The sequence below is a fragment of the Fundidesulfovibrio soli genome, assembly GCF_022808695.1.
Taxonomy (GTDB): Bacteria; Desulfobacterota; Desulfovibrionia; order Desulfovibrionales; family Desulfovibrionaceae; genus Fundidesulfovibrio; species Fundidesulfovibrio soli.
In genome coordinates this window covers 1-54196 of sequence record NZ_JAKZKW010000002.1, presented here as the reverse complement: position 1 = coordinate 54196, position 54196 = coordinate 1, and the positions used below count along the sequence as shown (strand labels likewise).

Sequence of the window (54196 nt, the reverse complement as noted above, 5' to 3'; positions counted from 1 at the left end):
CACAGGGCGCCGCCCTTCGGCCAACGCACGCCCCTCCCGCCCCGCGCGCGGCACGCCGCCGGGACCGTCCGCGTTCGCCCTCCCCGCCCTTCCTCCCGGCCACTCCCGGAAACGCCATGACCCCGCTGCGACAACTCGCCTCCAGCCAGGGCGTCCAGGGCGCGGCGGCCCTCCTGCTCATCCTGCTGACGGCAGTCGCGCCGCCGCCGTGGTCCCTGCTGCCGGGAGCGGGGGCCTGCCTGCTCGCCTGGCGGCTGCTCAGGCGCTCGCAGGAGTGCGTGGAGCGCCTCGAATCGCAGAAGTGCGCCCTGGACGAGCAGCTCCTGCAATCCCAGAAGCTGGCGGCCATCGGCGAGATCGCCTCGGGCATAGCCCACGAGATCAACAACCCCCTGGCCGTCATCACCCAGGAGGCCGAATGGATGGGGCACTTGCTCGCCCAGCCGGAGCCCGACGCGGCCGAGTTGCGCCAGAGCCTGGCCGGGGTGCAGTCCCAGGTGCGCCGCTGCGCGGACATCACCCACAACCTGCTGGGGCTGGCCCGCAACTGGAAGCCCGTTCGCCAGCCCGCGGACCTCAGCCGCCTCGTGGAGGACATGCTGCGCCTCGTGGAACGCGAGGCCTCGCCCCGCAACATCACCTTGCGCCGCGAGTTCGAGCCGGGCATGCCCCCCGTCCCGGTGGACCCTCCCCTGCTGCGCCAGGCGGTGCTCAATCTGCTGGTCAACGCCTTGCAGGCCGTAAGCCCGGGCGGCAGCGTGACCGCCTCGACGGGCCTCCACCCCGATGGGCGGCCCTACATCCGCGTGGCCGACACCGGCCCCGGCATCCCGGCCGAGCACCTCTCCCGGGTGTTCGACCCCTTCTTCACCACCAAGGCGCCCGGCAAGGGCACCGGCCTTGGCCTGGCCATCACCCAGCGCATCGTGGACCGGCTCGGCGGCTTGATAACCGCCGCCAACCAGCCCGGGTCCGGCGCGGTCTTCACCATCACACTCGCCGGCGCGCCCGGCACGGAGCCCAGCAATGAAAAGCCCCATCCGCCTGCTCATAGTTGACGACGAGGAGCGCTTCGTCTCCACCCTGGCCCGGCTGCTCTCCATGCGCCAGATGGAGGTGACCACGGCCTTCAGCGGGGAACAGGCCCTGGAGTCCTTCGCCCCTGGAGCCTTCGACGTGGCCCTGGTGGATGTGAAGATGCCGGGGATGTCCGGCGTGGAGCTGCTGGCCGAGCTCAAGAAACGCGACCCGAACCTGGAGGTCATCGTGCTCACCGGGCACGCCTCCGTGGACATCGCGGCGGAGATCATGGGCAAGGGCGGCTCTGACTATCTGCTCAAACCCTGCCCCACGGACGACGTGGCCGCCAAGATCCTCTCCGCCGTGGAGCGGAGGGCCGCCAAGGGGCTGTAGCCCCGCGCTCGGGGGCAAAGCTATAAAGGATTCCAAAGGGACGAAGTTCCTTTGGCGGGAGAGTCCAGAGAGGGCAGCGCCCTCTCTGGCCGCCGGAGGCATCCTGCCTGTCCTGGCTCCAGCCTTACCCTCCCCGGGGTCGAACCGTCCGCTGAATTTGAAGAACATCGGCCCGTTCGGCCCTGGAGAGGCCAAGGCTGGACCCGCAGCAGTTCACAGCGCCAGCACCGCGAAAAGGCGCGGGCGTGGAAAAGACAAGCCTCCGGCGGCCTAAGGGAGTTCCTCCCTTAGGAATCCCTTCCGGCTTCGCGTTGGCCGACGTTCAAGCGTCGCTTGATGGCAACGGGCAGGATGCCCCGAACACCGTGTCCCCGCGCAAGAAGCTCTCCACCATGGCGGGCACAGCGCTGTCGCTCGTCATGAGCATGTCCGTCTGGCGGGTGAACTGCAGCAGCCGGCCGATCTGCACCAGCTTCTCCTCGATGACGTCGGGCGTATACTTCTGGAAACGCCCCTCCACCCGGTCTCCGGTCACGGCCACCTTGAAGCCCAGAGACTCCAGTATCAGGGCGATAGCCCTGGCGCGGCGCTCCCGGCGATCCTCCCCTGCGGCCCCGCCCTTGAAGGCGAAGGTGATGTAGTTCTTGGCCACGGTCTTGCCGCAGTAGCTGTCCAGCACGCCGTAGTGGTAGCCCACGCGAGAGCTGAAATTGAGGTACTTGTCCGAGATGATGGCGTAGCTTTTCTCGCCGAAACGCTCCGCGCCCTGATTCGCCCCGTCGATCATCTGCCGCCCCATCACGGACAGAAACCCGCGCAGCTGCACCGGCCTGGGGCCGCTTGCCACGAAATCCCTGTCGGCCAGGCCGTGCAGCAGGGCCTTGAAGGGCAATGAGATCACGTCGGCGCGCGTGATCGTGTCGGCGTCACCCACTTCATCTCGCAGGCCGCCGCCCAGATCGATGACGTGCAGGTCCAGCCCGATGCCCACGTCGAGGTGGACGGCCATGCCGCCCTCGCCCGAAGCCTGGTCACCCAGACGGAACATGGCCGCGTAGCAGCGTTCGTGCAGGAAGCGTGTGACGTCGTGCAGCGTGGTGCAATGCTGGGGCGTGAACTTTGGTGATTTGGGGTCCACCAGATGCAGCGGGGAGATGAGGGCGCTCACGCGTTTGAGCAGATCATGCACCGGGGTGCCCAGCATGGGGGCGGATACCCCCTGGTTCTGATCGAGCAGCGGCTCGACCCGCCCCATGTAGACACGGCGGTTCGTGGCGTCCACCGTGACCATCTCGCCAGGCTTCAGGGTGTCCATCGCGCCGCGCAGCCCAAGCACCGTCGGCACGCCGAACTCCCGCGCCAGCGAGGCCATATGCCCGGTCACGCTGCCATGCTCGGTTACTATGGCGCTGGCCTTGTTCATGGCCACCATGAATGAAGGTGAGGAGTGCCCGGCCACAAGCACCCCGTCCTGGGGAAACTCCGCCAGATCGTCCTCGCGCCGCACGATGTAGACCGGTCCGAATCCAGACCCGGGGCAGGCCGCATCCCCGCCTTCGGCCAGCACGGCATAGCCCTCCAGAGCCTTTCGTCGCGCCTGGGTTGCCCCGCCTTCGACTCCGGATGCGAGCGGCCTGGACTGAAGGATCAGCAGACGCCCGGCCTGGTCCTGGGCCCATTCCACATCCTGTGGTGAACCGAAATGCTCTTCGAGCTGCAGCCCCCATTCGGCCAGGGTCTTGACCTCAAGCTCAGACAGGCATGCTAGCGCCCTGCGGTCCTGCTCCACGACGGTTTCCACCAACCCGCCAGCAGGGCCGCACTCCAGCCTGACCTCCTGGCCTGGAATGTCCTGCGAGACGATCTCCAGGGTTTCCCGGCTTACGCTGAAACGGTTGGGGTTGACCACGCCGTCCACAGCGTACGGGCCCAAACCCCATACGGCGTTGATGAGGACATCCGTGTTGCCGGCATCGAAGGGATGGCGCGTGTAAAGCACCCCGCTGGCTCGGGAGCAAACCATCTCGAGACAGGCGACGGCCATGGATGCGGCTTCGTCCGGCACGCCCTTGAGCAGGCGATAGGCGATTGCCCGTGGGGTATACAAACTTGCGGCGACATAGCGGTAACTCTCCGCCACCTTGCCAGGCGCGACGCCGAGCACCGAGAGGTACTGCCCGGCGAAGCTCAAGGCCCCGTCCTCGCCCACGGCGCTGGAGCGAAGCGCGACCCTGAAATCTCCGTTGTCCCGCCCGGTCCGCCGGGCCAGGGCCGCGTGGCGTTCCAGGAGTTCTGTCTCGAAACCGTCAGGGTAAGGAGCCAGCAGGATCATGCGCTGGATATCCTCGCTGGCCAGTTGCAGTGAGGCAGGGTCGGCGGCGTCCAGCCCCATGGTGCGCTTGGCGATTTCGGCATCGAGGTCGGAGTGTTCGAGAAAAGCCCTGAAGGCAGAAGTGGTCACGCAAAAGCCGTCGGGCACCGGCATTTTTGCGCGATTGCGCGTTTCCGCGAGGTTTGCGCATTTACCGCCCACATACTCGCCACTCGCTGGCGCGATTTCGTCCAGATCGAGAAACCAGGGGCCTTGGGCGACGCCCCGGCCGGAGGCCAGAATATTCTTGAGCTCCTCACGGACGGCCTCGATCCTCTCCCGCAGGACGGGCAGCTTTTCGCCTGAGAGGTTTTCGTATCCACGGAGCATTCGCAGGCAATGAAATACCGCCTGGCTTGCAGAGGACTGAAGGAAGGACATGCCGAAGACCTCGCGCCCGGGCAGCATTTCCTCAAGGGAGGCGATGGTGCGCAGCACGTCGGAATTCGATTCGAGCAGTTCCTGGAAGTTGGCGTACTTGAACCTGAAGGCGTTCTGGTCTTTCCTGACCGGCTGGGGCTTGAGGCCGATAAGGGGGAGCAGCAACCTCTTGAGGTTAGCGAGAATCGGACTGTGCATCCGGTCCATGGTTCCTCCCTGTGGCAGCCGAATTCATGCGCAATGCGCCGAAACCGTCAGCTGGATTTGCCTTCCGCCGGCAGATGGTAGCGCGTCGCGGGGCCGCGTCCCTTGACGACCAGCAAGCCCCGTTCCACCAGATCGCGCAAATCGTATTGCGCGGTGCGCGGGGGCACGTTCTGCCCCACGATGCCCTGGTATTGGGCACGCGACATGCTGCCGTTCTCGCGAATGTAGGCCAGCCCGAGACGCTGGCGGGGGTTCAGGGCATCGACGGCCTGGGCAGGCTGATCCTGGGCCGACACGGGAGCGGCAGCCGGAACAGTCCGTGACGCACCCTCCCGGCCTGAAACTTCCCGCACGGAAGCGGGACCGTCCTCCGGCGGGATCGGCCTGGCTTTCTGAGCCTCGGCCTGGCCCTCGAAGCGCAGGTCCTCCATGAGGATGACGCTGGAATCCGCCATGGCCACCGCGCGCATGAGACAATGCTTGAGCTCACGGACGTTGCCCGGCCAGTCGTGCGCGGCGATGCGCTCCCAGGCGCCCTGGCTCAGGGTCACGGGGCCCTTGCGCATCACCTGGGACGACTCCCGGATGAAGGCGTCCACCAGCAGCGGGATATCCTCCTTGCGCTCGCGCAAGGGCAGGGTCTGGAGGGTGAGCACCTTCAACCTGTAATAGAGGTCTTCACGGAAGGTCCCCTGCTCCACGCACTCCATCAGGTTCTCGTTTGTGGCCGCGATGACCCGGGCGTCAAAGGCCACCTCCTGGTCGCTGCCCAGCGGGATGATCGTCCGCGCGGCCAGGGCGCGCAGCAGTGCCTGCTGCACCTTGGGGGAGGCGTTGCCGATCTCGTCGAGAAGGATGGACCCGCCGCTGGCCGCCAGGAACGCCCCCTTGCGGTCGGTCTTGGCCTCGGAAAATGCGCCTTTGACGTGCCCGAAGAGCGCGTCCATGAGCAGGTTTTCGTCCAGTGCGCCGCAGTTCATGGTGATGTAGGGGCCCCCTGCCCGACGGGACATGTGGTGGATGGCCTGGGCCGTCACTTCCTTGCCCGTGCCCGTCTCGCCGACGATGAGCACGTCCGCGTCAACTGACGCGGCCTTGCGCACCAGCTGCTTGAACTGCCGCATCCCGGAGCTCGCCCCGACGATGCCTTCCACCGGCTCGTCGTCGCGGGCTGCGGTGACTTTCTTCTCAAGATCAAGGGGCTGCCTGTTCAGATAGTCCCTGAGGCTCGCATCCTTGATCTTGAGTTCGTCCTTCTGCCCGATCAGGGAGACGACCAAGGTGTTGATGGCGTCCTTGAGCTCCGTGGTCTCCTTGTCGCGCATGGGCAATTCGAGCAGGGCCAGTTCCCCGTTCTGGGGCATGGAGCGCACCGCCCGGGCCAAGTCGAGCACTGGCCGGGTGATGTAGCGCCCCACCAGCACGAGCACGATGGCGCTGACAAAGAGCGCTGCCACGAAGATGAGCAGCAGCACGTCGAATATCCTGTACTCGGCGGCAATAACAAGCTTGGAGCGGTCCATGAAGGCCACGCCGCCCACAACCTCGAGGCCCTTCTCGGGCGAACTCATGAAAAACACGGGGGAATACCCCAAGGCGTAGCTGTCGTGCGAGGTCACGGTGGGATCCAGCTCCGCCCCTACGCTTTCTATGCCGGTCTGGCCGTTCTGCACGTCCACAACCATGCGCCAGTAGGTCTCGTTGGAGGCGGCAGGCCTGAACGCGCTGTGCAGGCCCGGCATCCCGTGATCCCCGGAGAGGCCGGAGCGGGCAACGTCGGTGGCCAAGGTGGATTCCTTGTCCTCGTGGTTGCCGGACTGGAACAATATCCAGCCGTTGCTGTCGAAAAAGAAACTGTAGCGCTTCACGGCCGTGCGCGCGAATGCCGCAAGGGGCGACTTGGGGGAGTTGTGCAGGGAGAGGATGTCCCGCGCGGCCCGGCCGTCCAGGGAGATCACCCAGAAGCCGAGCACCTTGCCTGATTTGTCGGTCACCGGCGTGACCATGCGGAATACGGCGAGGGTCAACCCGCTGCTCAGGCTGGGGATCAGTCCCGGCGGGTAGATGGATTCCGAGAGGCCCACCAGTGTCACCGAGCCGGCCTTGGGGCTCTGGAGCCGCGAAGGGGCCATGAGCGGAGAGTTGAAGACCCGCTCGCACTGCTCCTTCGTGAGACGGACCACCTCCTGGCCTGTGTCCACCAGCATGAGGGGAGCATCACCGTTGGCCGGGATGTAGGCCACCTCGCGGTAGTTGCCAGGGCGGACGTGCGCCTGGATGGAGAGTATCGCGCGGATCGGCTCCTCGTCGATGTCGCCTCGCGCAAGCAGAAGGATGTCTTCCCTGGCGTTCTCGAAATACTCGGTCAGGGCGTTGGCCTGCCCCATGGTCAGCACCTTGGTGGTGCGCTCCAGGGCCAGGTTGAGGTAGCGGACGGCAGTGAGCCTGGTGGCGTAGCCCGTGGCCAGCAGCACCAGCGAGACCAGCGGAATGATCGTCACCAGAAGCTTGTTGCGCACGCTCATGGCCGAGAACCTCCCCAGGTTCTCAGCCAGGCTCCCACGAACCGGCCGCTGTGGCGCGAAAAAGCCCATACCCCGCCTCCTGCTACGCGCGATGCTCTCAAGACGCGCAAATTCACACGAGATCAAGTTACAACAAGGCGTTCAAGCTTGCGCGATAATATATTTCCTCAAGCATTCCGTCAAGTTTTAGAACTTGGCACGCGGGTTGCTGTACAAATGCTGATTTTGCGCGTTTTTCGGGCCGGCGCAGGACCGGCCCGCCCACGGTGGCTATCAATCCGGGATGTCCGGGGTGGAGCCCCGGCCCGGTGGAGAACTGGCAGGAACACCAAGGAGGAGCACAGATGAAGAGGATCACACAACTGGCTATCACGTTGATGCTCGCGTTGGGAGCGCCCGGCCTGGCGCTGGCCGCAGGCGGAGGTGGAGCACCCATCGTCCTGGTTGCGGATACCCGCAAGCTGACCGGCATCATGGCCTGGTGGGCCAATCTCTACAATGAGAGCCACCTGTATTTCACCATCCTGACCGTCATCCTGATCCCGCTGATCGGTGTGATCTTCGGCGTGCTGGCGGACATCATCATGCACTGGATCGGTCTGGACCTGAAGTCCCGCGAACTGGCTGAACACTAAGCCCGGCAAGGAGAACCAACATGGAATGGCTCTATATCCTCATGCCCATCGCGGGCGTTAAGATCTTCTGGCCCGGCCTCATCATCCTCGGTGTGGGCGTGGGCATCATCGGCGGCTTCTTCGGCATGGGCGGCGCCTGGATGGTCACCCCCGGCCTGAACATTCTCGGTTTCCCCATGGCCTTCGCCATCGGCACGGACATCGCCCACATGGCGGGCAAGTCCCTCATCGCCACCATGCGCCACGGCAAGTTCGGCAACGTGGACTACAAACTGGGCATGATCATGATCGTCGGCACAGTCGGCGGCTTCGAGGTCGGCGCGCAGATGGTCATGTGGCTCGAGCGCATAGGCAGTGTCGAGAAGGTCGTGCGCTACATCTACCTGGGCCTGCTCTTCCTCATCGCCTGGATGGTCTTCCACGATGTCAACAAGCGCCGCCAGAAGGAACGCGCCGCCAAGGCCGCCGGCAAGGAAGTGGACGCTCTGGCTACCGGCATCGAGTGGCACAAGACCCTGCACAAGATCAAGATTCCTCCCATGGTGACCCTTGAGGCCGCCGGCATCACCTGCTCGGCCTGGCTGCCCATCGGCGTGAGCTTCCTCACCGGCTGGCTGGCTGGCATCCTGGGCATCGGCGGCGGTCTCATCCGCATGCCCGCCCTGATCTACCTGGTCGGCTGCCCCACCCACGTGGCCGTGGGCACGGACCTCTTCGAAGTCATGATCTCGGGCCTCTACGGCGCCGCCTCCTACACCTTCAAGGGCCGCACCGAGCTCGTGGCCGCCATCATCATGCTCTGCGGCGCATCCATCGGCGCCCAGGTGGGCACCGTGGCCACCAAGTACATCAAGGGCTACGGCATCCGCATCGCCTTCGGCCTGGCGGTCATTGGCTGCGCGGTTTCCATCGCAATGAAGATGATCGGGTCTACCTTCAAGCAGCTCAACTACGCCATGGACGTTGCCTCCACAGTGCTCATCCTGGGCTTGGTGGCGGGCATGAGCCTCTACATCTTCGTGAAGATGATCCAGGGCGCCAAGATGGAACTCGCCGCCAAGAAGGCCGCGTAAACGCAACAACAGAGCCAAGGAGCAATGAACATGAAGCGATTCCCACTTCTCTTGGCCGCTCTGGCGCTGGCCTCTCTCTTGGGCTGCAGCGACTTCGGCAAGGTGGATCAGGGCAGAGTCGTGGCCTTCGACAAGGACGCCAAGAAGGTCACTTTCATCAGGGACAAGAAGGCCGACCCGGCCGCCCCTGACTACAACGGCCTGCCTCCGGTGGTGTACCAGATGCCCGTAGACCCCGCCGAGACCGGCCCCGCGCCCAAGGCCGGCCTGCGCATGAAGCTGGACACCCAGAAGAGCCAGATCGTGATCTTCGATCCCCAGGCTCAGGCCTTCAAGACCATCAACTTCAAGATCCACGACATCCAGGAGAACGTGGACAAGGACCACCCCCTGGTGTTCGACAAGGAAGCCAGCAAGGCCAAGCAGTTCCCCATGGTCGACAAGGCCAAGAAGACCGTCACCATCTACTCCGGCCGCCAGAAGCTGCTCGTGACCTTCAGCGTGCCTGACGAGTACATGGCTTGGCCCGACGCCACCTGGGACGCCGGCGACGAAGTCCGGGTGTACTACAAGGACGAAGGCAAGGCGCTGCGGTTCATGAACATCAGCAAGACCGACATCTTCAAGAAGTAGTAGAGGCAGGTAAGGCCGCACCCCCCCACCGCGGCCGCCAGCCATACCTCCAGAGCGGAGGGCCGGACCTCGACCCCCCATCGCCGGCCCTCCGACTCTGGACCCAACAGCAGAAGCGCCCAGCGCGACCCAAGGAGAAAATGGAATGAACGCCAAGCAGAAGATCACCCTCATCGCCGTGGACGTGGCCATTCTCGTGGAGCTCTGCGTGGGCATGTACGCCGCCTCGCACGATCCCGAGAACTTCACCCCCGCCTTCTGCAAGGCCTTTTTCTCCCTCTTCGTGCCCACCCTGCTGGGCGGCATCACTTTGATCCGCCTGCTGCGCGACAAGGTCCGCAGCGAGCCGGACGCAGCCTGAGAGGCCCGCTCACCCGGGCGTTCAGCACAGATTGTTCGTGCGCGGCTTTCCTTCCCTTCCCGAACGTGACATCAGGTGCCCATGAACATTTCCGATTGCCAGAATGTGCGCAGGTTTTCCGGCTGGATCGCCTCCGCCCTGCTCTTCGCCGCCCTGGCCTGCCTGGCTGACGGGCTGGCCGCCGGTTTCAAGGGCGAACAGCGCGACCTCCAGGGCCTGCCCGGCTCCACCCAGCCCGTTACGGCCCCCCTGCCGCAGGGCGCGGCCACCATCCGCGACATCATCGTGCAGGGCGGCGACGGTCAGGTGAGCCTCACTCCACAGAGCGAGTTCAGCGGTTTCTGGTTGGGCGGCACCATGTGGCGGGGCGATGTGCTCATCGCCGAGGACGCCCCCCCCGGGAAGACCATTTTCACGCTCACCGGGCCCTCCACAGACCCCCTGGCCCCTGCCCCCAAGCCCCTGATCATAGCTGTTACCGTACACGCCAACGCGGACGCCATGCGGAGCGCTTCGCCCTCATTCGTCACGCGGGCCACCGGGGTTCACCCCTTCAGCGCGAGCGTCGCCATGCTGCTGCTCGCGCTGCCTTTCGGGGTTGCCGGATACCTTGCAAACCGCACGTTTGAGCGTATTCTGGCCCAAAATGGCCAGGCGGTGGTCTATCTGGCCAAGAAGGACGAAAACGGCATGGTGATAGCCTTTTCCATGGGCACCAGACACGGCCTGCGGACCGGCGTGCACGTTCCGGTCTTCGACGAGCGCGGCATACAGACGGGTGAAGCGCTGGTGGACGGCTGCCAATCAGACGACTGCACAGCCCGGATGGTGACGGGCGCATGTAAACCTGGCTACATGGTGGAATTGCCCTCCGGCATCAAGAAAGACGGAAATGAGTGACGTGCCGCCGGCATCGTGCCACGGCGAAACCAGATGAGAGGTATGCCATGAAAATGATTGCCTGCCTTGACTTCTCACCGACCGCTCCCGCTCTTCTCGAAAAGGCCGTGGATCTGGCCAAGTCGAAAAACGCCGAACTTGTGCTGTTCACCGTGGTGGAGGATTTCGTCGATTTCGGCGAAGGGATTCCTGAAAGCGTCAGCCAACAGCTGATGGACTTCGCCCGCAACTCCCTGGAAAAGGCCCGCGGGGAGGCCAAGAAGATGGGCATGGAGGTCAGCACGGCTCTCGAGTACGGCACCTCGCCCGCCGACACGATCCTGACCTATGCCGAGAAGGCCAAACCCGACCTGATCATCATGGGCAGCAGGGCCAAGACCAAACTGGACCGCTTCCTCATCGGCAGCGTCGCCAGCAAGGTGGTCAGCCAAGCCCCCTGCAGCGTACTGGTCGTCCGCTGAGCCGGACGCGGGGCCGTTGCGCGGCGTGACGCCCGCCGCGGCCCCGATTCAAGCCCCCTGCCGTCTATCCACCACGAAAAACGATGCGCTCGCCTTGCAGACCAGGCGCCCCTGATCGTCGGTCACGGTGGCCTCGGCGCTGATGATCTTCTTGCCCTTGTTGACCAGTGATGCCGCCGCGCGCAGGCCGCTGCGCAGCACGGGGCGGAAGTAGCGCACGCTCATCTCGATGGTGGCCGTCTGCAGCCCGGGCTCCAGGTTGGCCAGAACCACATGGGCCATCGCCTCGTCGGCCAGCGCCGCCATCACTCCTCCCGCCAGAACGCCCGCGCCCTGCAGCAGGTCAGGCTTGAAGGGCAGCTCCAGCTCGGCGCCATCCGCCCCCAGGCGGACAGGGCGCACACCCAGCAGGTTGAACAGGGCGTTGACGCGCTGGTCAGGCTTCAAGACCTCATCGAGATAACTGCTGGACATGAATCGAAACCTCTCTGGCGGACATGTCGGCGGTCCTTCGCCTCATAGTACGGAAGATTGACGGGCGCGGAGCTGGATCAGGCCCGCACCGGCATCATCGTCCACGCATTGCCGGACGCACTGTTTTTCGGGTTCCGCCCCCGGGAAGCCGGGAACTGCACGGCCACAGGCGGGCCTGAACCGCTGAATCCGGCCGCGCCCGCCGTCGCCGCCTCAATCGGAGGGCTCGCCCTCCTTAGGCTGGGATACGAAGGGCAGCACGATGTAGAAGTTGTTGCCCAGCGGGGTAGGCTCGTAGCCCACATCCCCGCCGTGGAGCTTCACCACCTCGCGGATGAAGTACAGCCCGTGCCCGGTGCCGTACTCCCCTTGGGAATTCTCGGCGCGGTAGCCCTCGGTGAACAGGCCGGCGCGCTGCTCCGCCTGGATGCGCGGGCCGGTGCTGAACACGTTGAGCTTCACGCCGTCGCGGCCGGCTCCGAAATAATCCCTGGCCACATACCAGCCGTAGGACATGAATTTGCGCCTGCGTCCGGAGTCGTCCAGCACGTCGCGGGTGTACTTCACCACGTTGGAGAACAGGTTCGAGAATACCTGGGAGATGAGCCCCAGGTCCGCCACCACCTCGATCTCCTGATCGGGCACGCCGCCCATGGAGGTGTCGATCTCGATGCCGCGCTCCGCCAGCCGGGCCCTGAAGCGCTCCACCTGCGGGTCGATCACCTGGCTCTTGAAGTTGCACTTGCGCTTTTCGAGAACATACCGGCCCTCCTCAAAGTGGCTGCTCCTCAGCAAGGTCTCCAGGAACAGGCTCGTGTTCTGATAGTGGCTGTAGATTTCTTTGAACTGTTCTTGAATCGTGTTATATATATATTCAATATCATTCTCAATCTTTGACCATTCGCGCATCGTGGCTTCGTCATCCACCGTACAGATGGATTTCAGTCGAAGGAATTTTTCCTGCAGCGGGCGCACGAGATTGATGCGCGCTTCGAGCCGCTTGTAGAACAGCTTGAAGTACATATTGGGCACTATCACGTTATGCCCGATGTCTTTCACCAGATTGCGGATGAACTGCACATGCTCCTTGTTCTTCATGCTGATGAATCTGTTGTGCAGCTGAAAACCGATGCGGTTGGCGTACCGACCCCAGAAGAGCTTGTCGTGTTCGTTGAGCGTATCCCCGGGGAAGAGTTGCAGCATGCCGATCACGTCCCCGCGCGGGGTGAACGGCAACTGCGATATGAGCTCACGGTTGCCCTTGATGGGCACCATCAGGTGGCCGCTGGTGACGGCCATCTCCTCGGTGAATTCGACGTTCTGTTCTATCCTGGGGCAGTAGCTGGAGCAGCAACTGATGATCTCGTTGTGGCCGTCGGCCACGTAGAGGGTGCATTCCAAGCCGAAGAGGGCCTTGGGAATCATGACACAGACGGCGTAGACGTCCTCGACGCAGGTGAACTCCTGCGCCAGGTCGAAAAAGATATTCAGCGCAACGCTTTGAAGCTGCGTGAAATTGTATGCCTTGTAATTGCCGAGCTTGGCCTGAATGCGGCTATTTACCACCTCCAGGCGCTTGAGATGCTGGTCTTGCAGCTCAGCGTCATCATCGGGAACCGGGGCGCTCTCGGCGACGTCCATGTTCTCTCCTGGCGAAGGCAAGTTGGAGTCCCATCTGAGGACTACACATTCAACCATCGGATGACAAGGACAAGCCCGATTCCGCGCGCCCTTACATCTCCATGGTGATGACGACCTTGCCTGGCGTGACGCCCTTGAGCTCCCCGAGCATTCCGGCCAGCCCGGCGCGCAGCATGCGGCCCACGAACGGGTTCAGGCCCAGGGGTGCGCCGTTCACGGTGATTTCCAGGCTGCCGCCCAGGGAAGTGCATCCCGCGACCCCGACAGCCCCTGACACGATGCTGGCGGCCAGCTCACGGCAGTCGGCCTGGCCGCAGCCCCCGCAGTCCAGCCCGGGCAGCAGGAAGGCGTGCTCGTTCACCAGTTTGGCCAGGGCGGCCACGTCCGTCACGGCGGGTACGCCGTCCACGCCCTCGGGCCCGTAGACCGCGATGGCCAGGCCGCCCGCGCCCGCGCCCAGGTCGCGGGCCTGGGCCGCGTTGGCCGCGATGACCACCCTGGGCATGACGGTCAGATCCTTGCCGCCTTCCACCACGACCATGTCGCGGCCCAGCAGGGGCAGCATCTGGTCCAGGTGGCGCTTGCCGCGCCAGAACATGGCCGACTCGCCCTCGCCGATGGCCCCCACCGCGGGGCTGACAGCGAGCAGCTTGGCCGTGTCCGTGTTCTGCTTGTCCAGCCCGGCCTGATGCGTGAACTTGAGCGATGCGGCCTCCACGCCCAGCGCGGACAACTCGGCGATGAGCCGCACGCAGAGGGTGGTCTTGCCCGTATCCTTGAATCCGACAACGTTCACAGCGCGCATGGGCGCCTCCTTTGGCTTTCAGGGGATCGCGGCCTGGGGTTCCGCGGCCCAAGGCTCGACAGTGTGTATCACGTCGCAGAGGCTTTCAAGCCACTGCGGGTCGTGGCTGACCACGACGCAGGTGAGCCCGCGCTTGTCCCTGGCGCTGAGCACCGCGCGGCGAACCAGCTCCGAACTCTGAGGGTCCAGGCTTGCGGTGGGCTCGTCCAGGAGCAGCACCAAGGGATTGAGCGCCAGGCGGGCCGCCAGGGCCACGCGCCTGCCTTCCCCGCCGGAAAGCTCCCACCACCAGCGGCGGCGATAGGTTTGGGGATCAAGCCCGACCAGCTCAAGGGCCTGCCGCAGGCTGCCCGGATCTTCCCTGCCCCTGACACGCAGGCCGTAGAGCACGTTGTCCTCCACCCGGCGGCGCAGCAGGGCCGGGTCCTGGGGCATGAGCACGGCCTGGCGGCGCAGGGCCGGGTCCCCGCAGAGCCCGGGACGCCCCATGAACAGCACCTCGCCTGTTGATGGAGCCAGCAGGAAGGCCATAATGGCCAGAAGCGTGCTCTTGCCCGCGCCGTTCGGGCCGCGCAGACCCACGATGCCGCCTTGCTCCACGGCCAGATGCTCGCAACGGGTGGCCACACGATCCCCGAAGCGGTGCTCGAGGCCCGAAATCTCGTATACGAGGGGGCCGCTCATGCGCCGCTCCTTCGCCGGAGCACTACCAGGGCCGCGTTGACCAGCAGGGAGATGCCCATGAGCACCGCGCCCAGAGCGACCCCCTGGGCGAACTCGCCCTTGCCCGTCTCCAGGGCGATGGCCGTGGTGATGGTACGGGTGTGCCATTTGATGTTGCCGCCCACCATCATGGCGATACCCACCTCGGAAACCACGCGCCCGAAAGTGGCCACGGCCCCGGCCACGACGCCGAAGCGGGCCTCCCAGAGGATGCCCAGCAGCAGCTGGCGGCGGTCCGCGCCCAGGGTCAGCAGGGTGAGGCGGAGCCTGGGGTCCAGCTGCTCCACGGCGGCGGCGGTCAGGCTGGCGATCATGGGCAGGGCCAGCAGGGTCAGGCCCAGGGCCATGCCCGGGATGGTGAAGAGCAGATCCAGGTCGCCCAGGGGACCCCGGCGAGACAGCAGGGCATAGACCAGCAGGCCGATGACCACCGTGGGGAAGGCCATGAGCGCGTCCGAGCACATGCGCAGCAGCCGCCTGCCCGGGAAGTTGAAATACCCCAGGCAGAACCCCACCGGCATCCCGACAGCCAGGGCCATGCCCATGGAAAGGGCCGTGGCCTCCAGCGTGGCGGCCACGGCCGAGAACGTCTCGGGGTCCCCCGTGGACAGAAGGTCCACGGCCCGCGAGAGACCCTCCAGCAGGTAGTCCATCTACTTCCCGGCGTTGGGGAAGAACAGCTGCTTGTCCATGACCTTGAAGTCCGCGATGACCTTCTGGCCCTCGGGGGAGGCGATCCACGCCGCGAACTGCCTGGCCAGGTCATGCTTCGCCTTGGGACAGGCGGCCGTGTTGAGGGTGATCACGCTGTACTGGTTGAGCAGGGCCTTGTCGCCCTCGACCACGATGGCCATGCCCTTGCCTTCGGGGCTGGCCTCGAACTTGATCCAGGTGCCGCGGTCGGTCAGGGCGTAGCCGCCCTTCTCGGAGGCCATGCGCAGGGCCTGGAGCATCCCCTGGCCGGGGGAGACATACCACTCCTGCTTGTCGGGGGTCTCCATGCCGGCGTTCTTCCAGAGCTTGAGCTCGGCCATGTGCGTGCCGGACTTGTCGCCGCGGCTGATGAACACGCCCTTGCCCTCGGCGATGGCCTTCAGCGCCTCGGCGGAGGTCTTGCCCTTGACCTTCATGGGGTCGGCCTTGGGGCCCACGAGCACGAAGTCGTTGTACATGATCTGGGTCCGGTCCTGGCCCGCGCCATCGTCCATGAACTTCTTCTCGGCTTCGGGGGCATGGACCATGAGCACGTCCACGTCGCAGGCCTTGCCGTGCTCCAGGGCCTTGCCGGTGCCCACGGCCACCCAGCGCAGCTCCACGCCGGTCTTCTTCTTGAACGCCTCGGCCAGCACGGGGAGGAGCCCGGTGTCCTCCGTGCTGGTGGTCGTCGCCATCATCAGCACCTTGTCCTGCGCCAGGGCGAAGGCGGAATTCAGGAGGATCATGCAGGCAATCAGCTGGAAAACAGCGACTTTTCTCATTTACGTCTCCTTGTTCTTTGCTGAACAATACTTGCAGCAGGGATGCATCTATGTCAAGAATGTCACATGAACAACACCTCCTTCGACCTTGCGCGCCTGCCGTGCCGGCAGTTCAAGGACGGCACCTGGCGCAACTTCCAGGACGAGGCCGCGACTGAAATCCGCCTGACCCTGAATTTCGAGGACGGGTTCCAGAAGAACCTCTGGGCCTTCCCCGACGGACGCCTGCGCGATCTGGCCCTGGGGCACGCCCTGCTCGACGTCTGCAAGGCTGGCACCATCCCGGAGATCGTCGAGGAGTCCGAAGAGGGCTTCCGCCTGCGCATCAAGCCCGGCTCCCCGCCGCAGGCCAGGCCCTGGCCCGGCCCCCTCACGCCCCAGGACATTCTGGAGGGGGCCGCCCGCTTCATGGAGATGGCAGGACGCTGGGACGCCACAGGCTGCTTCCACAGAGCGGCAGTGTTCGACCCCGCCAGCAGGACCTTCATCCACCACGTTGAGGATATCGGCCGCCACAACTGCCTGGATCGCATGGCGGGCTGGGCCCTGTCGCGCGGCGAGGCCCTGGCTGGCCGGGTGCTCTTCGTCTCCGCCCGGGCCACGGCCTCCCTGGTGGGCAAGGCGGTGCGCACGGGCTACGCCATGATGGTCAGCCGCTCCGCCGTGACCACGGCGGGCGTGGACATTGCGCGCAAGGGCTCCATGAGCCTGATCGGCTTCTCGCGGGAGAACAGGTTCAGCATCTTCACTGACGCCAATGAGCGCATCGCCGAGGCTGGCTAGCTCCATGAGCGCCACCCCAGGAGATGATATTCCCGAAGGCGTAGCGCGCCAGGCACGAGCCACAGTCATCCCTGGGGCTGATTGCGAAGGCTGCGGCATGACGCCGGGAGTCGCCGTGGTGCTCGCCGGGGGCAAGAGCCGCCGCCTGGGCAGGGACAAGGCTGCAGTGGTGTTGGATGGGCTTCCCATGCTGGCACGCATGGTCAGGCTGGCGGGGGATTTCTGCCCCGCCGTGGCCGTCTCGGGACGCGACCCAGCCCCCCTGGTGGAGGGAGTGCCCTGGTTCCTGGACGCTGAAGCCGGCCTTGGCCCCCTGGGGGGCATCATCACCGCCCTGGAGCACTACGGCACGTCCTGCCTTGTGCTCTCCTGCGATCTTCCGCTGCTGGACGCCGCCACGCTTAAGATCCTGTTCGCCGCTTGGCGCTCCCGACCGGAGCACGCCGTCATGACAACATTCCAACAAATAGAGACGGGCTTCATCGAGGCCCTGGTGGCAGTTTATGAGCCCCAGGCGGCACCTCTGCTCCGACGCGCCAATGAAGAAGGCTGCCGGAAGCTCTCGCGAGCCATTCCGGCAGCCTTACGCCACGTGGTGATGTATTCGACGGCCGACGCCCGGCCCTTCTTCAACGTGAACACCCCCGCCGACCTGGCGAGCGTGCTGACCTGATCCGATCCCTCAGCTGCCGTCCCTGAAAGAGCTGATAAGGCCCTCCAACTCCTTGGAGCGGGTAGCCAGTTCGGAAACGCCCTGACCGGAACCGCGCATGCCGTTGGCCGTTGAGGCCGAGATGCGGCTGACCTCATCCACGATGCGGTTGATCTCTTCGCTGGAGGCGGACTGCTCCTCGGCTGCGGCGGCGATGGACTGCACCTGGGCGGAGGTGTCGTCCACCAGACGGACGATTTCATGCAAGGTAGTGCCTGACTGCCCAGCCATGCCGGAGGCGTTCTTGGCGGCCTCGGCGGCGCTCTTTACACGCTGGACGTTGTTCGTTGTGCCTGTTTGGATGGCGCGGATGGAGTCTCCCACCTCCTTCGTCGCGGTCATGGTCTTCTCGGCCAGTTTGCGCACTTCGTCAGCGACCACTGCGAAGCCACGTCCGGCATCGCCCGCACGGGCAGCCTCGATGGCGGCATTCAGGGCCAAAAGGTTGGTCTGATCCGCGATGTCGGAAATGACTCCCATGATCCCGCTGATGGAGCGGGCCTGGTCGCCCAGGGTGACCATCTCCTTTTCCAGCTCCGTGGACATACGGTCCACATCGTTGATGGCTCCCACCACCCGATTGACCACTTCGCTGCCTTCCTGAGCCTTGGCTCGGGCCTGGGCGGCCTGCTGGGCCGCGTTGGAGGCGCTGCGGGCGACTTCGAGCACGGTGGCGTTCATCTGCTCCATGGCGGTGGCCGCTTCGGAGGTCCGTCTTTCCTGCACGCCCATGTCCTCCACGGTGAGGTCGATCTGGCGGGCTATCTGCGTGCTGACCACGCTGATGCCCTGCACCACTCCCTCCAACTGATCGGCTGCGGCGAGCATGCCTTCCTTGCGGGCCGACTCCGCATGCTTCAACGCCTGTTCGACCTTGACCCTGCCCTCCTCGGCCTGGGCAGCCAGGGAGCGGGCTTCCTGGCTCTTCTCCTCGGCTTCGGCGATCTTGCCTTTGATGGCCGAAACCATGTGCCGTAGCGAGTCCGCCAGTTCGCCGATCTCGTCCTTGGCCTGCACGGTCAACTGTTTGTCCAGTTGTCCGGCCGCCACGTCCTTGGCGAAAGCGATGGTTGTTGAAATGGGTTTGGTGAGCTTGCGGGTGACGAATAGAGCCACCACCAGTAGGAGCAGGCCGATCACCACGGCGGAGCCCAGCACGCTCCAGGTGATGCCGCGCTTGGTGGCGTCGATGCTCTTGCGGTCCTTTCCGATGAAGAGCATGCCGCCGGTTTTGCCGTCGGCGGTGATGAGCGGCCAATAGACGGTGTCGTAGAGGGAGCCGAGGATCGTGTTCTGCGACCGGAACGTCGAGGACTTCTTGAGCACTGTCTCGATGACGTTGGCGTTGTCCATGACGGTGCCCACGGCCCGTTTGCCCTCGCGCACGATGGAGGTGGTTTCGCGCATGTCACCCTTGAAGATGGTGCACTCCACGCCCATGTCGTTCTTGACCTGATCCACGAAGGCGTGCGTGCCGAGGTCCTCTCCGACGGAAACGGCGCCGACGATCTTGCCGTCCAGGCGCACAGGGGCTCCGCCGCGCACCGAGAGCTTGACCACGGTGCCCTCTTCGATACCGACGCTCTCTTCCCCCTTGAGACCCTTGGTGATGGCAAGCTGGCTTAAAGCCGAATCCCCGATCTTGTCGGAGTGGCCCCGGGCGACGACCTTGCCGCTTGCGTCGGTTATGGTCAGGAAATCGATCCCCGTCTTCTGGATAATCGTCTTTGCCTGTTTCTGCAGGAAAGCGGTATCGCCTTTGGCAATGCCCTGGGCGATAGCCAGATCGGATGCGATCAGGAAGGATTCCGCCAAAGTCGCCTCCTTGAGGGCCTCAAGGCGCGACTGGACTGATTTCTGGCGGGCGTCGAGCTCTTTGACGGCTTCCGCATCGAATCCCGAAGAGATGAAATAGAAGGTTGTGGCGAAGATCCCCAAACTGACGACAGCGATGCAAGCTACCAGGAGGGCGGCGATCTTGAGGGAGAATGAGATGCGCATCACAGCTCCTTTCGTACGACATATTTGAGCTTGATACTTTTATAACAAATTGCAACCGCTGTAAATCATAATCAATCCCCCCCTCCCAAGGTGCACTGATTGACAGCGCGGAGGCGCTGCATGCCCTGGGACTCCTTGCGCCGACAAATGTCAATATCTCAAAGGCCGCCATTGCGACGATTCCCCAATAAAAAAGCCCGGCGCCGTAGGAGACGCCGGGCAACGGAGCTTAAGAGGAACGGTTTCTATTCCGCGGGCTTGGCCTGCTGCATCAGCTCCATAGCCTGCAGCAGCTTGGCGGCCTGCTCGGGATTGTCCAGCTGGGTGGAGAGGTAGGAGGCCTTCTGGGCCATCTCCATGATCATGGTGCCCATGACCATCCGCTTGGACTTGGCAGGCAGATTTTCCAACTCGGCCATACGGACGTCCATAGCGCCGACCTTGGTAGCGATGCCTTTGATGTCGGTGCCCAGGACGTTGATGTTCTGGTTCGCCTTGAAAAAGAGCACGCCGGCCAGCAGCACAGCCAACAACGCCAGAAGCAGAGCCATACGGCTGATATCCTGCGACGTCTTGGCATTGAGATCATTGATCGAAGTCACCTCGGTCTCCTTGCTAGTGCGGTAACTTTCCATGGATACGATCTTCTCCTCAGGCTTCATCTATGTCCTCCTTGGGTATGGCGGAGTGGGTCCGGCAAGTGATGCGCGGTTTTCTCAAATCTCATGTTTTGAGGGCGATGTCCAGATGGCTGAGCACGCCCCCCCCGCGTTCACCGCAGCTTGAGACGGCCCGTACCGGTAGGCTCATCCAGCACGCGCCCGACCTGGGCGGCCAGATCCCCACCCTCGGCAAGGTCCGCGCACACATCCTCAAGCAGCCCTGGAGGCACAGCCAGCAACAATCCGCCTGAGGTCTGGGCGTCGAAGACGATATCCAGATGCCCTTGCTCCACGCCCTCCCCCTGCTCAACCATATTGGAGAAATGCTTCCTGTTGGCGTGGCTTCCGGCCGGGACGAACCCCTGGGCAGCCAACTCGGCGACCGACTCCAGCACCGGGATGTGCCGAACATCCAGTTCTATCGACAGCCCTGAAGCCTTGGACATTTCCAGAGCGTGCCCCCCTAGCCCGAACCCGGTGACGTCCGTAGCGGCTTTGAGCCCGAAACGCCGGATCACCTCGCCCGGAACGGCGTTGAGGCGCGAGGCCACTTCCCAGAGCCGCTGCTCGAACTCGGGTGAACCCGGGGCGTTGGCCTTAACCGCCGTGGCCAGAATGCCCGTTCCCACGGGCTTGGTCAGCACCAGCACATCGCCCGGGCGAAGCCCCCGATTGGAAGCGAAGGCATCGGGGTCCACGATGCCGCTCACCGAGAGACCGTACTTGACCTCCTGGTCGTCCACGCTGTGCCCGCCGGCCAGCACGGCGCCTGCCTCCTGGACCTTGGAGAGCCCTCCGCGAAGGATCTCCTTGAGGATGCCCAGGTCCATGCATCGCGCCGGGAAGCAGACGATGTTCATGACCGAATAGGGCTCGCCGCCCATGGCATACACGTCGGAGAGGGAATTTGCGGCCGCGATCTGACCGAACCGAAAGGGGTCGTTGACCACGGGCGTGAAGAAATCAACCGTCTGGATCAGGCATTTGCCCGGGGGAAAGCACAATACTGCGGCGTCCTCGTTGTCGCCGGCACCGGTGAGCATTCGAGGGTCGTGCGGGCCTGAAAGACCGGCCAGTACATCCTCCAGGACCCCTGGAGGTAATTTGGCGGCTCAACCGGCTGCGCGGACCCCGTCCACCAGGCGGACAGGCTGAGGCGCGAAGGGCATCATAGTGATTTGCTCCTATTTGTTGAGGAACTCGAGGAAGAAACGCATGGCCGGGAAGACGTAGCGCTTTGCATTCTGCACGATGTGGAAGCTGCGCTGCATGGACAGGCCCTCGACCGCAACAGGCAGGAGGTCGCCCTTGTCGATAAAATTCTGCACGGCAAACCGGGAGGTAACGCATAACCCCAAACCGTAGTATGCGCATTGGATCACGGATTCCTGCGTGCGAGCTTCAATGGCCGCGTCCAGTCCGCGGATGTCGATACCGAGATTGGCCAATGACTGGTCGAACGCCTTACGCGTACCGGAGCCAAGCTCGCGCAGCACCCAGGGCCAGTTCCGCAACTCGTCTGCATTGAGCCGCACCAAACCGTCCGAAAAATGCTCCATAATCCCGGGGAGGGTCGGAGATACGGCGATAAGCAGTGTGTCCTCGATGAGAGGGGTGAAGATCAGGTCGGGATCGTTGTTGGAAGAGCCCACAACTCCCAGGGAAAGCTCGCCAGATGAGACCTTGCCGATGATCTCCTGGGAGTCACCAACGGTCAGGCGCACGCGGACGTCAGGGTAGCGTCTCGTGAATTCGGCCAGATACTTCGGAAGGATGTATGTCGCCGGGATGGTGCTTCCACCTACGAGGATCTCGCCAGCAATTTTCTTCTGCAACAGGCTGATCTCTGCCTTGGCGTTTTCCAACGCGGCGAAGACCTCAAGCGAGTGTCGGTACAGAATCTCGCCAGCCTGGGTCGAGAGGATGGTTCTGCCGAGGCGGTCGAAAAGCTGGGTGGAAAGCTCCTGCTCCAGGGAGAGCACATGAGCGCTGATGGTGGGCTGCGAAAGGAAAAGCTCCTGCCCTGCCTTGGAGAAGCTGCCGAGTTCATACACCTTGCGAAACGCTTCAAGACGGCGGATATCCATGACAACAATCCTTATGATCGACTGTTTCTATGGAATAGCACAAAAAAAACGGAGCGGCAATTGCCGCTCCGTAAGGTAGACATTCAAAACCGTCGAGCCTAGGCGTTGGCAGCGCTCTCGGCAGGGGCGGTTTCGGCGGTCTCGAGCTTGGTCAACTCGATGATCGCCATGGGAGCGCAGTCGCCCACGCGGGGCAGGCCGAGCTTATACACCCTGGTGTATCCGCCACCGATGCCCTTGAAACGAGGGGCGATCTCGTCGAAGAGCTTCTTCACCAGCTGGTGGTTCTCCAGCACCTTGTAGGCCAGGCGGCGGGAGTGCACGTCGTCGCGCAGACCAAGGGTGATCAGCTTGTCGGCGTCCTTGCGCAGTTCCATGGCCTTGGTTTCGGTGGTCTTGATGCGGCCGTAGGTCAGAAGAGACCGGACCATATTGCGGAACATGGCCTTGCGGTGGGAACTGGTCCTACCGAGTTTGACTCCAGCTTTACTATGCCTCATTGGTCTGCTTCCTCTTCAGCCATTCCTGGTATTTCTGTTCGAAGTTCTCGATGCGCATGCCGAAATCGAGGCCCAGCTCTTCCAGAACGCGGCGGATTTCCTCGAGGGATTTCTTGCCGAAGTTCTTGGTCTTGAGCATCTCGTGTTCGGACTTCTGCATAAGTTCACCAACAAGGGTAATGTTGGCGCTCTTAAGGCAGTTGGTCGCACGGACGGACAGCTCCAGTTCGTCGATCGACTTGAACAGGTTCGGGTTCAGGTCCATGTCGTCGCCGCCGCGCGCACCCTCGGTCTCAGACTCCTTCTCATCGAAGTTGATGAAGACCGTGAGCTGATCCTTGAGGATCTTGGCGCTGTAGGCGATGGCGTCCTCAGGCGTCACGGAACCATCGGTCCAGACGTCGAGGATGAGTTTGTCGTAGTTCGTCATCTGGCCCACGCGAGCCTGGTCCACCGTGTAGGAGACCTTCTTCACCGGGGTGAAGCTGGAGTCCATGGTGATCAGCCCGATTTCCTGGCCCAGGTTCTCGTGCATGTCGGCCGGAACGTAGCCCTTGCCCATGCGCACCTCGAACTCCATGGTCAGCTGACGGGAGTCGGAGAGGGTGCAGATGTGCTGCGTGGGGTCGAGCACGGTCACGTTCTGGTTCGTGGTGATATCCCCGGCGGTGACAGCCCCCTGCTTGTTCACGGACAGGACGAGCCGCTGGGGATCGTCCGTGGTCATGGCAAGGCGGACAAGCTTGAGGTTGAGGATGACGTCGGTGACATCCTCGATGACGCCAGGAATGGTCGTGAACTCGTGCTGTACGCCCTCGATGCTCACGGACACGATGGCCGCGCCCTGTAGCGAGGAAAGCAGCACACGGCGCAGGGCGTTGCCCAGCGTGGTGCCGAATCCGCGCTCCAGGGGTTCACAGGTGAACCTGCCGAAAGTCGAGGTGGACTTGGGGTCCCGAACGAGTTTCTCGGGACGGACCAGCTCGGACCAGTTGCGCGTGTTGATGAGCCTGTCGCCTGTACGAATGAGCATTGTATCCTCTTACTTGGAGTACAGTTCGACGATGAGCTGCTCGTTCACTGCCAGCTGGATGTCTTCGCGGCTGGGCAGGGCGTTGACCTTGCCCTTGAAGGCCGCACCGTCCACTTCAACCCAGGTGGGAGTGCCCCGGCGGGCAATGACCTGCTGGGCTTCCTGGATGATGGGGGACTGGCGGTTCTTCTCGCGGACTTCGACCACGTCGCCCACCTTCACTTGGATGGAGGGGATGTTGACGCGGCGGCCGTTGAGCACGAACAGGCCATGGCGAACAAGCTGGCGAGCCTGGTCGCGGGAGTTGGCGAAGCCCATGCGATAAACGACGTTGTCCAGTCGACGCTCCAGGTTGATGAGCAGGTTGGCGCCGGTGACGCCCTTCTGGCGATCAGCCTGGGCGAAGTAGCTGCGGAACTGCTCTTCGAGAATGCCGTAGACGCGGCGGGCCTTCTGCTTTTCACGCAGCTGCACGGCGTAGTCGCTCATCTTCTTACGGATGCGGCCGTGCTGGCCGGGGGCGTAGGGACGGCGCTCGTAAGCGCACTTGTCCGTGAAGCAGCGATCACCCTTCAGAAAAAGCTTGGCGCCTTCGCGGCGGCAGAGACGGCACTTGGGACCGGTATAGCGAGCCACTGTGATGTTCCTCCTGAACTAGACCCGGCGCCGTTTCGGAGGACGGCAGCCGTTGTGGGGGATGGGGGTGACGTCACGGATGAAGCTCACCTTGAAGCCAGCGGCGTTGATGGCGCGCATGGCAGCCTCGCGGCCGGAGCCGGGGCCCTTCACGAAGATGCCGACGGTACGCATGCCGTTGTCCTGAGCCTTGCGGGCGGCAGTCTCGGCGGCGACCTGGGCGGCGAAGGGGGTGGACTTGCGCGAACCCTTGAAACCGGCGCCGCCGGAGGTGGCCCAGCTCACCACGTTGCCCCTGGGGTCCGTGAAGGTGATGATGGTGTTGTTGAAGGTCGCCTGAATGTGGGCAACACCAACCGGGATGTTTTTCTTTTCTTTCTTGCCGGTACGGCGCGGTCTAGCAGCCATGGTGAATCCTCTATGGGTAAATAACGCGCGAGGCGGTTATTTCTTCTTCTTGGCCATCACAGCGCGGCGCGGGCCCTTGCGGGTGCGGGCGTTGGTGTGAGTGCGCTGGCCGTGGACGGGCAGGCCCTTGCGGTGCCTCAGGCCCCTGTAGCAGCCGATATCCATCAGCCGCTTAATGTTGGCGGTCACTTCCCGGCGGAGGTCGCCTTCAACCTTGTGGTTGGCTTCGAGCTCCTTGCGGATGGTGTTGACTTCCTCGGGAGTGAGGTCATCGGACTTTTTGGTCCAGTCCACGCCGGTGGCGTCCAGAACTCGCAGAGCAGTGGTGCGCCCGACACCGTAAATGTAGGTCAGGGCGATATCCATGCGCTTGTTCCTGGGCAGATCGACTCCAGCAATACGTGCCACGTTTCGTTACCTCACTTATCCCTGACGCTGTTTGTGCCGGGGATTTTCACAGACCACCCTCAGGACGCCGTGGCGACGGATGATCTTGCATTTCGGACAAAGCTTCTTAACCGAGGGCCGAACTTTCATTGGGTTTCTCCCATAAATGGGTATGGCCTACGCCTCGGGGCGTCGGCTCAGAATCTTGGGTCCGTCGTTGGTGATCACTACCGTATGTTCGAAGTGGGCGGCAAGGGAACGGTCTTTCGTGACCGCAGTCCACTTGTCAGCGAGGATTTCCACCTCGGGGCCGCCCACCGTGACCATCGGCTCGATCGCCAGGGTCATCCCTGGCTTAAGAGCCACGACTCCAGCCCCGGAGGGTACGAAGTTCGGAACTTCAGGCTTCTCGTGAAGACTGCGTCCAATCCCGTGGCCAACGAACCGTCTTACAACAAAGTACCCCTGGCTTTCAACATATTTTTGAACAGCCAGTGATATATCGTACAGGTTGGCTTCCGCCTGGGCCATTTCGATACCAGCATAGAGCGATTTCTCCGTGACATCCAGCAGCCGCGCCACGTCAGGGGAAACCTCTCCAACAGGAATGGTCCTGGCGGAATCGCCATAGAAGCCGTTGTACACGACTCCCATATCGAAGGACACGATGTCCCCCTCGTTGAGCTCGCGCTCGGAGGGGAACCCGTGCACAACTTCTTCGTTCACAGAGCAGCAGAGTGCGAACGGGTAGCCAAGGTAGCCCTTGAAGGCCGGGCGGACCTTGAATTCTTCGCACATCTGCAGGGCCAGTTTCTCGAAGGTCATGGTCTTGACCCCCGGGCGAACGGCCTTTTCCAACTCGTCAAGGATAACGGCGACGATGCCGCCGGCCTTGCGCATGATCTCGATTTCGGCATCATTCTTGACGAAGATGCCGCGATATTTCTTCAACCTACGCCCTGCCCTTGATGCGGCCTTTGGCCAGCAGGCCTTCGTACTGCCTGCTGATCATGTAGGACTCGATCTGGCTCATGAAGTCCATTGCGACGCCAACGACGATCAGGATGCTCGTGCCGCCGAAATAGAAGGGGACGTTGAACTGCGCGATCAGGAACATGGGCAGCACGCACACCGCGGAGATGTACATCGAGCCCCACAGGGTAAGACGCGCCAGCACCCTGTCAAGGTACTCCTTGGTCTTCTGGCCAGGCCTGATGCCAGGCACAAACCCGCCCTGCTTACGGATGTTCTCGGAGATCTGCTTGGGATCGAAAATGATCGCCGTATAAAAATAGCAGAAGAAGATGATCATGCCGATGAACAGGACGTTGTAGACGATGGAGCTGGGGTTGAACCACTGCGCGACCATCTGGACCCAGTCAGCCTGGGAGAAGTTGGCGATGGTGGCCGGGAACAACAGGATCGAGGACGCGAAGATGGGCGGAATGACGCCGGCGGTGTTGATGCGCAACGGCAGATGGGTGGTCTGCCCGCCGTACATCTTCCTGCCGACCATGCGCTTCGCGTACTGGATGGGAATGCGGCGCTGGCCGCGCTCCATAAAGACGATCGCAACGAGGACTGCGGCCATGACAGCCACAAGCAACAGCAGCACCAGCAGGCTCATTTCGCCCTGACCGACAAGAGAGAAGGTATTGATAAGCGCGCGCGGAAGCCCGGCCACAATACCAGCGAAGATGATCAGGGAGATGCCGTTGCCGATGCCTTTTTCGGTGATCTGCTCGCCCAGCCACATCAGGAAAACGGTGCCGGCGGTCAGGGTCATGACGGTCATGAACTTGAAGCCGATGCCGGGGGTGAGAACGAGCGGAGCTCCGGTGGGGCTCGTCATGCTCTCAAGCCCGACCGCGATGCCGAAACCCTGGATCAGGGTGATCAGCACCGTGCCGTAGCGTGTGTACTGGGTGATCTTTTTGCGGCCTTGGGCCCCCTCCTCCTTCTGCAGCCTGCCCAGTTCGGGGCTGACCACAGTCAGCAGCTGCATCACGATGGAGGCGGATATGTAGGGCATGATGCCCAGGGTGAAGATGGAGAGCTTGTTCAGGCCGCCGCCGGAGAACATGTCGAACAGGCCAAGAAGGGTGTTCTTGGAGCTGTCGAAGAAATCCGCCAGCGCGAGGGCATCCACGCCCGGAACCGGGACATGGATACCCAAGCGGTAAACGGCGAGAAGCGCGAAGGTCCAGAAGATCTTCTTTTTAAGCTCCGGCAAACGCGCCAGATTCTCCACGCCTTGAAGAGCCACGTTAGCCTTCCGTCACGCTTTCCAGGGCCTTGGCGGTGCCGCCGGCCTTGGTGATCTTGTCCTGAGCGGAAGCGCTGAACTTGTGGGCCTCGATAGTCAGGGCCTTGTCCAGGTCTCCGTTGGCCAGCACCTTCACCAGGTTGCCACGGGCAACCAGGCCGCGCTCGTAGATGGCTTCCAGGGTGATCTCGGCGGTGTTGGGGAACGCCTCGACGAGACGGTCCAGGTTCACCGGAGAGTAGGTCACCTTGAAGGGGTTCTTGAAGCCGCGCTTGGGCAGACGACGCTGGATAGGCATCTGGCCGCCCTCGAAGCTGGGGCGGACACCGCCGCCGGCGCGAGCGTTCTGGCCCTTGTTGCCCTTGCCGGCGGTGCAGCCCTGACCGGTGCCGCGTCCGCGGCCCAGGCGCTTGCGCTGCTTGCGCTCCTCAGGGAAAGGATAGAGTTCGTGCAGTTGCATACTATTTCACCTCGACAAGGTGAGAAACTTTAAAAATCATCCCACGCACGGCAGGCGTGTCCGGCAGGGTTTTCTCCTGGCGGATGCGCTTGAGCCCCAAGGCCTCCAGAGTGGCCTTCTGCTTGGGATTGCAGCCGATCTTGCTCTTGACGAGCGTGATGGTCACTTGCCCGCTCATGGTCTTATTTCCTCGGGGTTTCCAGGGACCTGCCGCGAAGCTCGGAGACCTGCTCCGCGCTGCGCAGCGAAGCGAGACCGGCAACCGCCGCCCTGAGGACGTTGTGGGGATTGTTGGTGCCGATGGCCTTGGTGAGGATATCGTGCACGCCTGCGGCTTCCATGACGGCGCGAACAGGACCGCCAGCGATGATGCCGGTACCCTTGGAGGCGGGAATGAGCACCACGCGGCCGGCGCCGAAGCGCCCCATGACCTGGTAGGGCAGAGTCCCGTCCAACAGGGGCACCTTGACCATGGACTTCCTGGCCTGTTCGGTAGCCTTACGGATGGCCTCGGGGACCTCGTTGGCCTTGCCCAGACCGTAGCCCACAGAGCCCTTGCCATCGCCAACGACAACCAGAGCGCTGAAGCTGAACCGGCGGCCGCCCTTGACGACCTTGGCCACGCGGTTGAGCGAGACGATCTTCTCGATTTGAGTCAGTTCAGACTGTTCCATAGCGTGCCTCGTTAGAACTTAAGTCCACCCTCACGGGCGCCATCGGCCAAAGCCTTGATGATCCCGTGATAGAGGTAGCCGTTACGATCGAAGACCACGCTCTCGATGGCCTGGGCCTTGGCCTTGGCAGCCACTTCAAGACCGACTTTCGTCGCGCTGGCCTTGTTGCACTTCAGGGTCTCCCCGGCCTTTACAAGCGCCAGAGAGGAAGCGGAAACCAGGGTCTGGCCGGTTTCGTCGTTGATGATCTGCGCGTACGTGTGCAGGTTGGAACGGTAGACGACCAGCCTGGGACGTGCAGCGGTACCGGAGATTTTCTTGCGGATGCGCACCTTGCGGCGCATGCGCGCGGCTTGCTTGGTATGCTTCATGGCCAGGCCCCTTACTTCTTACCGCCAGACTTGCCGGCCTTGCGGCGAATCTGCTCGTTTTCGTACTTGATGCCCTTGCCCTTGAAGGGTTCGGGCGGACGCACGCGGCGCAGGGTGGCAGCCACTTCGCCGACCATCTGCTTGTCGATGCCGGAGAGGGTCAGCTTGTTGCCTTCCGCCTTGGCTTCAACACCGGCCGGGAGAGGATACTCCACGGGGTGGGAGAAACCGACGGTCAGCACCACGGACTTACCGGAGACCTGCACCTTGTAGCCGACACCGATGACCTCAAGGGTCTTGGTGAAGCCCTTGGTGACGCCCTCGATGCAGTTGGAGAGCAGGGTGCGGCGCAGACCGTGCTGGGCGCGGGCGATGCGGGTGTCGTCGAGGCGCTCGACACGCAACACTCCGCCTTCAATCACGAGATTGATTTTGGGGTGCGTGGGCGTGGACAGAGTGCCCTTGGGGCCTTTGACGTTCACCATATCGGCGGTGATCTGAAGATCGACGCCGCTGGGGATGGTGATTTCTTTTTTGCCTATGCGCGACATGGCTCTCCCCCTTACCAGACTTCGCAGAGCAGTTCGCCGCCCACGTTGGCGCTCTTGGCGGCGATGCCGTCCATGATGCCATGCGAGGTGGACAGAATGCAGATGCCAAGTCCATTCTGAACGCGAGGGATGTCGTGCGCCCCCACGTAGATGCGCCGGCCAGGCTTGCTGACACGCTTCAGGCCGGAGATAATGGGACGGCCTTTGGCGTACTTGAGCGAGATGACGAGATCGCGCTCTTCGACGGCAAATTCTTCAATGTAGCCCTGATCCTTCAGAATCCCGGCCATCGACTCCTTCATCTTGGAGTGCGGCATGGAGACTTTCTTATGCAGCGCGTGGTACGCGTTGCGGATGCGGGCCAGCATATCGGCGATTGGATCGGTCACGGACATGTCGGCCTCCTACCAGCTCGATTTCCTGACACCAGGCAGTTCACCAGCCAGGGCCATGTTACGGAAGCAGATACGGCAAATGCCATACCGGCGAAGGAACGCCCGGGAACGGCCGCAAATGGGGCAGCGGTTGTAGGCCCGGGAAGAGAACTTGGGCTTGCGCCGGGCTTTCACCTTGAGTGACGTGCGTGCCACGGTCGTATCCTCCTACTTTCTGAAGGGCATGCCGAGCAGATCGAGAAGAACCTTGCCTTCCTTATCGCTCCCGGCGGTGGTGACGATTGTGATGTTCATGCCCTTGACACGTTCGACCCGGTCAACGTTGATCTCGGGAAAAATGGTGTGCTCCTTGATGCCCAGGGTGAAGTTACCCCGGCCGTCAAAGCCCCTGTCGGGGACGCCGCGGAAGTCGCGAACGCGAGGAAGGGCGAAGTTGACCAGTTTGTCGTAAAAGTCCCACATGCGTTCATGGCGAAGCGTCACCCGGCAGCCGACAGGCTGGTTCTCGCGCAGTTTGAATGCGGCGATGGACTTCTTTGCGCGGGTGATGACGGCCTTCTGACCGGCAATGGTGGTAAGCTCGGCCACGGCCTCGTCGATGAGTTTGGAGTTCTGCGAGGCTTCGCCAAGTCCGATGTTCAGGGAAATGAACTTGAACTTGGGAATCTGCATGGGCGACTTGTACCCGAACTCCTTTTGCAAGGCCGGGACGACCTTCTCGGAGTAGATTTGTTCGAGGCGAGTCATTGAATGATTCCCTTTAGCTGATGACTTCGTTGCACTTCTTGCAGAAGCGGAGTTTCTTGCCGTCTTCGGTGTACTTGTAGCCAACGCGCGTGGGCTTGGCGCAGGCGTCGCACAGCAGGGCAACGTTGGAGAGAGCCAGGGGGGCCTCCTTCTCCTCGATGCCGCCGGCCTGGCCAGCGTAGGGGTTGCCCTTGCGGTGACGCTTCACAATGTTCACCTTTTCCACCAGGATCCGGTCAGTCTTGGGGAGTACGCGCAGGACCTTGCCGATCTTGCCCTTGTCCTTCCCGGCGATGACCATCACCTTGTCGTCCTTGCGGATACGATACGTTTTCATAGTGACCTCAAAGCCTCGCCCTACAGGACCTCAGGGGCCAGAGAGACGATCTTCATGAAGTTCTTCAGGCGAAGCTCGCGGGCCACGGGTCCGAAGATACGGGTGCCGACAGGCTCCATCTGCGCGGTAAGCAGCACGGCGGAGTTGTTGTCGAACTTGATGTAGGAGCCATCGGGGCGACCAACTTCTTTCTTGGTGCGCACGATGACGGCCTTCATCACCTGGCCTTTCTTGACCTTCGAGTGGGGCATGGCTTCCTTGACGGAAACGACGATGATATCGCCCACCGAGGCGTAACGGCGACGGGAGCCGCCGAGAACCTTGATGCAGGCCACCTTCTTGGCACCGGAGTTGTCGGCGACGTCGAGGACGGATTCTACCTGGATCATTTCGCCTTCTCCATGATCTTCACCAGATGCCAGCGCTTGCGGGCCGACAGCGGGCGGTGCTCGATGATCTGCACCTTGTCGCCGATGCCGCAGTCGTTCATCGGGTCATGGGCCATGAACTTCTTGCGGCGGCGGATGTACTTCTTCACCAGGGGGTGCTTGACCAGGGTCTCGACGCGCACGACAATGGTCTTGTCGCACTTGTCCGAGACCACGATGCCGGTCAGCACGCGGCGGTTGCTTTTATGCTCTTCCATGATTTCCTACCTGCCGCTGTTCTTTTGTGTCAGCACGGTCTGGATGCGAGCGATGTCTTTCTTCAGCTCGTTCAGACGGTGGGTCTTTTCCAATTGGGCCGTGGCGTGCTGGAAGCGCAGCTTGAAGAGCTCCTCCTGGGACTGGGAGAGCTTCTCGGCAAGCTGGGCGTCGTCCAGACCGCGCAGTTCTTTGGCTTGCAACATGGCTAGACAAGCTCCTTGGTGACGATCTTGGTCTTGATCGGCAGCTTGTGCTGGGCGCGCTTCAGGGCCTCGACCATGACTTCCATTTCGACGCCGCGGACTTCGTAGAGCACGCGACCGGGCTTGACCGGGGCGCACCAGCCCACCGGGGAGCCCTTACCGGAACCCATGCGGACTTCGGCGGGCTTCGAGGTGACCGGGAAGTCGGGGAACACGCGAATCCAGACCTTACCGCCACGCTTGATGTGGCGCATGATGGCCACACGGGCGGCTTCGATCTGCTGGCTGGTCAGCTTGCCGTGCTCCAGGGCCTTGATCCCCACCTCACCGAAGGAGATGGTGGTGCCGCCGGTGGCGGGACCGTCAAGACGGCCTTTCTGGCGCTTGCGGAATTTCGTTCTGTTAGGGGAGAGCATTATTGTTCAACCTCGCTATCGAGAATCTCGCCCTTGAATATCCAGACCTTCACGCCGATCACACCATAGGTGGTCTTGGCGGTGGCCAAACCGTAGTCGATGTCCGCGCGCAGGGTGTGCAGGGGCACACGGCCGTCGCGGTACCACTCGGAGCGGGCGATCTCGGCGCCAGCCAAGCGGCCGGCGCAGAAAACCTTGATGCCTTCGGCGCCGAACTTGCGGGCCAGGCCCACAGTGCGCTTCATGGCGCGGCGGAAGGCCACGCGGCGCTCCAGCTGCAGAGCGATGTTCTCGGCGACCAGCTGGGCGTCGATCTCGGGACGGCGGATCTCATTGACCTCAACCGCGAACTCGCGGCCGAAGCGCTTCTTGAGGTCGGCGCGAACCTTCTCGATCTCGGTGCCTTTGCGGCCGATGACGATGCCCGGACGCGCGGTGTGGATGATCAGCTTGATCTTGCCGCCAGCGCGCTCGATCTCGATCCGGGAAATTCCCGCGTGGAACAGAGAGGACTTCACAAACTTACGGATGTTGCTGTCCTCGTACACAAATGCAGGGTATTCCTTCTTGGCGAACCAGCGGGAATTCCATGTCTTGTTGTAGCCCAGGCGGAAGCCGTACGGGTGGACTTTCTGACCCATGCCCCCTACTCCTTCTCTTCCTCGACCACCACGGTGATGTGGCTGGTACGCTTGAGGATTTTGTTGGCTCGGCCCATGGACCGCGGCATGATGCGCTTCCAGGTGGGCCCTTCGTTCACGATGACGTCCTTAACCTTCAGGGTGTCCACATCGGCGGACATCTGCTCGGCGTTGGACAGGGCCGAATGCAACACCTTGCCGATGATCTCGGCGGCCTTCTTGGGCGTGAACTTGAGGATGTTCATGGCATCCTCGACGCCCCGGCCCTTGATGACGTTGGCCACCAAGCGTGCCTTCTGAGGAGACACCCGGATGTATTTGGCGATGGCTTTGGCTTCCATTGCTTAGGCTCCCCTACTTCTTACCCTTGGTCTTCTTATCCGCGGCATGGCCGTGGAACGTACGGGTAGGCGCGAACTCGCCCAACTTGTGTCCCACCATGTTTTCGGAAACGAAGACCGGGATGAACTTGCGGCCGTTGTGGACGGCAAAGGTGAGGCCAACCATTTCGGGAAGAATGGTGGACCGACGGGACCACGTCTTGATGACGCGGCGATCCTGGGTCTCGTTGGCCTTCTCCACCTTCGCGGCCAAGTGGCCGTCCAGGAAGGGACCTTTTTTGAGCGACCGAGGCATGTTCTACGCTCCTACTTCTCGTTGCGGCGTTTGACGATGAGCCGCGACGAGGCCTTCTTGCGATTTCTGGTCTTGTAACCCTTGGTCGGCATACCCCAGGGCGAAACGGGGTGACGGCCGCCGGAGCTCTTGCCTTCGCCGCCGCCATGCGGGTGGTCGACAGGGTTCATGGCGACGCCGCGGACTTCGGGGCGCTTGCCAAGCCAGCGGTTGCGGCCAGCCTTGCCGATGCTCACGTTCTCGTGGGTCACGTTGCCCACCTGACCGACGGTGGCGATGCAGGCGGCCAGAACGTTGCGCACTTCACCGGAGGGCAGGCGCAGCAGGGCGAGCTTGCCTTCCTTGGCGATGAGCTGAGCGTAGGTACCGGCGGCGCGGCACATCTGGCCGCCGCGGCCCGGGCTCATCTCGATGTTGTGCAGCAGGGTGCCGACGGGCATCTTGAACATGGGCAGAGCATTGCCGGGACGGATGTCGGCGTTATCGCCGGACACCACGGTGTCACCGACATTTACGCCAACCGGCGCGAGAATGTAACGCTTCTCGCCGTCCGCATAGTGCAGAAGGGCGATGCGGGCGGAGCGGTTGGGATCGTACTCGATGGTGGCGACCTTGGCCGGAATGTTCATCTTGTCGCGGCGGAAGTCGATCTCGCGGTAACGGCGCTTGTTGCCGGCTCCACGGCGACGGGAAGTGATGCGGCCCTGGTTGTTGCGGCCGGACTTCTGGCTCAGGCCCTTGGTGAGGGACCTCTCCGGCTTGGCGGCAGTGATTTCCGCAAAGTCGGAGACCGTCTGGAAACGACGGCCAGCGGAAGTGGGTTTCAGCTTACGGACGGCCATGGCTTTAGACTCCCTCGAAGAATTCGATCTTTTCGCCCTCGGCCAGGGTCACGTAGGCTTTCTTGTAGCCGGGGACATGGCTGGTGGGGCGGCCGTGGCGGGCGCGCTTCAGGGGGCGCCGACGAACCACGTTCACCTCGGTGACTTTCACCTTGAAAGCCTCCTCGACGGCAGCCTTGATCTCGATCTTGTTGGACTGCGGGGCGACGAGGAAGATGACCTGGTTGGACTCTTCCTTGGCCTTGGTAGCCTTCTCGGAGATCAGAGGCTTCAAAAGGATGTTCACGTAGCTCATGGCTATTTCAACCTCTCCTGAACGGCTTGAGCTGCGCCCTGCACCATCACCAGTTGGGGGTGCTTGAGCAGATCGTAAACGTTCAGCATGTCCTGCCGAACGACCTTGATGCCCGGGAGGTTCCGGGCGGAGAGCTCGACATTGTTATTCGAATCGTTCAGGACGATCAAGGCTTTTTTCAGCCCGAAGTTGCCGGCCAGGCCTGCGAACAGCTTGGTCTTGATCTCGGGCAGATCCAGCTTGTCCACCACGATCAGGGCCTGTTCGGCCACCTTGGTGGAAAGAGCCATGCGCAGAGCCAGGGCCTTGATCTTCTTGTTGACCTTGAACTCGTAGCTGCGCGGCTGCGGGCCGTGAGCGATAGCGCCGCCCTTCCAGATGATGGAGCGTTTGGCGCCGGACCGTGCGCGGCCGGTGCCCTTCTGGCGCCAGGGCTTGGAGCCGGAGCCGGACACGGTCGAGCGGGTCTTCACCATGTGGGTGCCGGCGCGCTTGGCGGCCAGCTGGGAGCGGACCACGAGGTGCAGGATCTCGGGGCGCACTGCCACCTCGAACACCTCGGAGGCCAGATCCATCTGCCCCACTTCCTTATTGGTCTGATCAAAAACTGTGACGGTGGCCATGTCCTACCCCTGCTTGCGGATCATCACCAGGCCGTTGCGATGGCCGGGGACCTGGCCCTTGACCAGGATAAGGTTGTTTTCGGGCCGGACTTCGAAGATCTCAAGGTTGATGCAGGTCACGGTGCGAGCACCCATGTGACCGGCCATCTTCTTGCCCTTCATGACCTTGCCGGGTTCCGTGTTATGACCGATGGAGCCGCCGGAACGGTGGGCCTTTTCGGTGCCGTGGGTGGCGCGGAGGCCGCCGAACCCGTGGCGCTTCATGGGGCCCTGGAAGCCCTTACCGATGGAGGTGCCGGTCACCTTGATCTTGTCGCCGGGGACGAAGATGTCCACGGTGACTTCCTGGCCGGCCTCGTAGCCTTCGGTGGAGTCCAGGCGGATTTCGCGAAGGACGTTGTAGAACCCCTTGCCGGTCTTGGCCTGATGGCCGCGCTCGGGCTTGTTGAGGTCCTTCTCCTCGCGGGCGTCGAACCCAAGCTGGAGGGCGGTGTAGCCGTCCTTCTCCTGGGTCCTGATCTGCATCACCGGACAGGGGCCGGCGGCGATGACCGTCACCGGGACCACCGAGCCGTCGTCGCTGAACACACGGGTCATGCCCAGTTTGCGGCCGATGATGCCAAGGGTTTTCTTGGCCATGATACTCTACCCCTTCCTTTAAAGCTTGATTTCAACATCAACGCCGGCGGGCAGGGAAAGCTTGCCCAGGGCGTCGACGGTCTGCTGCGTCGGTTCAAGAATGTCCAGCAGACGCTTGTGAACACGCATCTCGAACTGCTCGCGGGACTTCTTGTCCACGTGCACGGAGCGGTTCACCGTGGTCTTGTGGATGTTGGTGGGCAGAGGGATAGGCCCGGCAATGCCCGCGCCGGTGTTACGCGCGGTATCCACAATCTCGGCCACGGCCTTATCCAGAATGCGATAGTCGTATGCCTTGAGCTTGATCCGGATGCGATCGCTGTTCATTGCAATATTACTCCATGATCTCGGTCACGACGCCCGCGCCGACGGTGCGGCCGCCTTCGCGAATGGCGAAGCGCAGACCGGTCTCCATGGCGATGGGGGCGATGAGCTCGACGTTGAAAGTGGCGTTATCGCCGGGCATGACCATCTCCACGCCCTCGTTCAGGGTCACCACGCCGGTGACGTCGGTCGTGCGGAAGTAGAACTGCGGACGGTAGCCCGAGAAGAACGGGGTGTGGCGGCCGCCCTCTTCCTTGTTCAGGATGTAGACCTCGGCCTTGTACTTCTTGTGCGGGGTGATGGAACCGGGCTTGGCCAGAACCTGACCGCGCTCCACGTCCTCACGCTTGATGCCGCGCAGCAGCACACCGACGTTGTCGCCGGCCTGGCCCTGGTCTAGAAGCTTGCGGAACATTTCGACGCCCGTGCAGGTGGTCTTCACGGTTTCCTTGATGCCGACGATGGCGACTTCCTCGCCGACCTTCACGGTGCCGCGCTCGACACGACCGGTCACGACGGTGCCGCGGCCGGAGATGGAGAACACGTCCTCGATGGGCATCAGGAACGGCTTGTCGATGTCGCGCTGCGGCTCGGGGAAGTAGGAGTCGCAGGCGTCCAGCAGCTCGAAGATCGGGGCGGCGTCGGGGCTCTTGGCGTCGTCCGCCTCAAGGGCCTTCAGGGCGGAGCCCTTGATCACCGGGATGTCGTCGCCGGGGAAGCCGTACTTGGTCAGCAGCTCGCGGACTTCCAGCTCCACCAGCTCCAGCAGTTCGGCGTCGTCCACCAGGTCGCACTTGTTCATGAATACCACCAGGTGGGGCACGCCGACCTGACGGGCGAGCAGGATGTGCTCACGGGTCTGGGGCATGGGGCCGTCGGTGGCGGCGACCACCAGGATCGCGCCGTCCATCTGAGCGGCGCCGGTGATCATGTTCTTGATGTAGTCGGCGTGGCCGGGGCAGTCCACGTGGGCGTAGTGACGGGTCGCGGTCTGGTATTCCACGTGCGCCGTGGAAATCGTGATGCCGCGCTCCTTCTCTTCGGGAGCCTTGTCGATCTGGTCGAAGGCCACGTACTCGCCGAAGCCGCGCATGTGCGACAGCTTGGTGATGGCGGCAGTCAGCGTGGTCTTGCCGTGGTCGATATGACCGATGGTGCCGATGTTGACGTGCGGCTTATTGCGCTCGAATTTGGCCTTACCCATGGTGTCCCTCTATTTCTTCTTGATGATTTCTTCGGCCAGGCTGGCAGGAACCTGCTCGTAGTGGTCGAACTGCATGGTGAACGTGGCGCGGCCCTGGGTGCGCGAGCGCAGATCCGTGGCGTAGCCGAACATGTTGGAGAGCGGCACGTGGGCGCGGATGACCTGCGATCCCGCACGCGCTTCCAGGTTCGACACGCGGCCGCGGCGGCCGTTCAGGTCGCCCATGACGTCGCCGAGGTGCTCCTCGGGGGTCACGACCTCCACGCTCATGATGGGCTCGAGCAGGACGGGACCGGCGGCGCGGCAAGCTTCCTTGAAAGCCTGCGAACCGCAGATGTAGAACGCCTGTTCGGAGGAGTCCACCTCATGGTAGGAGCCGAAGGTCAGATTGATCTTGATGTCCACCACGGGGAACCCGGCCAGGACGCCGGCCTTCATGGCGTTCTGGATGCCCTTGTCCACCGCGGGAATGTATTCCTTGGGGATGACGCCGCCAACGATGGAGTTGACGAATTCGTATCCGCCGTCTTCCTTGGGGCCGACTTCAAGGACAACATGCGCGTACTGGCCGCGGCCGCCGGTCTGCTTGACGTAGCGGTTCTCATGCTTGATCGGCTTGGTGATGGTCTCGCGGTAGGCGACCTGGGGGGCGCCGACGTTGGCGTTCACGTTGAACTCGCGCATGAGGCGGTCGACGATGATTTCCAGGTGCAGCTCGCCCATACCGGCGATCAGGGTCTGGTTGGTCTCCTCGTCGGTCTTGACGCGGAAGGAAGGGTCTTCCTTGGCCAGCTTGACCAGGGCCTGGGACAGGGTGTCGCGGTCGGCCTTGGTCTTGGGCTCGATGGCCACCTCGATGACCGGCTCCGGGATGTTCAGCGACTCGAGCACAACGGGGTGCTTCTCCTCGCAGAGGGTCTCGCCGGTGGAGGTCAGCTTCAGGCCCACCGCGGCGACGATGTCGCCGGCGTATGCTTCCTTGATGTCCTCACGCTTGTTGGCGTGCATCTTGAGCAGGCGGCCGATGCGCTCCTTCTTGCCGGTGGCGGCGTTGAGCACGGTCATGCCGGACTCGATCTTGCCGGAATAGATGCGCAGGAAGGTCAGGTGACCGATGAAGGGGTCACTCATGAGCTTGAAGGCCAGAGCGGCCAGCGGCTTGGTGTAGTCGCAGGGGCACTCGATGCTCTCTTCCTCATTGTCGGGGTTCATGCCGACAATGGCGGGAATGTCCGTGGGGCAGGGCAGGAAGTCCACCACGGCGTCGAGCAGGGGCTGCACGCCCTTGTTCTTGAATGCCGAGCCGCAGAGCACAGGCACGATGGAGAGGCTGATGGTGGCCTTGCGGATGCCGACGCGGATTTCCTCGGGGGTGAGCTCCTCGCCGCCGAGGTACTTCTCCATGAGGGTATCGTCTTCCTCGGCGATGGCCTCGATCATCTCCAGGCGCAGGGCGTCGTACTCGTCCTTGAGTTCCGCGGGAACGTCAACGATGTTGTACTCCTTGCCCTTGGAGAGGTCGTCGAAAACCAGAGCCTTGCCCAGGATCAAGTCCACGACGCCCTTGAACTCGTCTTCGCTGCCGATGGGAATCTGCAGCGGAACGGCCTTGGCGCCCAGGCGCTCGCGCACCATCTGCACGCAACGGTCGAAGTTGGCACCCACGCGGTCCATCTTGTTCACGAAGCACATGCGGGGAACGCGGTAGCGTTCGGCCTGCCGCCAGACGGTCTCGGTCTGGGGCTCCACGCCGGCGACAGCATCGAAAACCGCCACGGCGCCGTCGAGCACGCGCAGGGAACGCTCGACTTCGATGGTGAAGTCCACGTGGCCGGGGGTGTCGATGATGTTGATGCGGTGATCGCGCCAGAAGCAGGTGGTGGCGGCGGAAGTAATGGTGATTCCGCGCTCCTGCTCCTGAACCATCCAGTCCATGGTGGCCTGGCCGTCATGAACTTCGCCGATCTTGTGCGAGACGCCGGTGTAGAAAAGGATGCGCTCGGTAGTGGTCGTCTTGCCCGCGTCAATATGGGCCATAATGCCGATATTGCGCTGGCGCTCGGTGGGGACAATCTTGGACACGTCGGCAATCCTCTATTTTACCAGCGGTAATGGGCGAACGCTTTGTTGGCGTCGGCCATACGATGGGTATCTTCGCGCTTCTTCACGGCGCCGCCGCGGTTGTTGAAGGCATCCATCAGCTCGCCGGAAAGACGGGCGACCATGCCCTTCTCGCCCCGGGAGCGGGCGTTGTTGATGAGCCAGCGGATGGCCAGAGTGGTCTGGCGCTCGGGGCGCACTTCCATGGGAACCTGGTAGGTGGCGCCACCGACGCGGCGGGGCTTGACTTCCATGTGCGGCTTCACGTTGGCCAAAGCGCGCTCGAAGGCCTTCAGGGGCTCTTCCTGCGTCTTCTCGGCGAGCATTTCGACAGCGGTGTAGAACACGGTCTCGGCCGTGGACTTCTTGCCGTCGAGCATCAGCCGGTTGATGAACTTCTTCATCAGGACGCTGCCGTAAATCGGATCCGGCAGGATGGAGCGCTTGGGAACGGGACCTTTGCGGGGCATTGTACGCTACCTCAACTTATTTGGGGCGCTTGGCGCCATACTTGGAGCGGCTCTGACGGCGGTCGGAAACACCGGCGGTGTCGAGGGTGCCGCGAACGATATGGTAACGAACGCCGGGAAGGTCCTTCACGCGGCCGCCGCGGATCATCACCACAGAGTGTTCCTGAAGGTTGTGGCCCTCACCAGGAATGTAGCTGGTGACCTCGATGCCGTTGGTGAGGCGCACGCGTGCGACCTTGCGCAAGGCCGAGTTGGGCTTTTTGGGGGTGGTGGTGTACACGCGGGTGCATACACCGCGGCGCTGGGGGCAGGCCTGCAGCGCCGGGGTCTTCTTGCGCTTGGTCTGCTTCATCCGCTCTTTGCGGATAAGCTGGTTGATCGTGGGCATGACTGGCTCCGTTCAACGGTTAAATTGCGAAGGGCGCACGAGTAGACAAAAAACCCCGGTACTGTCAAGCAGTAATGCCGGGACACACGCTTGCTCGGGACCGCGCGAAGAGACCTGCTCCCCCGTTCAGCCGCTGGCAGCGAAAACCGTGCGATTCGCTAAGAACGTGACTTGATAGCAAGTCAGGACGTGGTTGGCAAGCATTATAACCAAGATTCTCGGTTTGACCAGCCACAAATACTGGCATCGAGCACAGATCTCCGGCTACGGCCCGAATTCATTGGGCATCGACGCACCGGGATTGGTTGGTGTGCCGTCTCTCGTTCGGGTGAAAATAATCATGAAACTTTCCATGTCGGAGGTTCCTCTGCCCTGCTACCCGGAATTTTGGCTAAGACGCTCAAGGTAGCTTTTTCTAGGATAAGGGTCCCACCTTCGGCTGCCGGGGTTCCTGCCCCCCTCCCCGCCCCTGGGCGTGACGACATATAATAATGACGCACGTCGCTTCGTTCATGTCGCGTATGAGCATCGTGCCCTTTAGCCCCCCCTTCACCAAATTCCTCGTTCGATCAAATCCAACGGAAAGTTCCTTGCCTTCGCTTTGCTTGTGGCGTGCGGCATCCGACGCAATGCACCTGGCAATACCCTGCAGAAAAGCAAAAGGCCCCGTCCGGTTTCCCGGACGGGGCCTTGGTCAGCGTATCAGCGTGCCGAGGCTAGTCCACCAGAGTGTGGACCTCCTCGATCTCGTCCAGGAACTTGTCCGGGCGCTCGGGCTGGTCGGGCACTTCGATCTCGGTCTCCATGTAGCGGCGGTAGCCGGTACCGGCCGGGATGAGGCGGCCGACGATGACGTTCTCCTTGAGGCCGCGCAGGTGGTCTTCCTTGCCCATGAGGGAGGCTTCGGTGAGCACCTTGGTGGTCTCCTGGAAGGAGGCCGCGGAGATGAAGGAGTCCGTGGTGAGGCTGGCCTGGGTGATGCCCAGAACCAGCGGCTCGGCCATGGCGGGCCGCATGCCTTCGCGGATCACGCGGTTGTTCTCCTCCATGAACTTGGCCTTGTCCACCTGCTCCCCGATGAGGAAGTTGGTCTCGCCCGAGTCGGTGATGGACACCTTCTTGAGCATCTGGCGGACGATGATCTCGATGTGCTTGTCGTTGATGTTAACGCCCTGGAACCGATACACGTCCTGGATTTCTTCCACCAGGTAGCGGGCCAGGGTCTTCTCGCCCTTGATCTTGAGGATGTCGTGCAGTTCGGGGTTGCCCTCGGTCAGGGACTCGCCCGCCTCCACGAAGTCGCCTTCCTGGGCGGTGATGTGCTTGCCGCGCGGCACCAGGTATTCCTTGGCGTCGCCGGTCTCGGGGGTCACGATCACCTTGCGCTTGCCCTTGGTCTCGGACCCGAAGGACACGATGCCGTCGATCTCGGAGACCACGGCAAGATCCTTGGGTTTGCGCACCTCGAAGAGCTCGGCGACGCGGGGAAGGCCGCCCACGATGTCCTTGGTCTTGGAGGATTCGCGGGGCTTGCGCGCCAGCACGTCGCCCGCCTTCACCTGCTCGCCGTCGCGGATCATGATGATCGCGCCCACGGGCAGCTGGAACACGGCCGGGCTGGTGGTGTTGGGCCTGATCTTGGGCACCCCGTCGTCGCCCACCACGGTGATGGTGGGGCGGTAGGGGGTGGTGCGGTATTCGATGATGGTCTGGGTGGCCTTCTTGGTCGTGTCGTCCACCTTCTCCTGGTAGGTCTTGCCTTCCAGGATGTCGGTGAACTTGACGGTGCCTTCGACGTCGGTGACGAAGGGCTCGTTGAAGGGGTCCCACTCGGCCAGGATCTCATCCTTCTTGACCATCTGGCCGTCCACGACAGCCAGGCGCGCGCCCGAGGGCAGGGAGTACTTCTCGCGCTCGCGGCCCTGGTCGTCCACGATGGACACCTGGCCGGACTTGCCGAGCACGATGGAGGCCCCGTCCTGGTTCTTGACCGACTTCATGCGGTGCAGCACCACGCGGCCGTTGTTCTGGGCCGGGATGGAGGACTTTTCGATTTCACGCGCCGCCGTACCGCCGATGTGGAAGGTACGCATGGTCAGCTGGGTGCCGGGCTCGCCGATGGACTGCGCGGCGATGATGCCCACGGTCTCGCCCACGTTGACCAGGTGCCCGCGGGCCAGGTCGCGCCCGTAGCACATAGCGCACACGCCGTGGCCGGACTGGCAGGTCAGCGTGGAGCGGATGGTCAGGTTGGGCAGGCCCAGCTCCTCGATCTTCATGGCCACGGTCTCGTCAACGATGGTGTTGGCCGGGATGGCAACCTCGTCGTTGGCGTCGAACACGTCGAACATGGTGGTGCGGCCCAGGGCGCGCTCGGCCAGGCGCTGCTTGATCTCGCCCGACTTCTCGTAGTGCTTGATCTCCAGGCCGTCCACGGTGCCGCAGTCCAGCTCGGTGATGATCACGTCCTGCACCACGTCGACGAGGCGGCGGGTCAGGTAGCCCGAGTTCGCGGTCTTGAGCGCGGTGTCGGCCAGGCCCTTACGAGCGCCGTGGGTGGAGATGAAGTACTGCGCCACCGAGAGGCCCTCGCGGAAGTTCGAGGTGATGGGCGTCTCGATGATTTCGCCGGAAGGCTTGGCCATCAGGCCGCGCATGCCCGCGAGCTGGCGCATCTGGTCGGGGTTACCGCGCGAACCGGAGTGCGTCATCATGAAGATGGCGTTGAAGGAGGTGTTGCGCTCCTGCTTGCCGGTCTTGGGGTCGGTCATCAGGTCGGTGGAGATGTCGCGCATCATCTCGGAGGCGACGTCGTTGGTGGCCTTGGTCCAGACGTCCACGACCTTGTTGTACTTCTCTGTGCGGGTGATGATGCCCTCGGCGTACTGGAGCTCGATCTCCTCCACTTCGCGGGTGGACTTGTCCAGGATCTCGGCCTTGCGCGCCGGGATGGTCAGGTCCTTCACGCCGATGGAGCAGCCGGCGCGGGTGGCGTACTCGTAGCCCAGGGCCTTGAGCTGGTCGCAGAGGATGACCGTCGCCTTGGTGCCCGCGATGCGGTAGACCTCGCCCACCAGGCGGGCGATGGTCTTCTTGTTGAGCACGCAGTTCACCAGCTCGAAGGGCACGCCTTCGGGCAGCAGCTCGCCCACCATGATCCGGCCGGGGCTGGTGAGCACCATCTGGCCGTCCATGCGCACCTTGACGCGGGCGTGCAGGTGCACGACCCCGGCGTGGTGCGCGGTGATGCACTCCATGGGGTTGGCGAAGAGCTTGCCCTCGCCCTCCTGGAAGGAGCGCTCCACGGTGAGATAGTACAGGCCGAGCACGATGTCCTGCGAGGGCACGATGATCGGGTTGCCGTTGGCGGGCGAGAGGATGTTGTTGGTGCTCATCATCAGCACGCGGCACTCGATCTGCGCCTCCACGGAGAGAGGCACGTGCACGGCCATCTGGTCGCCGTCGAAGTCCGCGTTGTAGGCCGCGCAGACCAGCGGGTGCAGCTGGATGGCCTTGCCCTCGACCAGGGTCGGCTCGAAGGACTGGATGCCCAGGCGGTGCAGGGTCGGGGCGCGGTTGAGCATGATGGGGTACTCGCGCACCACATCCTCAAGGATGTCCCAGACCACCAGCTCTTCGCGCTCCACCATCTTCTTGGCGGTCTTGATGGTGGTGGCCAGGCCCCTCTCCTCCAGCTTGGCGTAGATGAAGGGCTTGAACAGCTCCAGGGCCATCTTCTTGGGCAGGCCGCACTGGTGCAGGCGCAGCTTGGGGCCCACCACGATGACGGAACGGCCGGAGTAGTCGACGCGCTTGCCCAGAAGGTTCTGGCGGAAGCGGCCCTGCTTGCCCTTGATCATGTCCGAGAGGGACTTTAGCGGGCGACCGTTGGTGCCGGTGATGGCCCGGCCGCGGCGGCCGTTGTCGAACAGGGCGTCCACCGCTTCCTGAAGCATGCGCTTCTCGTTGCGGATGATGATGTCCGGCGCGCCGAGCTCCAACAGCCTCTTCAGGCGGTTGTTGCGGTTGATGACGCGGCGGTAGAGGTCGTTCAGGTCCGAGGTGGCGAAGCGGCCGCCGTCCAGGGGGACCAGGGGGCGCAGCTCGGGCGGGATGACCGGAATGACTTCCATGACCATCCACTCGGGCCTGTTGCCGCTCTCCAGGAAGGCCTCGACGATCTTGAGGCGCTTGATGATCTTCTTCTTCTTGGTCTGGGAGCGCGTGGTCAGGGACTCCTCGCGCAGCTCGGTCCGCAGCTTGGGCAGGTCGAGCTCCTCCAGGAAGGAGCGCACGACCTCGGCGCCCATGCCCACGGTCACGGCGTCCTCGCCATAATGGTCGATGATCTGGAGGTACTGGTCCTCCGAGATCACCTGCAGGCGGGTGAGGTTGGTCTCCTTGGGGTCCATGACCACGTAGGAGTCGAAGTAAAGCACCTTCTCAAGATCCACCATGGTCATGTCGAGCAGGGTGCCGATCTTGGAAGGCAGGGTCTTCAGGAACCATATATGGGCAACGGGCGCGGCAAGCTCGATGTGGCCCATGCGCTCGCGGCGGACCTTGGAGGCGATGACCTCCACGCCGCACTTCTCGCAGACGATGCCGCGATGCTTCATGCGCTTGTACTTGCCGCAGTTGCACTCGTAATCCTTCACGGGGCCGAAGATCTTGGCGCAGAACAGGCCGTCGCGCTCCGGCTTGAAGGTGCGGTAGTTGATGGTCTCGGGCTTCTTGACCTCGCCGAAGCTCCACTCGCGGATCTTCTCGGGCGAAGCTATGGAGATCTTGATGGCCTTCAGCGTCCGGCTGGAGAGCTGAGTGGCCGCCGTTCCCCGCATGCTGAACAGGTCGTCCAAGGACATGGTTACCCTCGTTTTGAGTTGTGGGTCGTCCCGTCTGTATCGTTACCGGACTAGCGCCGGGTGGCTTTAACCTTTTTCTCGTCCTGGATCAGGTCCACGTCAAGGCCGAGGCTCATGAGCTCCTTGACCAGAACGTTGAAGCTCTCGGGCAGGCCCGCTTCCAGGAAGTTGTCGCCCTTGACGATCTTCTCGTACATCTTCACGCGGCCGCCCACGTCGTCGGACTTGACGGTGAGGAACTCCTGCAGAAGGTACGAGGCGCCGTAGGCCTCCAGGGCCCAGACTTCCATTTCGCCAAGACGCTGGCCGCCGAACTGGGCCTTGCCGCCCAGGGGCTGCTGCGTCACCAGCGAGTATGGGCCGGTGGAACGGGCGTGGATCTTCTCGTCGACCAGGTGGTGCAGCTTGAGCATGTACATGGCGCCCACGGTGACCGGACGGTGGAAGGCCTCGCCGGTGCGGCCGTCGTAGAGCACGGCCTTGCCGTCGTCGGGCAGACCGGCCTTGCGCAGCCAACCCCAGATCTCCTCTTCGGATGCTCCGTCGAAGACAGGGGTCTTGCAGACGATTCCGTTCTTCAGCTTCTTGACGGCGGCGACGAATTCCTCGTCGTCCAGCTCGTCAACCAGCCTGGCGGTAGCGGGCGTCTCGAACACGGCCTTGACCTGCTCGCGCAGATCCTTGGTGGCCATGCCCTGCTCGACCATGGTGGTGAGCTGGTGGCCAAGCTCCCTGGCGGCCCAACCGAGGTGGGTCTCCATGATCTGGCCGATGTTCATACGGGAAGGCACGCCCAGGGGGTTCAGCACGATGTCCACGGGGGAACCGTCGGCGAAGAAGGGCATGTCCTCGGCGGGCAGAATGCAGGAGACGACGCCCTTGTTGCCGTGGCGGCCGGCCATCTTGTCGCCCACCTGCAGCTTGCGCTTCACGGCCACATAGACCTTGACCATCTTGATCACGCCCGGCGGCAGGTCGTCGCCTTCGACGGCCTTCTCGCGCTTGGAGGCGTAGATGTCGCGCACGAACTGCACCTGGCGGTCATAGGCCTCCAGGATATCGGCGATGGACTCGTTGATCTCGCGGGAGACGAACAGCCCGGCCATCTTCTTGACCGGCACGGTCTCGAAGATCTCCCACTTGATGGGGTGGTTGGCCTCGACCAGGACTTCGCCCTTCTTCTTGCCCATAAGGGTCTGGGCGATGGACTTGCCCTGGGCCAGCTCCCAGATCTTCTTGCGGGTCTGCTCGCCGATGCCTGCGACGTGGAGCTGCTCCTTGATATCGATCTTGGCCAGCTCGGCGTCCTCGATCTGCTTGGTGCGGTCGTCCTTGTCGCCGGAGCGGCGGTTGAACAGGCGCACGTCGATGACCGTGCCCTCGATGCCGGGCGGCACCTTGAGGGAGGTGTTCTTCACATCGCGGGCCTTGTCGCCGAAGATGGCGCGCAGCAGCTTCTCTTCGGGGGTGAGCTGGGTCTCGCCCTTGGGGGTGATCTTGCCCACGAGGATGTCCTCGGGCTTCACCTTGGCGCCGATGCGGATGATGCCGCAGTCATCGAGGTTCTTGAGCATCTCCTCGCCGACGTTGGGGATGTCCCGGGTGATCTCTTCAGGTCCGAGCTTGGTGTCGCGGGCCACCACTTCGAACTCCTCGATGTGCATGGAGGTGAAGACGTCTTCCTTCACCACGCGCTCGGAGATGAGGATGGAGTCCTCGAAGTTGTAGCCGCACCAGGGCATGAACGCGACCAGCAGGTTCTTGCCCAGGGCAAGCTCGCCGTCGCGGATACCCGGGCCGTCGGCCAGCACGTCGCCCTTCTTCACCTTCTGGCCGACCAGCACGCGGGGCTGCTGGCCGAAGCAGGTGTTCTGGTTGGACTTGTGGAACTTGAGCAGCTCATAGGCGCGCACGCCCCCGGTCTGGGGCGAGAAGCCGTTGTCGTAGCGCACGATCACGCGCTCGCCGTCGGCGTAGTGGATCAGGCCATCCTCCTCGGCCAGCAGGCACGAGCCGGAGTCCTGGGCCACGGCGCCTTCCATGCCGGTGCCGACCAGGGGCTGGTCGCAGCGGATGAGCGGCACGGCCTGGCGCTGCATGTTGGAGCCCATGAGCGCGCGGTTGGCGTCGTCGTGCTCCAGGAAGGGGATCAGCGCCGCGGAGACCGACACGATCTGGCTGGGCGAGATGTCCATCAGGGTGACCTGCTCGATGGGCACCGAGGTCAGGTCGCCGCGCACGCGACCGGAGATGAACGGGGTCAGGAAGTCGTTTTTCTCGCTGAGCGGGGTGCTAGCGGCGGCAACGATCTCGTCGATCTCGCGCGTGGCGTCCATGTAGACCACTTCATCGGTGACGTGGCCTTCCTTGACCACCCGGTAGGGGGTCTCGATGAAGCCGAAGTCGTTCACCTTGGAGTAGGTGGTCAGCGAGACGATCAGACCGATGTTCGGGCCTTCAGGCGTCTCGATGGGGCAGATGCGGCCGTAGTGCGAGGTGTGCACGTCGCGCACTTCGAAGCCGGCGCGCTCGCGGGTCAGGCCGCCGGGGCCGAGGGCCGAGAGGCGGCGCTTGTGCGTCACTTCGGAGAGCGGGTTGGTCTGGTCCATGAACTGCGAGAGCTGGGAGGTTCCGAAGAACTCCTTGAGCACCGCGGCCACGGGCTTGGGGTTGATCAAGTCATGCGGCATGAGCGTGGCCACTTCCTGCAGGCTCATGCGCTCCTTGATGGCCCGTTCCATGCGCACCAGGCCGATGCGGTACTGGTTCTCAACCAGCTCGCCCACGGGGCGGACCCGGCGGTTGCCCAGGTGGTCGATGTCGTCGGCGGGGCCGTGGGTATCCTTCAGGAAGATAAGGTGCTTGATCGCCTTGAGGATGTCGTCGTTGGACAGGGTGCGGAAGTCCAGCGACTGGTCGATCTTCAGGCGCGAGTTGAGCTTGTAGCGGCCCACGGGCGACAGGTCGTAGTAGTCGGCGCTGCGGAACAGGTTCTCGAAGAAGTTCGCGGCGATCTCGGGGGTCGGCGGCGAGCTGGGGCGCAGGCGGCGGTAGATCTCAACCTGGGCGGCTTCGATGTCGGCTGTCTTGTCCTGCATGAGGGTGTCGCGCAGGGAGCTGGACACGTCGGCGCCGGCGGTAAACAGGGTGGGCACGGTGACCATGCCCTGCTCCGCGAAGCGCTCCAGAAGAGCGTCGGTGATCTCGTCGCCAGCCTCGGCGATGACCTCGCCAGTATCCTTGCCGATGAAGTCCTGGGCCAGGAACAGGCCTTCCAGGGCGTTGGGCTGCACCTCGATGCGGTCGATGCCGGCCTCGAGCATGAGCCTCCAGGCGCGTTTGGTGATGGGCTTGTCGGCGCCCACGATCACCTTGCCGTCCTGGTCCTTGACCTCTACGAAGGATTTCTCCTTCCTGTAGAGCTCCTGGCGCACCTCGCGGAACACGCGGCTGCCTTCGATGAAGTAGTTCTCAATGTCGTAGAAGTAGGAGAGAATATCGGGTTTGGACATCCCCATGGCCTTCATGAGGATGGTCGCGGGCATCTTCCTGCGGCGGTCGATGCGGACGTAGAGGATGTCCTTGTGGTCGAAGTCGAAGTCGAGCCAGGAGCCGCGCATCGGGATGATGCGGCAGGAGTAGAGCACCTTGCGCGACGTGTGGGTCTTGCCGGAGTCGTGTTCGAATATGATGCCGGGAGAGCGCTGCAACTGGTTGACGATGACGCGCTCGGTCCCGTTGATGATGAAGGTGCCCTTCTCGGTCATCAGGGGAACGGTGCCGAAATAGATCACCTGCTCCTTGATGTCGCGGATGGTGCGGTTCTCGGTCTCCTCGTCCACGTCGTAGACGACGAGGCGGACCTTGATGCGCAGCGGCGCTTCAAGGGTCAGGCCCTTGGAGATGCACTCGGGCACGTCGTATTTGGGCTCGCCGATCTCGTAGTTGACGTACTCGAGGCTGGCGGTCTTATTGAAATCCTCAATGGGGAAGACGGAACGGAAAACGCCCTCGAGCCCCGCGTCGGCGCGGGATGCGGGCGGAATATCGCGCTGCAGGAACAGCTCGTAGGAATCAACCTGCAGGTTGAGAAGGTGAGGAATGGTGACGGAGTCGTCGACCTTGCCGAAACTCTTGATCAGCTGGGCCATTGTTCCCTCGAAGAGAAGTGGTGTTGATCCGCCGGTGGCCGGCGGCCTTCACATTGGTTTCCCGGCGTGGATGCCGGGCTGGCCTGGGCCTCGCCGCCCTATATGTCAACCCGCTGAAATCATTAATGATTTAGGGGAATACAAATGAAAGCGCAAAAGAGCGCACTCCCCCCTTTCGGGGGGTGCGCTCTTTTGGCGTCGATGCGATACCTTGCAACAAGTTATTTGACTTCGCAAGTAGCTCCAGCTTCTTCAAGCTGCTTCTTGGCGTCTTCGGCGTCGGCCTTGGACACGGCTTCCTTGATGGTGGAGGGCAGAGCGTCAACCTTGTCCTTGGCTTCCTTCAGGCCCAGGCCGGTCAGAGCGCGGACAACCTTGATGACGTTGATCTTGTTGGCGCCGGAGCCGGTCAGGATCACGTCGAACTCGGTCTTCTCCTCGACCTCGGCGGCGGCCTCGCCACCAGCCATGGCCATCATGGGCATGGCGGCCATGGGGGCGGCAGCGGAGACGCCGAACTTCTCTTCGAGCTCCTTGATGAACTCGGAAAGCTCAAGGACGGTCATATTGGCGATGAAGTCAACAACCTGCTCTTTGGTGATATCGGACATTTCGTCTCTCCTTAAATTCGCTTTGGCTTAAGCGGCTTCTTTTTTGTCTTTGAGGGCCGTGAGCACGTTGAGCATGCCACGCGGGACGTTGGCCAGCAGCGACACGAAGTTCGTGGGCACCGCGTTCATGGTTCCAAGCACCTGGGCAAGCAGCTGCGGCTTGCTGGGGAGCGTGGACAGCGCCTTGATGCCTTCCTCATCGATCACCTTGCCTTGCAGGCAGGCGAAACGGAGGGAGAACTTCTTGTTGGTCTTGGCATAGTCGACCAGGGCCTTGGCTGCCGCGACCGGGTCTTCATACCCGAAAGCGACGGCGCACTGCTCCTTGAATCGATCCTTGATGACGTCATGCGGGCTGCCAGTCAGCGCGATCCGGGCCAGGGTGTTCTTGACGACCTGATATTCCACTCCCTGTTCGCGGAGCTTCATACGCAGGTTCGTCACCTCTTCCACCGTCAAGCCCTTGAAATCGGTGACCACGGCAATGCTCGCACGAGCGGCGCGATCCTTGAGCTTCTCAATGATCTCGGCTTTCTGCTCGCGGGTTTGCAAGGTCTGCCTCCTCCAGGGTTATAAGGTAGAAGTAAGCCAAAGCACATGTCTCGGCGGGATGATTAAGGGCACGGCCCCCCCGCTTTCTTTGACTCACTTCAGAAAAAACGTTTCGGACTAGCCTTCCAGGAACTTCTTCACCGTGGTGGTGTCGATCTTGAAGCCGGGGCCCATGGTGGTGGCCACTGTCATGGCCTTCAGGTAGGTGCCCTTGGCTCCGCTGGGCTTCAGACGGATCACCGTGTCGATGAGAGTCTTGAAGTTCTCGACGATCTTCTCGGTGCCGAAGCTCTTCTTGCCCAGGGGGGCGTGAAGCACGCCGCCCTTGTCCACCTTGAAGTCCACGCGGCCGGCCTTGAGCTCGCGCACGGCCTCGGCCACGTTCATGGTGACGGTGCCGGTCTTGGCGTTGGGCATCAGGCCGCGGGGTCCGAGCAGACGGCCGATCTTGCCGACCAGAGCCATCATGTCCGGGGTGGCGACGGCCTTGTCGAAGTCGAGCATGCCGCCCTGGATCTGTTCGACCAGGTCTTCCGCACCCACGATGTCGGCTCCGGCGGCCTTGGCCTCGGCGGCCTTGTCGCCCTTGCAGAACACGGCCACGCGGATGGTCTTGCCCAGCCCGTGGGGCAGGGAGACGGCGCCGCGCACCATCTGGTCGGAATACTTAGGATCGACACCCAGGCACATGGCCACGTCGACGGTTTCGTCGAACTTGGCCGGCCCGGCCTCGAGAGCCATCTTCACGGCGTCGGCGATCTCGAAGCGCTGAGTGCGATCGATGCCTTCCACAGCTTTGCGGTACTTTTTTCCGTAATGGGGCATGGCGATATTCCTCTTTAGCTCACCACGTCCAGACCCATGCTGCGGGCCGTGCCCATGATGGTATTCATGGCGGCGTCAAGGTCTTTGGCGGTCATGTCCTGCATTTTGAGCTTGGCGATCTCCTCGACCTGAGCCTTGCTCACCTTGCCGACCTTGTTCTTGTTGGGTTCACCGGAACCCTTCTCGATCTTGGCGGCTTTGAGCAGCAGGACCGAGGCCGGGGGGGTCTTGGTGATGAAGGTGAAGGAGCGGTCGGCATAGACGGTGATGACCACGGGGGTGATCATGCCCATCTGTTCCTGCGTCTTGGCGTTGAACGCCTTGCAGAACTCCATGATGTTCACGCCGTGCTGACCCAGGGCGGGGCCCACCGGGGGCGAGGGGTTGGCCTTGCCGGCAGGAATCTGCAACTTGATTTTGGCGACTTCCTTCTTAGCCATGGTAGTGTCGTCCTTTCATCAATCGGACCCCGAGAGGTCCGCCTAGTTTTTGGTAACCTGTACGAAATCGAGCTCGACAGGGGTCTGACGGCCGAAAATCGAAACAGAGACCTTCAGCTTGCCCTTGTCGTAGTTCACGTCCTCGACCTGTGCGTTGAACCCGCCGAAGGGTCCGTCGATGACGCGAACCTCGTCCCCGCGATCGAAGTTGAACTTCGGACGGGGCTGCTCCTGCCTGCTCTCCATCAGGGAGAGCACGCGCTCGGCTTCGGAATCGCGCATGGGGGTCGGACGGTTCTTGCCGCCGACGAACCCGGTCACCCTGGGAATTTCCTGCACGAGATGCCACGACTTGTCGTTCATGACCATCTTGACCATGACGTAGCCGGGGTAGAACTTCCGCGTGGAAGTCCTTTTTTCGCCCTTGACCAGTTCGATCACCTTCTCGGTCGGGACGACCACCTCTTCGATGAAGCCTTCGGCCTGGCCGGTGCGCATCATCTCCCGGATCGTCTGCTCCACACGGTGCTCGAAACCCGAGTAGGTGTGAACGATGAACCACCTGGCCTTGGCCTGGGCCTCCGGAAGAGGGGTGTCGATCGCGTCGGCCGTCATGACAGGACCATCTGCATCAGTTTGGAAAGTCCGAGGTCCACGACGCCCAGGAAAATGGACATCACGACCACAAGGATAAGCACGGCCACCGATGTGGTGACGGTCTCCCTGCGGGTGGGCCAAGTGACTTTCTTGATCTCCACCTTGGACAGTTCGAAGAACTCTTTGAACTCCTCGAACTTGCCCTGGACCGACGAGGCGGCGGACTGCTCGGAGTCCGCCGCTTCCCCGGATTTAACCTTCTTCGTGGCCATTTGTGCCTACCAGAAATATGGCAGGGCAGGAGGGATTCGAACCCACAACCCACGGATTTGGAGTCCGTTGCTCTGCCGTTGGAGCTACTGCCCTGCGTTTCGACTATTTCGCTTCGCGGTGAACGGTGTGCTTCTTGTCCCAGGGACAGTACTTCTTCACCTCAAGGCGACCAGTCGTGTTTTTCTTGTTCTTTTCAGTTGCGTAATTCTTGCGCTTGCACTCGGTGCACTGCAAGATGATGTTGAGCCGCATGGTGTTACTCCATGATCTCGGTCACGACGCCCGCGCCGACGGTGCGGCCGCCTTCGCGAATGGCGAAGCGCAGACCGGTCTCCATGGCGATGGGGGCGATGAGCTCGACGTTGAAAGTGGCGTTATCGCCGGGCATGACCATCTCCACGCCCTCGTTCAGGGTCACCACGCCGGTGACGTCGGTCGTGCGGAAGTAGAACTGCGGACGGTAGCCCGAGAAGAACGGGGTGTGGCGGCCGCCCTCTTCCTTGTTCAGGATGTAGACCTCGGCCTTGTACTTCTTGTGCGGGGTGATGGAACCGGGCTTGGCCAGAACCTGACCGCGCTCCACGTCCTCACGCTTGATGCCGCGCAGCAGCACACCGACGTTGTCGCCGGCCTGGCCCTGGTCTAGAAGCTTGCGGAACATTTCGACGCCCGTGCAGGTGGTCTTCACGGTTTCCTTGATGCCGACGATGGCGACTTCCTCGCCGACCTTCACGGTGCCGCGCTCGACACGACCGGTCACGACGGTGCCGCGGCCGGAGATGGAGAACACGTCCTCGATGGGCATCAGGAACGGCTTGTCGATGTCGCGCTGCGGCTCGGGGAAGTAGGAGTCGCAGGCGTCCAGCAGCTCGAAGATCGGGGCGGCGTCGGGGCTCTTGGCGTCGTCCGCCTCAAGGGCCTTCAGGGCGGAGCCCTTGATCACCGGGATGTCGTCGCCGGGGAAGCCGTACTTGGTCAGCAGCTCGCGGACTTCCAGCTCCACCAGCTCCAGCAGTTCGGCGTCGTCCACCAGGTCGCACTTGTTCATGAATACCACCAGGTGGGGCACGCCGACCTGACGGGCGAGCAGGATGTGCTCACGGGTCTGGGGCATGGGGCCGTCGGTGGCGGCGACCACCAGGATCGCGCCGTCCATCTGAGCGGCGCCGGTGATCATGTTCTTGATGTAGTCGGCGTGGCCGGGGCAGTCCACGTGGGCGTAGTGACGGGTCGCGGTCTGGTATTCCACGTGCGCCGTGGAAATCGTGATGCCGCGCTCCTTCTCTTCGGGAGCCTTGTCGATCTGGTCGAAGGCCACGTACTCGCCGAAGCCGCGCATGTGCGACAGCTTGGTGATGGCGGC

At 62.8% G+C, this 54196-nt stretch carries 65 protein-coding genes and 1 tRNA gene; 10 read left to right on the top strand and 56 right to left on the bottom strand.

The features are described from left to right. Positions 1-116 precede the first annotated feature (116 nt). Together MLE18_RS04060 and MLE18_RS04055 are read left to right on the top strand one after the other, a co-directional pair. Positions 117-1058: a sensor histidine kinase gene (locus tag MLE18_RS04060; protein WP_243367543.1), complete on the top strand. Its 942-nt coding sequence runs from the start codon at positions 117-119 to the stop codon at positions 1056-1058. Then, entirely contained in the window at positions 1027-1413 is a 387-nt protein-coding gene (locus MLE18_RS04055; protein ID WP_243367541.1) for a response regulator, read from the top strand. The genes MLE18_RS04060 and MLE18_RS04055 overlap by 32 nt, the downstream gene beginning before the upstream one ends. 322 nt (positions 1414-1735) lie before the next feature. On the opposite strand, the gene MLE18_RS04050 is transcribed toward MLE18_RS04055, so the two are convergent. Together MLE18_RS04050 and MLE18_RS04045 are read right to left on the bottom strand one after the other, a co-directional pair. Then, positions 1736-4372 carry a PEP/pyruvate-binding domain-containing protein gene (locus MLE18_RS04050; protein ID WP_243367540.1) on the bottom strand — a complete coding sequence of 879 codons (2637 nt, stop codon included), beginning with the start codon at positions 4370-4372 and terminating at the stop codon, positions 1736-1738. Between the two features lie 47 nt (positions 4373-4419). After that, the gene (locus tag MLE18_RS04045; RefSeq protein WP_243367538.1) at positions 4420-6897 is read right to left on the bottom strand and encodes a sigma 54-interacting transcriptional regulator; all 2478 of its coding nucleotides are present in this window, start codon (positions 6895-6897) and stop codon (positions 4420-4422) included. Positions 6898-7241: 344 nt separating this feature from the next. Between MLE18_RS04045 and MLE18_RS04040 the strand changes: the two genes are divergently transcribed. From MLE18_RS04040 to MLE18_RS04015, 6 genes are all read left to right on the top strand, one after another. Further along, positions 7242-7532, top strand: a complete 291-nt coding sequence (locus MLE18_RS04040) for a DVU0150 family protein (RefSeq protein ID WP_243367536.1) — start codon at positions 7242-7244, stop codon at positions 7530-7532. A 20-nt stretch (positions 7533-7552) separates the two neighbouring features. Continuing rightward, on the top strand, positions 7553-8605 hold the full coding sequence (locus MLE18_RS04035) for a sulfite exporter TauE/SafE family protein (protein WP_243367534.1): 1053 nt from the start codon (positions 7553-7555) through the stop codon (positions 8603-8605). A 30-nt stretch (positions 8606-8635) separates the two neighbouring features. After that, positions 8636-9238, top strand: coding sequence for a DUF4881 domain-containing protein (locus MLE18_RS04030; protein ID WP_243367533.1), 603 nt, complete (start codon positions 8636-8638; stop codon positions 9236-9238). Between the two features lie 145 nt (positions 9239-9383). After that, positions 9384-9599, top strand: coding sequence for a hypothetical protein (locus MLE18_RS04025; RefSeq protein WP_243367531.1), 216 nt, complete (start codon positions 9384-9386; stop codon positions 9597-9599). A gap of 81 nt (positions 9600-9680) precedes the next feature. Further along, on the top strand, positions 9681-10499 hold the full coding sequence (locus tag MLE18_RS04020; RefSeq protein ID WP_243367529.1) for a hypothetical protein: 819 nt from the start codon (positions 9681-9683) through the stop codon (positions 10497-10499). 47 nt (positions 10500-10546) lie between these two features. Then, entirely contained in the window at positions 10547-10960 is a 414-nt protein-coding gene (locus MLE18_RS04015) for a universal stress protein (RefSeq protein WP_243367527.1), read from the top strand. Positions 10961-11008: 48 nt separating this feature from the next. On the opposite strand, the gene MLE18_RS04010 is transcribed toward MLE18_RS04015, so the two are convergent. The 6 genes from MLE18_RS04010 to MLE18_RS03985 all read right to left on the bottom strand — a co-directional run bounded on the left by MLE18_RS04010 (position 11009) and on the right by MLE18_RS03985 (position 16081). Then, positions 11009-11434 (bottom strand): PaaI family thioesterase, encoded by a 426-nt coding sequence (locus tag MLE18_RS04010; protein WP_243367525.1) that lies wholly within the window; start codon positions 11432-11434, stop codon positions 11009-11011. Positions 11435-11647: 213 nt separating this feature from the next. Continuing rightward, a complete protein-coding gene (locus tag MLE18_RS04005) occupies positions 11648-13075 on the bottom strand; it encodes a sensor histidine kinase (protein WP_243367523.1) in 1428 nt (475 codons plus the stop codon). 91 nt (positions 13076-13166) lie between these two features. Beyond that, positions 13167-13880 carry a molybdopterin-guanine dinucleotide biosynthesis protein MobB gene (locus MLE18_RS04000; protein ID WP_243367522.1) on the bottom strand — a complete coding sequence of 238 codons (714 nt, stop codon included), beginning with the start codon at positions 13878-13880 and terminating at the stop codon, positions 13167-13169. 18 nt (positions 13881-13898) lie between these two features. Then, positions 13899-14564 (bottom strand): ATP-binding cassette domain-containing protein, encoded by a 666-nt coding sequence (locus tag MLE18_RS03995; RefSeq protein WP_243367521.1) that lies wholly within the window; start codon positions 14562-14564, stop codon positions 13899-13901. Further along, the gene (locus MLE18_RS03990) at positions 14561-15256 is read right to left on the bottom strand and encodes an ABC transporter permease (protein WP_243367519.1); all 696 of its coding nucleotides are present in this window, start codon (positions 15254-15256) and stop codon (positions 14561-14563) included. The genes MLE18_RS03995 and MLE18_RS03990 overlap by 4 nt, the downstream gene beginning before the upstream one ends. Continuing rightward, complete coding sequence (locus MLE18_RS03985; RefSeq protein WP_243367517.1) at positions 15257-16081, bottom strand: ABC transporter substrate-binding protein; 825 nt, start codon at positions 16079-16081, stop codon at positions 15257-15259. A 66-nt stretch (positions 16082-16147) separates the two neighbouring features. Between MLE18_RS03985 and MLE18_RS03980 the strand changes: the two genes are divergently transcribed. Both MLE18_RS03980 and mobA read left to right on the top strand, forming a co-directional pair. Beyond that, complete coding sequence (locus MLE18_RS03980; RefSeq protein WP_243367515.1) at positions 16148-16864, top strand: formate dehydrogenase accessory sulfurtransferase FdhD; 717 nt, start codon at positions 16148-16150, stop codon at positions 16862-16864. Positions 16865-16961: 97 nt separating this feature from the next. Beyond that, the gene (gene mobA / locus MLE18_RS03975; protein WP_243367513.1) at positions 16962-17537 is read left to right on the top strand and encodes a molybdenum cofactor guanylyltransferase; all 576 of its coding nucleotides are present in this window, start codon (positions 16962-16964) and stop codon (positions 17535-17537) included. Positions 17538-17546: 9 nt separating this feature from the next. Here mobA and MLE18_RS03970 read toward each other — a convergent pair whose 3' ends face one another. The 48 genes from MLE18_RS03970 to tuf (MLE18_RS03735) all read right to left on the bottom strand — a co-directional run. Next, the gene (locus tag MLE18_RS03970; protein WP_243367512.1) at positions 17547-19577 is read right to left on the bottom strand and encodes a methyl-accepting chemotaxis protein; all 2031 of its coding nucleotides are present in this window, start codon (positions 19575-19577) and stop codon (positions 17547-17549) included. A gap of 245 nt (positions 19578-19822) precedes the next feature. Further along, the gene (locus tag MLE18_RS03965; protein ID WP_243367511.1) at positions 19823-20128 is read right to left on the bottom strand and encodes a hypothetical protein; all 306 of its coding nucleotides are present in this window, start codon (positions 20126-20128) and stop codon (positions 19823-19825) included. 221 nt (positions 20129-20349) lie between these two features. Beyond that, positions 20350-21408 carry a selenide, water dikinase SelD gene (gene selD / locus MLE18_RS03960; protein WP_243367996.1) on the bottom strand — a complete coding sequence of 353 codons (1059 nt, stop codon included), beginning with the start codon at positions 21406-21408 and terminating at the stop codon, positions 20350-20352. A gap of 15 nt (positions 21409-21423) precedes the next feature. Continuing rightward, positions 21424-22326 (bottom strand): selenium metabolism-associated LysR family transcriptional regulator, encoded by a 903-nt coding sequence (locus MLE18_RS03955; protein ID WP_243367510.1) that lies wholly within the window; start codon positions 22324-22326, stop codon positions 21424-21426. A 98-nt stretch (positions 22327-22424) separates the two neighbouring features. Further along, positions 22425-22826, bottom strand: a complete 402-nt coding sequence (gene rplQ / locus MLE18_RS03950) for a 50S ribosomal protein L17 (protein ID WP_243367509.1) — start codon at positions 22824-22826, stop codon at positions 22425-22427. After that, positions 22816-23859 (bottom strand): DNA-directed RNA polymerase subunit alpha, encoded by a 1044-nt coding sequence (locus MLE18_RS03945; protein WP_243367508.1) that lies wholly within the window; start codon positions 23857-23859, stop codon positions 22816-22818. Before MLE18_RS03945 ends, rplQ begins: the two co-directional genes overlap by 11 nt. Positions 23860-23868: 9 nt before the next feature. Beyond that, positions 23869-24495 (bottom strand): 30S ribosomal protein S4, encoded by a 627-nt coding sequence (rpsD, locus tag MLE18_RS03940; RefSeq protein WP_243367507.1) that lies wholly within the window; start codon positions 24493-24495, stop codon positions 23869-23871. Positions 24496-24513: 18 nt separating this feature from the next. Continuing rightward, positions 24514-24903, bottom strand: coding sequence for a 30S ribosomal protein S11 (gene rpsK / locus MLE18_RS03935; protein ID WP_027190532.1), 390 nt, complete (start codon positions 24901-24903; stop codon positions 24514-24516). A 36-nt stretch (positions 24904-24939) separates the two neighbouring features. Continuing rightward, the gene (gene rpsM / locus MLE18_RS03930) at positions 24940-25311 is read right to left on the bottom strand and encodes a 30S ribosomal protein S13 (protein ID WP_243367506.1); all 372 of its coding nucleotides are present in this window, start codon (positions 25309-25311) and stop codon (positions 24940-24942) included. Between the two features lie 15 nt (positions 25312-25326). After that, the gene (gene rpmJ / locus MLE18_RS03925) at positions 25327-25440 is read right to left on the bottom strand and encodes a 50S ribosomal protein L36 (protein ID WP_084502162.1); all 114 of its coding nucleotides are present in this window, start codon (positions 25438-25440) and stop codon (positions 25327-25329) included. Positions 25441-25467: 27 nt separating this feature from the next. Next, entirely contained in the window at positions 25468-26241 is a 774-nt protein-coding gene (gene map / locus MLE18_RS03920; RefSeq protein ID WP_243367505.1) for a type I methionyl aminopeptidase, read from the bottom strand. Position 26242: 1 nt separating this feature from the next. Further along, entirely contained in the window at positions 26243-27556 is a 1314-nt protein-coding gene (gene secY, locus MLE18_RS03915; RefSeq protein WP_243367504.1) for a preprotein translocase subunit SecY, read from the bottom strand. 1 nt (position 27557) lies between these two features. Next, on the bottom strand, positions 27558-28016 hold the full coding sequence (rplO, locus tag MLE18_RS03910) for a 50S ribosomal protein L15 (RefSeq protein ID WP_243367503.1): 459 nt from the start codon (positions 28014-28016) through the stop codon (positions 27558-27560). A 1-nt stretch (position 28017) separates the two neighbouring features. Continuing rightward, positions 28018-28194 (bottom strand): 50S ribosomal protein L30, encoded by a 177-nt coding sequence (gene rpmD, locus MLE18_RS03905; protein WP_243367502.1) that lies wholly within the window; start codon positions 28192-28194, stop codon positions 28018-28020. 4 nt (positions 28195-28198) lie between these two features. Then, positions 28199-28690 carry a 30S ribosomal protein S5 gene (rpsE, locus tag MLE18_RS03900; protein ID WP_243367501.1) on the bottom strand — a complete coding sequence of 164 codons (492 nt, stop codon included), beginning with the start codon at positions 28688-28690 and terminating at the stop codon, positions 28199-28201. 11 nt (positions 28691-28701) lie between these two features. Beyond that, positions 28702-29061, bottom strand: a complete 360-nt coding sequence (gene rplR, locus MLE18_RS03895; RefSeq protein WP_243367500.1) for a 50S ribosomal protein L18 — start codon at positions 29059-29061, stop codon at positions 28702-28704. Positions 29062-29072: 11 nt separating this feature from the next. After that, positions 29073-29612 carry a 50S ribosomal protein L6 gene (gene rplF, locus MLE18_RS03890; protein WP_243367499.1) on the bottom strand — a complete coding sequence of 180 codons (540 nt, stop codon included), beginning with the start codon at positions 29610-29612 and terminating at the stop codon, positions 29073-29075. An 11-nt stretch (positions 29613-29623) separates the two neighbouring features. Then, on the bottom strand, positions 29624-30007 hold the full coding sequence (rpsH, locus tag MLE18_RS03885; RefSeq protein WP_243313506.1) for a 30S ribosomal protein S8: 384 nt from the start codon (positions 30005-30007) through the stop codon (positions 29624-29626). Between the two features lie 9 nt (positions 30008-30016). Further along, the gene (locus tag MLE18_RS03880; protein ID WP_243313504.1) at positions 30017-30202 is read right to left on the bottom strand and encodes a type Z 30S ribosomal protein S14; all 186 of its coding nucleotides are present in this window, start codon (positions 30200-30202) and stop codon (positions 30017-30019) included. A gap of 12 nt (positions 30203-30214) precedes the next feature. Further along, the gene (gene rplE, locus MLE18_RS03875; RefSeq protein WP_243367498.1) at positions 30215-30754 is read right to left on the bottom strand and encodes a 50S ribosomal protein L5; all 540 of its coding nucleotides are present in this window, start codon (positions 30752-30754) and stop codon (positions 30215-30217) included. Positions 30755-30767: 13 nt separating this feature from the next. Further along, on the bottom strand, positions 30768-31091 hold the full coding sequence (gene rplX / locus MLE18_RS03870) for a 50S ribosomal protein L24 (protein WP_243367497.1): 324 nt from the start codon (positions 31089-31091) through the stop codon (positions 30768-30770). 20 nt (positions 31092-31111) lie between these two features. Next, positions 31112-31480 (bottom strand): 50S ribosomal protein L14, encoded by a 369-nt coding sequence (gene rplN, locus MLE18_RS03865; protein ID WP_243313498.1) that lies wholly within the window; start codon positions 31478-31480, stop codon positions 31112-31114. Further along, positions 31477-31737, bottom strand: a complete 261-nt coding sequence (gene rpsQ, locus MLE18_RS03860; RefSeq protein ID WP_243313496.1) for a 30S ribosomal protein S17 — start codon at positions 31735-31737, stop codon at positions 31477-31479. Before rpsQ ends, rplN begins: the two co-directional genes overlap by 4 nt. A gap of 6 nt (positions 31738-31743) precedes the next feature. Then, positions 31744-31938, bottom strand: coding sequence for a 50S ribosomal protein L29 (gene rpmC / locus MLE18_RS03855; protein ID WP_243367994.1), 195 nt, complete (start codon positions 31936-31938; stop codon positions 31744-31746). A 5-nt stretch (positions 31939-31943) separates the two neighbouring features. Beyond that, positions 31944-32357, bottom strand: coding sequence for a 50S ribosomal protein L16 (rplP, locus tag MLE18_RS03850; RefSeq protein WP_243313493.1), 414 nt, complete (start codon positions 32355-32357; stop codon positions 31944-31946). Beyond that, positions 32357-32998 (bottom strand): 30S ribosomal protein S3, encoded by a 642-nt coding sequence (gene rpsC / locus MLE18_RS03845; RefSeq protein ID WP_243313492.1) that lies wholly within the window; start codon positions 32996-32998, stop codon positions 32357-32359. Before rpsC ends, rplP begins: the two co-directional genes overlap by 1 nt. A 5-nt stretch (positions 32999-33003) precedes the next feature. Next, positions 33004-33339 (bottom strand): 50S ribosomal protein L22, encoded by a 336-nt coding sequence (gene rplV / locus MLE18_RS03840; protein ID WP_243367496.1) that lies wholly within the window; start codon positions 33337-33339, stop codon positions 33004-33006. 13 nt (positions 33340-33352) lie between these two features. Then, the gene (gene rpsS, locus MLE18_RS03835; protein WP_243313488.1) at positions 33353-33634 is read right to left on the bottom strand and encodes a 30S ribosomal protein S19; all 282 of its coding nucleotides are present in this window, start codon (positions 33632-33634) and stop codon (positions 33353-33355) included. A gap of 11 nt (positions 33635-33645) precedes the next feature. Then, positions 33646-34476: a 50S ribosomal protein L2 gene (gene rplB, locus MLE18_RS03830; protein ID WP_243367495.1), complete on the bottom strand. Its 831-nt coding sequence runs from the start codon at positions 34474-34476 to the stop codon at positions 33646-33648. A gap of 4 nt (positions 34477-34480) precedes the next feature. After that, positions 34481-34771: a 50S ribosomal protein L23 gene (gene rplW, locus MLE18_RS03825; RefSeq protein ID WP_243313484.1), complete on the bottom strand. Its 291-nt coding sequence runs from the start codon at positions 34769-34771 to the stop codon at positions 34481-34483. 2 nt (positions 34772-34773) lie between these two features. Further along, positions 34774-35394 carry a 50S ribosomal protein L4 gene (gene rplD / locus MLE18_RS03820; protein ID WP_243367494.1) on the bottom strand — a complete coding sequence of 207 codons (621 nt, stop codon included), beginning with the start codon at positions 35392-35394 and terminating at the stop codon, positions 34774-34776. 3 nt (positions 35395-35397) lie between these two features. After that, on the bottom strand, positions 35398-36033 hold the full coding sequence (gene rplC / locus MLE18_RS03815; RefSeq protein ID WP_243367493.1) for a 50S ribosomal protein L3: 636 nt from the start codon (positions 36031-36033) through the stop codon (positions 35398-35400). 18 nt (positions 36034-36051) lie between these two features. Then, entirely contained in the window at positions 36052-36360 is a 309-nt protein-coding gene (gene rpsJ, locus MLE18_RS03810; protein WP_173086773.1) for a 30S ribosomal protein S10, read from the bottom strand. A 7-nt stretch (positions 36361-36367) separates the two neighbouring features. After that, a complete protein-coding gene (tuf, locus tag MLE18_RS03805) occupies positions 36368-37561 on the bottom strand; it encodes an elongation factor Tu (protein WP_243367492.1) in 1194 nt (397 codons plus the stop codon). 9 nt (positions 37562-37570) lie between these two features. After that, positions 37571-39643, bottom strand: a complete 2073-nt coding sequence (fusA, locus tag MLE18_RS03800) for an elongation factor G (RefSeq protein WP_243367491.1) — start codon at positions 39641-39643, stop codon at positions 37571-37573. A 17-nt stretch (positions 39644-39660) separates the two neighbouring features. After that, on the bottom strand, positions 39661-40131 hold the full coding sequence (rpsG, locus tag MLE18_RS03795) for a 30S ribosomal protein S7 (protein WP_243367490.1): 471 nt from the start codon (positions 40129-40131) through the stop codon (positions 39661-39663). A gap of 16 nt (positions 40132-40147) precedes the next feature. Beyond that, entirely contained in the window at positions 40148-40519 is a 372-nt protein-coding gene (rpsL, locus tag MLE18_RS03790) for a 30S ribosomal protein S12 (protein WP_243310582.1), read from the bottom strand. A 716-nt stretch (positions 40520-41235) separates the two neighbouring features. Continuing rightward, positions 41236-45384, bottom strand: a complete 4149-nt coding sequence (gene rpoC, locus MLE18_RS03785; RefSeq protein WP_243367489.1) for a DNA-directed RNA polymerase subunit beta' — start codon at positions 45382-45384, stop codon at positions 41236-41238. A 50-nt stretch (positions 45385-45434) separates the two neighbouring features. After that, positions 45435-49535 (bottom strand): DNA-directed RNA polymerase subunit beta, encoded by a 4101-nt coding sequence (gene rpoB, locus MLE18_RS03780; RefSeq protein ID WP_243367488.1) that lies wholly within the window; start codon positions 49533-49535, stop codon positions 45435-45437. Positions 49536-49756: 221 nt separating this feature from the next. After that, complete coding sequence (gene rplL, locus MLE18_RS03775) at positions 49757-50146, bottom strand: 50S ribosomal protein L7/L12 (RefSeq protein ID WP_243367487.1); 390 nt, start codon at positions 50144-50146, stop codon at positions 49757-49759. Between the two features lie 27 nt (positions 50147-50173). After that, positions 50174-50698, bottom strand: coding sequence for a 50S ribosomal protein L10 (gene rplJ / locus MLE18_RS03770; RefSeq protein ID WP_243367486.1), 525 nt, complete (start codon positions 50696-50698; stop codon positions 50174-50176). 117 nt (positions 50699-50815) lie between these two features. Beyond that, the gene (gene rplA / locus MLE18_RS03765) at positions 50816-51523 is read right to left on the bottom strand and encodes a 50S ribosomal protein L1 (protein ID WP_243367485.1); all 708 of its coding nucleotides are present in this window, start codon (positions 51521-51523) and stop codon (positions 50816-50818) included. Between the two features lie 14 nt (positions 51524-51537). Beyond that, positions 51538-51963 carry a 50S ribosomal protein L11 gene (rplK, locus tag MLE18_RS03760; RefSeq protein WP_243310576.1) on the bottom strand — a complete coding sequence of 142 codons (426 nt, stop codon included), beginning with the start codon at positions 51961-51963 and terminating at the stop codon, positions 51538-51540. 42 nt (positions 51964-52005) lie between these two features. Continuing rightward, positions 52006-52578, bottom strand: a complete 573-nt coding sequence (gene nusG, locus MLE18_RS03755; protein ID WP_243367484.1) for a transcription termination/antitermination protein NusG — start codon at positions 52576-52578, stop codon at positions 52006-52008. Then, a complete protein-coding gene (secE, locus tag MLE18_RS03750; protein WP_243367483.1) occupies positions 52575-52832 on the bottom strand; it encodes a preprotein translocase subunit SecE in 258 nt (85 codons plus the stop codon). The genes nusG and secE overlap by 4 nt, the downstream gene beginning before the upstream one ends. Before the next feature lie 18 nt (positions 52833-52850). Further along, positions 52851-52926, bottom strand: a tRNA-Trp gene (locus tag MLE18_RS03745). A 9-nt stretch (positions 52927-52935) separates the two neighbouring features. After that, positions 52936-53085 carry a 50S ribosomal protein L33 gene (rpmG, locus tag MLE18_RS03740; RefSeq protein WP_173087255.1) on the bottom strand — a complete coding sequence of 50 codons (150 nt, stop codon included), beginning with the start codon at positions 53083-53085 and terminating at the stop codon, positions 52936-52938. A gap of 4 nt (positions 53086-53089) precedes the next feature. After that, on the bottom strand, positions 53090-54196 hold a 1107-nt coding region (gene tuf / locus MLE18_RS03735), incomplete at its 5' end, for an elongation factor Tu (protein ID WP_243367482.1).

Bases quoted from the DNA above. Each gene is read 5' to 3' on its own strand.
- rpsH (WP_243313506.1), bottom strand. From the start codon at position 30,007: ATGTCCGTGACCGATCCAATCGCCGATATGCTGGCCCGCATCCGCAAC.
- MLE18_RS03990 (WP_243367519.1), bottom strand. From the start codon at position 15,256: ATGGACTACCTGCTGGAGGGTCTCTCGCGGGCCGTGGACCTTCTGTCC.
- MLE18_RS04000 (WP_243367522.1), bottom strand. From the start codon at position 13,880: ATGCGCGCTGTGAACGTTGTCGGATTCAAGGATACGGGCAAGACCACC.
- secE (WP_243367483.1), bottom strand. From the start codon at position 52,832: ATGGCCACGAAGAAGGTTAAATCCGGGGAAGCGGCGGACTCCGAGCAG.
- rplN (WP_243313498.1), bottom strand. From the start codon at position 31,480: ATGATCCAGGTAGAATCCGTCCTCGACGTCGCCGACAACTCCGGTGCC.
- rplQ (WP_243367509.1), bottom strand. From the start codon at position 22,826: ATGAGGCATAGTAAAGCTGGAGTCAAACTCGGTAGGACCAGTTCCCAC.
- rplE (WP_243367498.1), bottom strand. From the start codon at position 30,754: ATGACTCGCCTCGAACAAATCTACTCCGAGAAGGTCGTCCCGGCCTTG.
- rpsS (WP_243313488.1), bottom strand. From the start codon at position 33,634: ATGCCTCGGTCGCTCAAAAAAGGTCCCTTCCTGGACGGCCACTTGGCC.
- MLE18_RS04010 (WP_243367525.1), bottom strand. From the start codon at position 11,434: ATGTCCAGCAGTTATCTCGATGAGGTCTTGAAGCCTGACCAGCGCGTC.
- rplK (WP_243310576.1), bottom strand. From the start codon at position 51,963: ATGGCTAAGAAGGAAGTCGCCAAAATCAAGTTGCAGATTCCTGCCGGC.
- tuf (WP_243367492.1), bottom strand. From the start codon at position 37,561: ATGGGTAAGGCCAAATTCGAGCGCAATAAGCCGCACGTCAACATCGGC.
- rpsK (WP_027190532.1), bottom strand. From the start codon at position 24,903: ATGGCTGCTAGACCGCGCCGTACCGGCAAGAAAGAAAAGAAAAACATC.
- rpsJ (WP_173086773.1), bottom strand. From the start codon at position 36,360: ATGAACAGCGATCGCATCCGGATCAAGCTCAAGGCATACGACTATCGC.
- MLE18_RS03955 (WP_243367510.1), bottom strand. From the start codon at position 22,326: ATGGATATCCGCCGTCTTGAAGCGTTTCGCAAGGTGTATGAACTCGGC.
- MLE18_RS04030 (WP_243367533.1), top strand. From the start codon at position 8,636: ATGAAGCGATTCCCACTTCTCTTGGCCGCTCTGGCGCTGGCCTCTCTC.
- rplB (WP_243367495.1), bottom strand. From the start codon at position 34,476: ATGGCCGTCCGTAAGCTGAAACCCACTTCCGCTGGCCGTCGTTTCCAG.
- rplO (WP_243367503.1), bottom strand. From the start codon at position 28,016: ATGCAACTGCACGAACTCTATCCTTTCCCTGAGGAGCGCAAGCAGCGC.
- MLE18_RS04050 (WP_243367540.1), bottom strand. From the start codon at position 4,372: ATGGACCGGATGCACAGTCCGATTCTCGCTAACCTCAAGAGGTTGCTG.
- rplC (WP_243367493.1), bottom strand. From the start codon at position 36,033: ATGGCCAAGAAAACCCTTGGCATCATCGGCCGCAAACTGGGCATGACC.
- nusG (WP_243367484.1), bottom strand. From the start codon at position 52,578: ATGACGGCCGACGCGATCGACACCCCTCTTCCGGAGGCCCAGGCCAAG.
- rplD (WP_243367494.1), bottom strand. From the start codon at position 35,394: ATGGCCACCGTCACAGTTTTTGATCAGACCAATAAGGAAGTGGGGCAG.
- rpmD (WP_243367502.1), bottom strand. From the start codon at position 28,194: ATGAGCGGGCAAGTGACCATCACGCTCGTCAAGAGCAAGATCGGCTGC.
- MLE18_RS04025 (WP_243367531.1), top strand. From the start codon at position 9,384: ATGAACGCCAAGCAGAAGATCACCCTCATCGCCGTGGACGTGGCCATT.
- rplW (WP_243313484.1), bottom strand. From the start codon at position 34,771: ATGAGCTACGTGAACATCCTTTTGAAGCCTCTGATCTCCGAGAAGGCT.
- MLE18_RS04035 (WP_243367534.1), top strand. From the start codon at position 7,553: ATGGAATGGCTCTATATCCTCATGCCCATCGCGGGCGTTAAGATCTTC.
- rplX (WP_243367497.1), bottom strand. From the start codon at position 31,091: ATGAAAACGTATCGTATCCGCAAGGACGACAAGGTGATGGTCATCGCC.
- rpsL (WP_243310582.1), bottom strand. From the start codon at position 40,519: ATGCCCACGATCAACCAGCTTATCCGCAAAGAGCGGATGAAGCAGACC.
- rplV (WP_243367496.1), bottom strand. From the start codon at position 33,339: ATGGAAGCCAAAGCCATCGCCAAATACATCCGGGTGTCTCCTCAGAAG.
- rplP (WP_243313493.1), bottom strand. From the start codon at position 32,357: ATGCTCTCCCCTAACAGAACGAAATTCCGCAAGCGCCAGAAAGGCCGT.
- MLE18_RS03970 (WP_243367512.1), bottom strand. From the start codon at position 19,577: ATGCGCATCTCATTCTCCCTCAAGATCGCCGCCCTCCTGGTAGCTTGC.
- MLE18_RS04045 (WP_243367538.1), bottom strand. From the start codon at position 6,897: ATGAGCGTGCGCAACAAGCTTCTGGTGACGATCATTCCGCTGGTCTCG.
- mobA (WP_243367513.1), top strand. From the start codon at position 16,962: ATGACGCCGGGAGTCGCCGTGGTGCTCGCCGGGGGCAAGAGCCGCCGC.
- rpsG (WP_243367490.1), bottom strand. From the start codon at position 40,131: ATGCCCCGCAAAGGTCCCGTTCCCAAGCGCTCCATCCTGCCGGATCCG.
- MLE18_RS03965 (WP_243367511.1), bottom strand. From the start codon at position 20,128: ATGGCTCTGCTTCTGGCGTTGTTGGCTGTGCTGCTGGCCGGCGTGCTC.
- MLE18_RS03985 (WP_243367517.1), bottom strand. From the start codon at position 16,081: ATGAGAAAAGTCGCTGTTTTCCAGCTGATTGCCTGCATGATCCTCCTG.
- MLE18_RS03980 (WP_243367515.1), top strand. From the start codon at position 16,148: ATGAACAACACCTCCTTCGACCTTGCGCGCCTGCCGTGCCGGCAGTTC.
- rpoB (WP_243367488.1), bottom strand. From the start codon at position 49,535: ATGGCCCAGCTGATCAAGAGTTTCGGCAAGGTCGACGACTCCGTCACC.
- MLE18_RS04055 (WP_243367541.1), top strand. From the start codon at position 1,027: ATGAAAAGCCCCATCCGCCTGCTCATAGTTGACGACGAGGAGCGCTTC.
- MLE18_RS04020 (WP_243367529.1), top strand. From the start codon at position 9,681: ATGAACATTTCCGATTGCCAGAATGTGCGCAGGTTTTCCGGCTGGATC.
- rplL (WP_243367487.1), bottom strand. From the start codon at position 50,146: ATGTCCGATATCACCAAAGAGCAGGTTGTTGACTTCATCGCCAATATG.
- rpoC (WP_243367489.1), bottom strand. From the start codon at position 45,384: ATGTCCTTGGACGACCTGTTCAGCATGCGGGGAACGGCGGCCACTCAG.
- rplR (WP_243367500.1), bottom strand. From the start codon at position 29,061: ATGAAGCATACCAAGCAAGCCGCGCGCATGCGCCGCAAGGTGCGCATC.
- rpsE (WP_243367501.1), bottom strand. From the start codon at position 28,690: ATGGAACAGTCTGAACTGACTCAAATCGAGAAGATCGTCTCGCTCAAC.
- MLE18_RS04015 (WP_243367527.1), top strand. From the start codon at position 10,547: ATGAAAATGATTGCCTGCCTTGACTTCTCACCGACCGCTCCCGCTCTT.
- rpsC (WP_243313492.1), bottom strand. From the start codon at position 32,998: ATGGGTCAGAAAGTCCACCCGTACGGCTTCCGCCTGGGCTACAACAAG.
- MLE18_RS03945 (WP_243367508.1), bottom strand. From the start codon at position 23,859: ATGCTCATTCGTACAGGCGACAGGCTCATCAACACGCGCAACTGGTCC.
- MLE18_RS04040 (WP_243367536.1), top strand. From the start codon at position 7,242: ATGAAGAGGATCACACAACTGGCTATCACGTTGATGCTCGCGTTGGGA.
- MLE18_RS03995 (WP_243367521.1), bottom strand. From the start codon at position 14,564: ATGAGCGGCCCCCTCGTATACGAGATTTCGGGCCTCGAGCACCGCTTC.
- MLE18_RS04005 (WP_243367523.1), bottom strand. From the start codon at position 13,075: ATGGACGTCGCCGAGAGCGCCCCGGTTCCCGATGATGACGCTGAGCTG.
- rplA (WP_243367485.1), bottom strand. From the start codon at position 51,523: ATGCCCCATTACGGAAAAAAGTACCGCAAAGCTGTGGAAGGCATCGAT.
- rplF (WP_243367499.1), bottom strand. From the start codon at position 29,612: ATGTCGCGCATAGGCAAAAAAGAAATCACCATCCCCAGCGGCGTCGAT.
- rpmG (WP_173087255.1), bottom strand. From the start codon at position 53,085: ATGCGGCTCAACATCATCTTGCAGTGCACCGAGTGCAAGCGCAAGAAT.
- MLE18_RS04060 (WP_243367543.1), top strand. From the start codon at position 117: ATGACCCCGCTGCGACAACTCGCCTCCAGCCAGGGCGTCCAGGGCGCG.
- rpsQ (WP_243313496.1), bottom strand. From the start codon at position 31,737: ATGGAAGAGCATAAAAGCAACCGCCGCGTGCTGACCGGCATCGTGGTC.
- rpmJ (WP_084502162.1), bottom strand. From the start codon at position 25,440: ATGAAAGTTCGGCCCTCGGTTAAGAAGCTTTGTCCGAAATGCAAGATC.